The 55,713-nt window shown below is 73.5% G+C and carries 51 protein-coding genes and 3 tRNA genes (1 of these 54 only partly in view); 19 read left to right on the top strand and 35 right to left on the bottom strand.

Annotation, left to right across the window (positions count from 1 at the left end; all coding sequences use genetic code 11):
- The 5 genes from HPC71_RS21210 to HPC71_RS00245 form a co-directional block, all read right to left on the bottom strand.
- Window positions 1-666, bottom strand: the start of a protein-coding gene (locus HPC71_RS21210; protein ID WP_154615991.1) for a fatty acid desaturase. Its footprint begins 783 nt before the window's first position; the window shows 666 of its 1,449 coding nt (coding positions 1-666); the start codon lies at window positions 664-666; the stop codon falls past the left edge of the window.
- A 245-nt stretch (window positions 667-911) separates the two neighbouring features.
- Window positions 912-1,667 (bottom strand): ABC transporter permease, encoded by a 756-nt coding sequence (locus HPC71_RS00260; RefSeq protein ID WP_154615993.1) that lies wholly within the window; start codon window positions 1,665-1,667, stop codon window positions 912-914.
- Window positions 1,664-2,731 (bottom strand): ATP-binding cassette domain-containing protein, encoded by a 1,068-nt coding sequence (locus tag HPC71_RS00255; protein WP_154615995.1) that lies wholly within the window; start codon window positions 2,729-2,731, stop codon window positions 1,664-1,666. Before HPC71_RS00255 ends, HPC71_RS00260 begins: the two co-directional genes overlap by 4 nt.
- 207 nt (window positions 2,732-2,938) lie before the next feature.
- Complete coding sequence (locus HPC71_RS00250) at window positions 2,939-3,862, bottom strand: glycosyltransferase family 2 protein (RefSeq protein WP_171895921.1); 924 nt, start codon at window positions 3,860-3,862, stop codon at window positions 2,939-2,941.
- Window positions 3,859-4,665 carry a CDP-alcohol phosphatidyltransferase family protein gene (locus tag HPC71_RS00245; protein ID WP_171895920.1) on the bottom strand — a complete coding sequence of 269 codons (807 nt, stop codon included), beginning with the start codon at window positions 4,663-4,665 and terminating at the stop codon, window positions 3,859-3,861. Before HPC71_RS00245 ends, HPC71_RS00250 begins: the two co-directional genes overlap by 4 nt.
- A gap of 193 nt (window positions 4,666-4,858) precedes the next feature.
- Between HPC71_RS00245 and HPC71_RS00240 the strand changes: the two genes are divergently transcribed.
- The 3 genes from HPC71_RS00240 to HPC71_RS00230 all read left to right on the top strand — a co-directional run bounded on the left by HPC71_RS00240 (window position 4,859) and on the right by HPC71_RS00230 (window position 8,173).
- On the top strand, window positions 4,859-6,682 hold the full coding sequence (locus HPC71_RS00240) for an aminotransferase class I/II-fold pyridoxal phosphate-dependent enzyme (RefSeq protein ID WP_171895919.1): 1,824 nt from the start codon (window positions 4,859-4,861) through the stop codon (window positions 6,680-6,682).
- A gap of 77 nt (window positions 6,683-6,759) precedes the next feature.
- Window positions 6,760-7,518: a polyphosphate--glucose phosphotransferase gene (ppgK, locus tag HPC71_RS00235; RefSeq protein ID WP_154615999.1), complete on the top strand. Its 759-nt coding sequence runs from the start codon at window positions 6,760-6,762 to the stop codon at window positions 7,516-7,518.
- A gap of 64 nt (window positions 7,519-7,582) precedes the next feature.
- Window positions 7,583-8,173, top strand: a complete 591-nt coding sequence (locus tag HPC71_RS00230) for a hypothetical protein (RefSeq protein ID WP_154616001.1) — start codon at window positions 7,583-7,585, stop codon at window positions 8,171-8,173.
- A gap of 192 nt (window positions 8,174-8,365) precedes the next feature.
- Here HPC71_RS00230 and HPC71_RS00225 read toward each other — a convergent pair whose 3' ends face one another.
- A complete protein-coding gene (locus HPC71_RS00225) occupies window positions 8,366-9,706 on the bottom strand; it encodes an NAD-dependent malic enzyme (RefSeq protein ID WP_154616003.1) in 1,341 nt (446 codons plus the stop codon).
- Window positions 9,707-9,857: 151 nt separating this feature from the next.
- On the opposite strand from HPC71_RS00225, the gene HPC71_RS00220 reads away from it, so the two are divergent.
- Both HPC71_RS00220 and HPC71_RS00215 read left to right on the top strand, forming a co-directional pair.
- Window positions 9,858-10,451 (top strand): TetR family transcriptional regulator, encoded by a 594-nt coding sequence (locus tag HPC71_RS00220; RefSeq protein ID WP_154612315.1) that lies wholly within the window; start codon window positions 9,858-9,860, stop codon window positions 10,449-10,451.
- A 65-nt stretch (window positions 10,452-10,516) separates the two neighbouring features.
- Entirely contained in the window at window positions 10,517-12,859 is a 2,343-nt protein-coding gene (locus HPC71_RS00215) for an MMPL family transporter (protein ID WP_154616007.1), read from the top strand.
- Between the two features lie 151 nt (window positions 12,860-13,010).
- Here HPC71_RS00215 and HPC71_RS00210 read toward each other — a convergent pair whose 3' ends face one another.
- From HPC71_RS00210 to zwf, 6 genes are all read right to left on the bottom strand, one after another.
- Window positions 13,011-13,496 carry an SRPBCC family protein gene (locus HPC71_RS00210; RefSeq protein ID WP_154616009.1) on the bottom strand — a complete coding sequence of 162 codons (486 nt, stop codon included), beginning with the start codon at window positions 13,494-13,496 and terminating at the stop codon, window positions 13,011-13,013.
- Complete coding sequence (locus HPC71_RS00205) at window positions 13,496-13,990, bottom strand: glutathione peroxidase (RefSeq protein ID WP_154616011.1); 495 nt, start codon at window positions 13,988-13,990, stop codon at window positions 13,496-13,498. Before HPC71_RS00205 ends, HPC71_RS00210 begins: the two co-directional genes overlap by 1 nt.
- Before the next feature lie 86 nt (window positions 13,991-14,076).
- Entirely contained in the window at window positions 14,077-14,709 is a 633-nt protein-coding gene (locus HPC71_RS00200; RefSeq protein WP_154616013.1) for a hypothetical protein, read from the bottom strand.
- Window positions 14,710-14,857: 148 nt separating this feature from the next.
- On the bottom strand, window positions 14,858-15,526 hold the full coding sequence (eda, locus tag HPC71_RS00195; protein ID WP_154616015.1) for a bifunctional 4-hydroxy-2-oxoglutarate aldolase/2-dehydro-3-deoxy-phosphogluconate aldolase: 669 nt from the start codon (window positions 15,524-15,526) through the stop codon (window positions 14,858-14,860).
- The gene (gene edd, locus HPC71_RS00190; RefSeq protein ID WP_216656499.1) at window positions 15,510-17,453 is read right to left on the bottom strand and encodes a phosphogluconate dehydratase; all 1,944 of its coding nucleotides are present in this window, start codon (window positions 17,451-17,453) and stop codon (window positions 15,510-15,512) included. Before edd ends, eda begins: the two co-directional genes overlap by 17 nt.
- Window positions 17,450-18,949 (bottom strand): glucose-6-phosphate dehydrogenase, encoded by a 1,500-nt coding sequence (gene zwf, locus HPC71_RS00185; protein WP_154612321.1) that lies wholly within the window; start codon window positions 18,947-18,949, stop codon window positions 17,450-17,452. The genes edd and zwf overlap by 4 nt, the downstream gene beginning before the upstream one ends.
- A gap of 93 nt (window positions 18,950-19,042) precedes the next feature.
- Between zwf and HPC71_RS00180 the strand changes: the two genes are divergently transcribed.
- A complete protein-coding gene (locus HPC71_RS00180; protein WP_154616216.1) occupies window positions 19,043-20,218 on the top strand; it encodes an ROK family transcriptional regulator in 1,176 nt (391 codons plus the stop codon).
- Window positions 20,219-20,378: 160 nt separating this feature from the next.
- On the opposite strand, the gene HPC71_RS00175 is transcribed toward HPC71_RS00180, so the two are convergent.
- Entirely contained in the window at window positions 20,379-20,780 is a 402-nt protein-coding gene (locus tag HPC71_RS00175; protein ID WP_154612322.1) for a lipopolysaccharide assembly protein LapA domain-containing protein, read from the bottom strand.
- A 100-nt stretch (window positions 20,781-20,880) separates the two neighbouring features.
- On the opposite strand from HPC71_RS00175, the gene HPC71_RS00170 reads away from it, so the two are divergent.
- Genes HPC71_RS00170 through HPC71_RS00160 form a run of 3 tightly spaced genes read left to right on the top strand, consistent with a single transcriptional unit; the run spans window position 20,881 to window position 23,694 of the window.
- On the top strand, window positions 20,881-21,453 hold the full coding sequence (locus HPC71_RS00170; protein ID WP_154612323.1) for a hypothetical protein: 573 nt from the start codon (window positions 20,881-20,883) through the stop codon (window positions 21,451-21,453).
- 46 nt (window positions 21,454-21,499) lie between these two features.
- Window positions 21,500-22,216, top strand: a complete 717-nt coding sequence (locus tag HPC71_RS00165; protein WP_154616017.1) for a hypothetical protein — start codon at window positions 21,500-21,502, stop codon at window positions 22,214-22,216.
- The gene (locus HPC71_RS00160) at window positions 22,195-23,694 is read left to right on the top strand and encodes a DUF5005 domain-containing protein (RefSeq protein ID WP_154616019.1); all 1,500 of its coding nucleotides are present in this window, start codon (window positions 22,195-22,197) and stop codon (window positions 23,692-23,694) included. Before HPC71_RS00165 ends, HPC71_RS00160 begins: the two co-directional genes overlap by 22 nt.
- 43 nt (window positions 23,695-23,737) lie before the next feature.
- Here the strand turns inward: HPC71_RS00160 and HPC71_RS00155 are convergent, their stop codons facing one another.
- Window positions 23,738-24,598, bottom strand: coding sequence for an aldo/keto reductase (locus HPC71_RS00155; RefSeq protein ID WP_154616021.1), 861 nt, complete (start codon window positions 24,596-24,598; stop codon window positions 23,738-23,740).
- Between the two features lie 124 nt (window positions 24,599-24,722).
- A tRNA-Leu gene (locus HPC71_RS00150) sits at window positions 24,723-24,806 on the bottom strand.
- A gap of 208 nt (window positions 24,807-25,014) precedes the next feature.
- Here HPC71_RS00150 and HPC71_RS00145 point away from each other — a divergent pair.
- The 7 genes from HPC71_RS00145 to pknB are packed head-to-tail and all read left to right on the top strand — an operon-like array spanning window position 25,015 to window position 33,953.
- Window positions 25,015-25,743, top strand: a complete 729-nt coding sequence (locus tag HPC71_RS00145; RefSeq protein WP_171895918.1) for an FHA domain-containing protein — start codon at window positions 25,015-25,017, stop codon at window positions 25,741-25,743.
- The gene (locus HPC71_RS00140; RefSeq protein WP_154616023.1) at window positions 25,736-26,230 is read left to right on the top strand and encodes an FHA domain-containing protein FhaB/FipA; all 495 of its coding nucleotides are present in this window, start codon (window positions 25,736-25,738) and stop codon (window positions 26,228-26,230) included. The genes HPC71_RS00145 and HPC71_RS00140 overlap by 8 nt, the downstream gene beginning before the upstream one ends.
- Window positions 26,227-27,699, top strand: a complete 1,473-nt coding sequence (locus HPC71_RS00135) for a PP2C family protein-serine/threonine phosphatase (RefSeq protein WP_171895917.1) — start codon at window positions 26,227-26,229, stop codon at window positions 27,697-27,699. Before HPC71_RS00140 ends, HPC71_RS00135 begins: the two co-directional genes overlap by 4 nt.
- Window positions 27,699-29,102, top strand: coding sequence for an FtsW/RodA/SpoVE family cell cycle protein (locus HPC71_RS00130; RefSeq protein WP_154616025.1), 1,404 nt, complete (start codon window positions 27,699-27,701; stop codon window positions 29,100-29,102). The genes HPC71_RS00135 and HPC71_RS00130 overlap by 1 nt, the downstream gene beginning before the upstream one ends.
- A 2-nt stretch (window positions 29,103-29,104) precedes the next feature.
- The gene (locus HPC71_RS00125) at window positions 29,105-30,571 is read left to right on the top strand and encodes a peptidoglycan D,D-transpeptidase FtsI family protein (protein WP_154612655.1); all 1,467 of its coding nucleotides are present in this window, start codon (window positions 29,105-29,107) and stop codon (window positions 30,569-30,571) included.
- Window positions 30,568-32,172, top strand: a complete 1,605-nt coding sequence (locus HPC71_RS20840; protein ID WP_154616027.1) for a serine/threonine-protein kinase — start codon at window positions 30,568-30,570, stop codon at window positions 32,170-32,172. Before HPC71_RS00125 ends, HPC71_RS20840 begins: the two co-directional genes overlap by 4 nt.
- Before the next feature lie 56 nt (window positions 32,173-32,228).
- A complete protein-coding gene (gene pknB, locus HPC71_RS00115; RefSeq protein WP_230084458.1) occupies window positions 32,229-33,953 on the top strand; it encodes a Stk1 family PASTA domain-containing Ser/Thr kinase in 1,725 nt (574 codons plus the stop codon).
- Window positions 33,954-34,024: 71 nt separating this feature from the next.
- Here pknB and HPC71_RS00110 read toward each other — a convergent pair whose 3' ends face one another.
- Window positions 34,025-34,825: a DUF881 domain-containing protein gene (locus tag HPC71_RS00110; protein WP_253943834.1), complete on the bottom strand. Its 801-nt coding sequence runs from the start codon at window positions 34,823-34,825 to the stop codon at window positions 34,025-34,027.
- Window positions 34,826-34,909: 84 nt separating this feature from the next.
- On the opposite strand from HPC71_RS00110, the gene HPC71_RS00105 reads away from it, so the two are divergent.
- Window positions 34,910-35,365 carry a cell division protein CrgA gene (locus tag HPC71_RS00105; protein ID WP_171895915.1) on the top strand — a complete coding sequence of 152 codons (456 nt, stop codon included), beginning with the start codon at window positions 34,910-34,912 and terminating at the stop codon, window positions 35,363-35,365.
- 259 nt (window positions 35,366-35,624) lie between these two features.
- Here the strand turns inward: HPC71_RS00105 and HPC71_RS00100 are convergent, their stop codons facing one another.
- Window positions 35,625-36,434, bottom strand: coding sequence for a rhomboid family intramembrane serine protease (locus HPC71_RS00100; RefSeq protein WP_230084428.1), 810 nt, complete (start codon window positions 36,432-36,434; stop codon window positions 35,625-35,627).
- 124 nt (window positions 36,435-36,558) lie between these two features.
- The gene (locus HPC71_RS00095; RefSeq protein ID WP_154612348.1) at window positions 36,559-37,065 is read right to left on the bottom strand and encodes a peptidylprolyl isomerase; all 507 of its coding nucleotides are present in this window, start codon (window positions 37,063-37,065) and stop codon (window positions 36,559-36,561) included.
- A gap of 198 nt (window positions 37,066-37,263) precedes the next feature.
- Here HPC71_RS00095 and HPC71_RS00090 point away from each other — a divergent pair, with 198 nt between their 5' ends.
- Complete coding sequence (locus tag HPC71_RS00090) at window positions 37,264-38,022, top strand: F0F1 ATP synthase subunit B family protein (RefSeq protein WP_154616029.1); 759 nt, start codon at window positions 37,264-37,266, stop codon at window positions 38,020-38,022.
- Between the two features lie 42 nt (window positions 38,023-38,064).
- On the opposite strand, the gene HPC71_RS00085 is transcribed toward HPC71_RS00090, so the two are convergent.
- From HPC71_RS00085 to HPC71_RS00015, 16 genes are all read right to left on the bottom strand, one after another.
- On the bottom strand, window positions 38,065-39,084 hold the full coding sequence (locus HPC71_RS00085) for a 1-acyl-sn-glycerol-3-phosphate acyltransferase (protein WP_154616031.1): 1,020 nt from the start codon (window positions 39,082-39,084) through the stop codon (window positions 38,065-38,067).
- 45 nt (window positions 39,085-39,129) lie between these two features.
- Window positions 39,130-39,963: a patatin-like phospholipase family protein gene (locus HPC71_RS00080; RefSeq protein WP_154612351.1), complete on the bottom strand. Its 834-nt coding sequence runs from the start codon at window positions 39,961-39,963 to the stop codon at window positions 39,130-39,132.
- A gap of 25 nt (window positions 39,964-39,988) precedes the next feature.
- Window positions 39,989-40,414, bottom strand: coding sequence for a DUF3817 domain-containing protein (locus HPC71_RS00075; RefSeq protein ID WP_253943833.1), 426 nt, complete (start codon window positions 40,412-40,414; stop codon window positions 39,989-39,991).
- Window positions 40,411-41,166 carry an SURF1 family protein gene (locus HPC71_RS00070; RefSeq protein ID WP_171895914.1) on the bottom strand — a complete coding sequence of 252 codons (756 nt, stop codon included), beginning with the start codon at window positions 41,164-41,166 and terminating at the stop codon, window positions 40,411-40,413. The genes HPC71_RS00075 and HPC71_RS00070 overlap by 4 nt, the downstream gene beginning before the upstream one ends.
- 53 nt (window positions 41,167-41,219) lie before the next feature.
- Window positions 41,220-42,158 carry a hypothetical protein gene (locus tag HPC71_RS00065; protein WP_171895913.1) on the bottom strand — a complete coding sequence of 313 codons (939 nt, stop codon included), beginning with the start codon at window positions 42,156-42,158 and terminating at the stop codon, window positions 41,220-41,222.
- 34 nt (window positions 42,159-42,192) lie between these two features.
- Window positions 42,193-42,265 (bottom strand) — tRNA-Ala (locus HPC71_RS00060).
- Between the two features lie 51 nt (window positions 42,266-42,316).
- Window positions 42,317-42,445 (bottom strand): DLW-39 family protein, encoded by a 129-nt coding sequence (locus HPC71_RS20835; protein WP_216656498.1) that lies wholly within the window; start codon window positions 42,443-42,445, stop codon window positions 42,317-42,319.
- Window positions 42,446-42,481: 36 nt separating this feature from the next.
- Window positions 42,482-42,558 (bottom strand) — tRNA-Ile (locus HPC71_RS00055).
- A gap of 101 nt (window positions 42,559-42,659) precedes the next feature.
- Window positions 42,660-43,190, bottom strand: a complete 531-nt coding sequence (locus tag HPC71_RS00050; RefSeq protein WP_154612353.1) for a DUF3566 domain-containing protein — start codon at window positions 43,188-43,190, stop codon at window positions 42,660-42,662.
- Window positions 43,190-45,892 (bottom strand): DNA gyrase subunit A, encoded by a 2,703-nt coding sequence (gene gyrA, locus HPC71_RS00045; RefSeq protein ID WP_230084461.1) that lies wholly within the window; start codon window positions 45,890-45,892, stop codon window positions 43,190-43,192. The genes HPC71_RS00050 and gyrA overlap by 1 nt, the downstream gene beginning before the upstream one ends.
- Window positions 45,893-46,049: 157 nt before the next feature.
- Entirely contained in the window at window positions 46,050-48,098 is a 2,049-nt protein-coding gene (gene gyrB / locus HPC71_RS00040) for a DNA topoisomerase (ATP-hydrolyzing) subunit B (RefSeq protein ID WP_154616223.1), read from the bottom strand.
- A 316-nt stretch (window positions 48,099-48,414) separates the two neighbouring features.
- On the bottom strand, window positions 48,415-49,011 hold the full coding sequence (locus HPC71_RS00035) for a DciA family protein (protein WP_154616035.1): 597 nt from the start codon (window positions 49,009-49,011) through the stop codon (window positions 48,415-48,417).
- Window positions 49,004-50,158 carry a DNA replication/repair protein RecF gene (gene recF, locus HPC71_RS00030; RefSeq protein WP_171895912.1) on the bottom strand — a complete coding sequence of 385 codons (1,155 nt, stop codon included), beginning with the start codon at window positions 50,156-50,158 and terminating at the stop codon, window positions 49,004-49,006. Before recF ends, HPC71_RS00035 begins: the two co-directional genes overlap by 8 nt.
- A gap of 10 nt (window positions 50,159-50,168) precedes the next feature.
- On the bottom strand, window positions 50,169-51,137 hold the full coding sequence (gnd, locus tag HPC71_RS00025; RefSeq protein ID WP_154616037.1) for a phosphogluconate dehydrogenase (NAD(+)-dependent, decarboxylating): 969 nt from the start codon (window positions 51,135-51,137) through the stop codon (window positions 50,169-50,171).
- Between the two features lie 55 nt (window positions 51,138-51,192).
- Entirely contained in the window at window positions 51,193-52,374 is a 1,182-nt protein-coding gene (gene dnaN / locus HPC71_RS00020; protein WP_171897151.1) for a DNA polymerase III subunit beta, read from the bottom strand.
- A 540-nt stretch (window positions 52,375-52,914) separates the two neighbouring features.
- The gene (locus HPC71_RS00015) at window positions 52,915-53,331 is read right to left on the bottom strand and encodes an organic hydroperoxide resistance protein (protein ID WP_154616039.1); all 417 of its coding nucleotides are present in this window, start codon (window positions 53,329-53,331) and stop codon (window positions 52,915-52,917) included.
- A gap of 59 nt (window positions 53,332-53,390) precedes the next feature.
- Here HPC71_RS00015 and HPC71_RS00010 point away from each other — a divergent pair, with 59 nt between their 5' ends.
- On the top strand, window positions 53,391-53,834 hold the full coding sequence (locus tag HPC71_RS00010; RefSeq protein WP_216656587.1) for a MarR family winged helix-turn-helix transcriptional regulator: 444 nt from the start codon (window positions 53,391-53,393) through the stop codon (window positions 53,832-53,834).
- A gap of 39 nt (window positions 53,835-53,873) precedes the next feature.
- Here the strand turns inward: HPC71_RS00010 and dnaA are convergent, their stop codons facing one another.
- The gene (gene dnaA / locus HPC71_RS00005; RefSeq protein ID WP_253943832.1) at window positions 53,874-55,460 is read right to left on the bottom strand and encodes a chromosomal replication initiator protein DnaA; all 1,587 of its coding nucleotides are present in this window, start codon (window positions 55,458-55,460) and stop codon (window positions 53,874-53,876) included.
- Window positions 55,461-55,713: the final 253 nt, after the last annotated feature.

Below are 55,713 nucleotides of genomic sequence, written 5' to 3'. Positions count from 1 at the left end.
GCTCCACGCCGAGCGCAGCGAGCCGAGCACCGTGCGGGGCCAGAACCGGTAGAAGCTCTCGCCGACGCGGGAGGAGGCCGGGTCCTCGGGGGTGGCGACGCGGACGTGGTGGCCGCGGTTGTGCTCGATGTAGAAGTGCCCGTAGAAGCTCTGCGCGAGGGCGATCTTGGACAGCCAGCGCTCGTGGCTCTCCTTCTTGTGGCCGAGCTCGTGGGCGGTGTTGATGCCGATGCCGCCGATGCAGCCGATCGAGATCGCCAGGCCCACGGCCTCCCACACGGCGAGGTCGCCGCTGCCGCGCCCGATCCCGGAGAGCGGGTCGCCCGCGGCGATGAGGTACATCGCGCCGAGGAACCCGGCGTACTGCACCGGCAGGAACAGGTAGGTGATCCACCGGTAGTAGCGGTCCTGCTCGAGCGCCTCGATGACGTCGTCGGGCGGGTTGGAGCGGTCCAGGCCGGCGACCAGGTCGATCGCCGGGACGATCACGAGGATCACGATCGGGCCGAGCCAGAAGAAGCCGCCGAAGCCGGTCAGCTTCCAGCCGGCGTAGGCCAGGAAGGCCAGGGACGGGACCACCAGGCCGATCAGCCACAGGTAGCGCTTCTTGTCCGTCCACTGCTCGGTCGAGCCCTCGGGGACGGTCGTGTTCGGGATGGCGTTCATCGTCGTACCTCCTGCCATGCGGGTTGACAGAACCGTACGGTCTGTACACCTGCTTGACAAGAGGTACGCCGATGTAAACCTCGCGGCCCCGGCGTCGGGCGGACGTTTCATCGGCCGGCCGACAAAACTCCCGGTGGGACGCTGAAGTTCCGTCGGCCAGCCGCCAGGTTCATCGGCCGGCCGACAAAACCGGCGGTGGGCCGATGAAGTTCCACGACCCCGCCCGGGGGGGCGGAAGGCGTCGGTCAGGCGTTCTCGCGCCGGAACACCGCGGCGCCCCACCACATGGCCAGGCCGAAGAGCAGCACCGTCCAGCCCACGCCCCAGCCCATCGTGGAGGCGTCGAACTCGCCGAAGAACGCCCCGCGGACCGCGTCGACGACGTGCCGGATCGGCATCAGGTCCGCGAGCGTGTCGAGCCAGGCGGCGCCGAAGCTCATCGGCAGCAGGATCCCGGAGAGCAGCAGCACCGGCATCATCACCAGGTTGATGACCGGCGCCAGCACGTCCTCGCTCTTGACCGTCAGCGCGAAGGCGTCGGACGCCGCCGCGCACGCCCCGCCCAGCAGGATCGTCAGCACGATGCCGAGCAGGATGCCGCCGGGGTTCCACTCCATGCCCATCACCAGGCCGAGCCCGACCAGGATCAGCGCCTGGACCAGCAGCTGGAGCAGGTCGCGGCCCAGCCGCCCCAGCAGCAGCGCCGAGCGGCTCGCCGGGGTGACCCGCTCGGCCTCGATGACGCCCTCGCGCCACTCCCCGATCAGGCTGAAGCCGGCGAAGAACGCCCCGAAGATGCCGAGCTGGACGAGCATCCCGGGGACGAACCAGGTGTACTGGTTGACGCCGAGCTGACCGATCACCGGCTTCAGCAGCGGCGCGAACAGCAGCAGGTAGAGCACCGGCTGCAGCATCCCGATGATCACCCAGGCGGGGTTGCGCAGGTTCATCCGCAGCTGGCGGCTGAAGACGATCGACGTCTCGCGCAGGAAGGTCCTCATCGGGCGGCTCCCGTCGTCGGGCTGGTGGCGCCGGGCGTGGGCGACGGCTCCGCCGGCAGGGGTACGTCGGCGGGCGGGCCGTCCCCGTCGGGCCCCGCGGCCGGGGCCTCGGCGTCGCGCAGCGAGCGCCCGGTCAGGGTCAGGAACACGTCGTCGAGGGTCGGCCGGGCGACCTCGATCGAGTCGAGCGCGACGCCGGCCGCGTCCAGGTCGCGCAGCAGACCCGGGACGACGCGGCCGGCCCGGGCGACCCGGCCGCGGACGTGACGGCCCTCGACGGTGACGTCGGGGGCCAGCGAGCCCAGCCGGTCGCGGGCGACCGCGACGTGCTCGTCGGCGCTCACCTCGAGGACGACGAGGTCGCCGGCGACCTGCGCCTTGAGGTTGTCGCTGGTGTCGCTGGCGACGATCCGGCCGCGGTCGATGACGACGATCCGGTCGGCGAGCGCGTCGGCCTCGTCGAGGTAGTGGGTCGTCAGGAACACCGTCGCGCCCTGCTCGGTGCGCAGGTCCGCGATGTGCTCCCACAGGTTCGCCCGCGCCTGGGGGTCCAGCCCCGTGGTCGGCTCGTCGAGGAAGACCAGCGACGGGGAGTGGATGAGCCCCATGACGATGTCGAGGCGCCGCTTCTGCCCGCCGGACATGTTCTTGGGCATCCGCCGCCACAGCCCGTCGAGCTGGAGCCGGTCGAAGAGCTCCTGGCCCTTCGCGACCGCGTCCTTGCGCGACATCCCGTAGAGCATCCCGTGGTCGACGACCTCGTCGCCGGCGTAGGCGCCGGAGAAGGTCGAGCCGACCTGGCTGCAGTAGCCGATGCTGCGCCGCACCTGGACCGGCTGCGTCGCGACGTCGTACCCCGCGACGGTGGCGGTGCCGGCCGTGGGCCGCAGCAGCGTGGTCAGGATCCGCAGCGTCGTGGTCTTGCCGGCACCGTTGGGGCCGAGGAAGCCGACCACCTCCCCCTCCGCGACGTCGATGTCGACGCCGTCGACGGCCTGGACCGCCTTCTTCTCCTTCCCACGACCGGTGTGGAAGGTCTGCACCAGACCTCGTGCGTGGATCATCCGCGCTCCTTCGCTCTGCTGGCCGGGCCCGGCCGGGTCCTCGCCGGACGCGGCGGCCCAGCCGGACCTCTAGCAGTGTCCCGGCGCCCGCCGGACGGGTCGAGCCGATTTCCGGCTCGCCCGGCACACCGGCTCGCCCGGCGCACCAGGACACAGACCGCCCGCGCGGACGGGACTCATCGGTGCCGGCGGATCAGATCCGGCGGCTCAGATCCCGTGCCCGCGCTGGTGGGCCAGGTGGAGCAGCCGCTCGGCGCTGACCACGTGCAGGGCGACCGCGGCGGCGAGGTAGGCCCGGGGCTCCAGCGGCGCCACCCGGACGGTGCGCAACACCGCGCGCCGCGCCTCGGGGCGCCCCAGGGCGGCCAGCGCGAAGGCCCGCCGGCCGTAGAGGCGGCCCAGGGCGCGCGGGTCGCGATGGAAGACCGCGTGCTTGCCCAGGGAGTAGTCGATCGCGTCGACGATGGTCTGCCACTGCTGGGAGAACTGCGAGCCGCCCCACCGCACCCGCACCAGCGGCCGCGGCACCACCGCGATCGGGTAGACGGCCGCGCGCAGCAGCCAGTCGAAGTCCTCGCCGTAGCTGCCGGGGATCTCCTCGTCGACCAGGCCGATCCGCCCCAGCAGCGCCTCGCGCCGCACGACCACGCTCGAGGGGTGGGCCGCCATCACCCGGCGACGGGCGAGGTTCTCCAGGCGCAGCTGGTCGGCGGTGGGCACCCGGTCGACGCTGCGCCCGTCGTACTCGACGGTGATGCCGGTGACCGAGGTGTCGGCCCCCGATTCCGCGAGGAGCGCCAGCTGGACCTCGAGCTTCTCGGGCAGCCACGCGTCGTCGTCGTCGCAGAACGCGACGAGGTCGCCGGTCCCGGCCAGGATGCCGGTGTTCCGGCCGCCGGCGAGCCCCGGCCTGCGGGTGTTCGCCAGCACGCGGACCCGGCGGTCGGGCCCCTCCTCGGCGAGCGACTCGTCCGGCTCGCACTGGTCGAAGACCACCAGGCAGGTCAGGTCGCAGTCGGCCGTCTGGGCCAGCACCGCGGCGATCGCCCGCCGCAGCAGCTCGGGACGGTTGCGGGTGGCGATGACGACGTCGACGGTGGGGCGGTCGGGCGGGTTCACGGGCGGGTTCACGGGCGGGCTCCCTGGGGCAGCAGCGGGTCGGTCGCGCGCTCGGCGGCCACGCCGGGCGCGGGGGTCGTGGCCTCGGCGCGACGCGCCGCGTCGAGGTGGCCGGCCACCCGCCAGACCCGGCGGGCGTTGAGCGCGTCGGCGAGGAGGTAGAAGGCCAGCGCGGCGAGGAACGCCGCGGGGAGCGCGCTGGTGGGGAGGAGCAGCGGGGCCAGGCCGAGGGTGGCGATCTCCACCTCGACCGCCCACGGGACCGCGGAGACCCCGCGCCGGTCGCAGAAGCCGACCCACCACCCCACCGGCCCGCGCGACCGGTTCCAGTGGTGCGCCGAGCCGCCGCTGCCCAGGCCGGCCTCCGCCGCGAGCCGCTTGCGGTGCCCCAGCAGCCAGTTGTAGAGCCCGAGCGCGCCGAGGAGCGCGACGGGCCAGGCACCGGCGAGCTGCCCGTGGCCGACGAGGTACCAGCCGAGGGCGGCGTACGCGGCCGTGACGCCGACGATGTCCGACCCGAGGTCCGCGAACGCCCCGCGCGTGGAGCAGGCGTCCTGCATCCGGGCGACGGTCCCGTCGAGGCAGTCCACGAAGTAGCGGAGCACGAAGAGCGCGCCGGCGGCGCGCAGCCGGCCCGTCCCCATGAGCGCGGCGGCGGCCAGGCCCAGCGCCAGGGCGAGAGCGGTGAGCCGGTTCGGGGTGACGCCCCGGACCCGCGCCAGCCTCCGCGACAGCGGTACGCCGACAGGGTCGACGGCGAAGAACGTCCACAGCTCGGTCAGCTGGCGTCCCGGTTCGGGACGGACCGTGGGCATGGTCCTCACCTCCGTACAGGGGTCGTCGGGTCGGGACCCCCAGCGAAACCCGGCGGTGGGGGCTCGCGGGTCACCAAATTGCGGGACTTTGCCCCGCCGGCCGGCGATCCGCCGGTATCGCGCCCGTTCACTGGCGCCGAGGGCACGCCGGCACCGGCCGGCGCAGACGCCCGGACGAAGACGAGGTCGCGACGTGCAGGCACTCATCCTGGCCGCGGGAGTCGGACGACGCCTGGGGCGGCTGACGAGGGACCGCACCAAGTGCATGGTCGAGGTGCACGGGCGCACGCTGCTCGAGCGGAGCCTCGATGCGCTGGTGGACAACGGCATCGAGCGCGTCGTCATCGTGGTCGGCCACCGGGGCCAGGGCGTCCGCGACGCGATCGGCTCCGCCTACCGCGGCGTCCCGGTGACCTACGTCGAGAACGCCGACCACGCCACGACCAACAACATCCACTCCCTCTACCTCGCGGCCGGGGAGCTCGCCGCCGACGACACCCTCCTGCTGGAGAGCGACCTGATCTTCGAGCCGCGGATCATCGAGCGGCTCCTCGCGCACCCCGCGCCCGACGTCGCCGCGGTCGCGGCGTACCGGTCCTGGATGGACGGCACGATGGTCACCCTCGGCCGTGACGAGGTGATCGAGGCGTTCGTCCCCAAGCACCTGGTCGACGGCTCCGCGATGGGGCAGTACTTCAAGACCGTCAACATCTACAAGCTGTCCCAGGAGTTCATCAAGAACCGCTACCTGCCGTTCCTCGAGGCCTACGTGCGCTCGGTGGGCCCGAACGACTACTACGAGCAGGTGCTGCGGGTGATCGCGGGCCTGGACCACCACGGGCTCGTCGGCATGCCGCTCGAGGGCGAGGCGTGGTACGAGATCGACGACGTCCAGGACCACCAGATCGCCGAGACGCTCTTCGCCCCCGCCGAGGAGCGCTACGACCACTACCTGCGCCGGCACGGGGGGTTCTGGCGCTTCCCCGGCCTCCTGGACTTCTGCTACCTGGTCAACCCCTACTTCCCGACCCCCGCGCTGCGCCAGGAGCTCGCCCGCTCCTTCGACACCCTGCTGACCGAGTACCCCTCCTGCTCGGCGGTGCAGAACCACCTGGCGGCCAAGATGTTCGGCGGCGAGCCCGACTGCTTCCTGGTCGGGAACGGCGCGGCCGAGCTCATCGCCGCCCTCGGCGAGGAGGTCGGCGCCCGCACCGTCGGCGTGACCGTGCCGACCTTCGAGGAGTACGTCAAGCGCTTCCCGCACGCCGAGGTGGTGGCCGTCCGCGGTCCCGGCGGGGGCCTCGAGACCGACCTGGAGCACTACCTGCGCCTGCTGGAGCGGGTCGACCTGCTGGTGCTGGTCAACCCCGACAACCCCTCGGGCCGCTGCCTGCGCACCGAGGAGGTCCTCACCCTGCTCGACCGGGCCGAGCGGTCCGGCAAGCGCGTGCTCCTCGACGAGTCCTTCGTCGACTTCGCCGACCCGGCGCACGCCACCAGCCTGCTGCGCCAAGACGTCCTCGACGCCCACCCGGCGGCGGTCGTCGTCAAGAGCATCAGCAAGAGCTACGGCGTCCCGGGCGCCCGGCTCGGGGTCCTGGCGACGCGGGACGCCGACCTGCTGGGCCGGGTGGCGCGGCGACTGTCGGTCTGGAACGTCAACTCGGTCGGGGAGTACTTCCTGCAGGTCATCGGCCACCACCAGGCCGCCTACGTCGAGGCGTGCGCGCGGCTCCGCGCCGAGCGCGACCACCTGACCGCCGAGCTCGCGGCGACCGACGGGCTGCGCGTGCTGCCCTCCCAGGCCAACTACCTGCTGTGCGAGGTCACGACGGGCGCCAGCGGCGCCGACATCGTCAGCCGGCTGCTCGGCGAGCACCGGGTGCTGGTCAAGGACTGTGCGGGCAAGCCGGGGTTCGAGGGGCTCGGCCCGCACCTCCGCATCGCCGTTCGCGACCGGGCGGACAACGAGGTGCTGGTGCACGCGCTGCGCTCGGTGCTCGCGGCGGCGGGCTGACCCTCCTCCCGACCCTCTCCCCAGTCCTCCCGCCGGCCCTCCCTCCGGCCCTCCCTCCGGCGTGGTGGGATGGCCGGATGGCAGCGACTCCCGCACCCCAGACCCCGATCGGCATCGACTTCGGCGGCACCGGCATCAAGGGCGCCCCGGTCGACCTGGAGGTCGGCGACTTCGCCGCCGAGCGGGTGCGGGTGCGGACCCCGCACCCCTCGACGCCCGCCGTCGTGGCCGAGGTCTTCCGCGAGCTGCTCTCCGCCTTCCCCGACCTCACCGGCCCGGTCGGCGTGACCGTCCCGGGCATCGTGCGCCACGGGGTCGTCGGGTCGGCCGCCAACATCGACCCGGCCTGGGTCGGCACCGACGCCGACGCGCTGTTCACCGAGGCCACCGGCCGTGAGGTGCACGTCGTCAACGACGCGGACGCCGCCGGCCTGGCCGAGGTGCGGTACGGCGCGGCGCGCGGCCGCGGCGGGCTGGTCATCGTCACCACGCTGGGCACCGGCATCGGCTCGGCGCTGGTCCACGACGGGCGGCTGGTCCCCAACAGCGAGCTCGGGCACCTCGAGCTCGACGGCCACGTCGCCGAGAAGCACGCCGCGAACAGCGCCCGCGAGCGCGAGGACCTCTCGATGAAGGAGTGGGCCGGGCGGCTGACGGCGTACTACCGCCACCTCGAGCGGCTCTTCTCCCCCGACCTGTTCGTCGTCGGCGGCGGGATCAGCAAGCGGGCCGACGAGTTCCTCCCGCTGCTGGGCCTCGACACCGAGATCGTGCCCGCCACGCTGCTCAACAAGGCCGGCGTCGTGGGGGCCGCGCTGCACGCGGTGGGCGGCTGACCCTTCCCAGGACCCGCCGGCCGGGGCACGATGGCCTCGCCCAGGCCGGCTCGAGGAGGCCCTGATGTCCCGCACCGCGGTCGTCGTCGTCCCGCTCCTCGTGCTGCTCGTGGGCACCGGGGGCCTCGGCGCTCGGATGCTGCTGGCCGACCCCGACGAGGCCGACGCCTCTGCCGGGCCCGCCCGGTGCTGGGACGGCTCGACCAGCGACGACGGCGTCGAGGGGTGCTCGCACCCCCGCGGTCTCGACGGCCTGGCCTGGGTCTTCCCCTCGGTCGACCTCGACGACCGCGCCTGCACGGGCATGGAGGAGGGGCGCGCCGCCCGCTGGACCTGCCGGGCCCGAGCCGGGGGCGAGCCGGTGACCCTGACGTACGCCGCCGTCCCCGACGCGCGCAAGGCCGTGCGGCGCCTGGATCGGACCTACGCGGACGGCGACCGGGCCCCCGCGCGCGCGGAGGACGGCAGCGTCAACCGCTGGGTGTGGCGGCTCTCCGAGCCCGACGAGTCGGGCAGGTGGCTGCTGACCTCGGCCTACCGGGAGCACCCCTACTCGGTGCGGGTCGCCGCCCCGTCGGCCCGCGCGCGCGACCTCGCCCTGCGCGAGCTCGTCGAGCACCGCGACCCCGCCGAGGTGCGGGGCGTCCCGGAGTGAGTCGGCCGGTGGCTGGACAGGCTGGACAGGGGTCGGCGGGTCGCGAGGTTCATCGGCCGGCCGCTGGAACTGTCGGTGGGCCGATGGAACTTCAGCGTCCAACCGGGAGTTTTGTCGGCCGGCCGATGAAGCTTCCGGCGCGCGGACAGGCCAGCCCGAGAAGCGCGCGGTGACCGAGCCGGGGCCGGAGGCTCAGGCGCCGCGGACCGCCGCGGCGACCGCCTTCGGCACGTCGGGGTGGAAGACGGTCGGGATGATGAACGACGGGTTGAGCTCGTCGTCCTGGACCACGTGGGCGATCGCCTTGGCCGCCCGCAGCAGCATCTCGATGGTGATCTCCGAGGCGCGGGCGTCGAGCAGGCCGCGGAAGACACCCGGGAACGCCAGGACGTTGTTGATCTGGTTCGGGTAGTCCGAGCGGCCGCTGGCCACGACGGCGGCGTACTTGTCGGCCTCGACGGGGTCGACCTCGGGGTCGGGGTTGGCGAGGGCGAAGACGACCGGGTCGGTGGCCATGTCCTTGATCCACTCCGGCTGGAGGATCCGCGGGGCGCTGACGCCGATGAAGACGTCGGCCCCGGTGAGCACGGTGTGCAGGTCGCCGGTGGCGCGGCGGGGGTTGGTGACCTCCGCGAGCTGGCGGTGGGCGCCGGTGAGGCTCTCGTCGTCGGCGCTCAGCGCGCCCTGGCGGTCCACGACGACGACGTCGGTGACGCCGGCGGCGAGCAGCAGCGTGACGATCGCGGTGCCGGCCGCGCCGCCGCCGGAGACGACGACCCGGACGGAGTCGAGGTCCTTGTGCACCACGCGCAGGGCGTTGGTGAGCGCGGCGAGCACGACGATGGCGGTGCCGTGCTGGTCGTCGTGGAAGACCGGGATGTCGAGGCTGGCGCGCAGGCGGCGCTCGATCTCGAAGCAGCGCGGGGCGGCGATGTCCTCGAGGTTGATCCCGCCGAACCCGGGCGCGATCAGCTCGACGGCGCGGACGATCTCGTCGGTGTCCTGGGTGTCCAGGCAGATCGGCCAGGCGTCGATCCCGGCGAACCGCTTGAACAGCGCGGCCTTGCCCTCCATCACCGGCAGCGCCGCGCCGGGGCCGATGTTGCCGAGGCCGAGGACGGCCGAGCCGTCGGTGACGACCGCGACGGTGTTGCCCTTGGTCGTCAGGCGCCACACGTCCTCGGGGTGCTCGGCGATCGCGCTGCTGACCCGGCCGACGCCCGGCGTGTAGGCCATCGAGAGGTCGTCGCGGTTGCGCATCGGCACCTTGGAGGCGACCTCGATCTTCCCGCCGAGGTGCAGCAGGAAGGTCCGGTCGCTGGTCTTGTGGACCGTCACGCCCTCGAGCGCGTCGACCTCCTGCTCGAGGACCGCGGCGTGGTCGGCGTCGCTGGCCGAGCAGGTCACGTCGACGACGAGCCGCTCGTGGCTGGACTCCGAGACGTCCATCGCGGTGACGATGCCGCCGGCCTGGCTGATGGTGGTCGCCACCGCTCCTACGACCCCGTGGTCCGGGGCGGTGTGCAGCCGCATGGTGATCGAGTACGACGAGGTGGTTGCGGCGGCGCGGCTGGTCACCGCCCCACTCTCCGCGCCCGCGGCGGTTACCGGCAAGTCAGGTCAGGGCAACGTGACTCGCATCACCATTCTGCACTTCTTGGTCGGGAGTGCAACACTGCACTCCATGTCCGGAAGTGCAATCGAGCTGTCCCGCCGGGACGCCAAGCGTCGCGAGACCGAGGACCGCATCTCCGACTGCGCGCAGCGCCTCGTCGCGGAGCACGGCCTGGACGGCTTCACGATGGAGGACCTCGCCGCCGCGGCGGACGTCTCCCGCCGGACGCTGTTCAACTACTTCCCCAGCAAGGTCGACGCGGTGCTGGGGAACCTCCCGACGATCCCCGCGGACGTGCGCGAGACGTTCGTCCGCGGCGGTCCCCACGGCGCCCTGGTCGAGGACCTCGCCGTGCTGGCCCGCGTGGTCCTCGCCGACACCGACCTCCAGCGCGAGCAGGTCGACCGGCTCCAGCACATCCTCACCACGACGCCGCGCCTGGCGATGAGCGTGCACTGCCGGTTCGAGGAGGTCTCGGCCGACATCGCCGCGCTCGTCGCCCAGCGCGACCCCGGACTGACCGGCATGCCCGCGCGATTGCTCGTGCGCCTGCTGGTCACCGTGTTCGACAGCGCGATGGCGGCGTACGTCGCCGGCGACGACCGCCCGCTGGCCGACCTCTTCGACGAACACCTCGCCGCTGCCCGGCGGCTCCTCGCCTGATCCGACCGCCTGATCCGACCGCAGCACCCCTCCGCCGTACGTCCACTCCCACCTGAGGAAAACCCATGGCCACCCTGCTCCACCGCCTCGGACTCACCGCCTACCGGCGGTGGCCGATCGTCATCGCGACGTGGGTCGTGCTCTTCGTCGCACTCGGCGCCTCGGTCGCCGCCTTCGCCAAGCCGATGAGCGACTCCTTCTCCATCCCGGGCATCCCCTCGGAGAAGGCCTCCGACATGCAGGCCGAGCTCTTCCCGGGCGCCCCCGACCCCTCCGAGCGCGCGACCGTGAACGTCGTCGTCGCCGCGCCCGAGGGCGAGCGGCTCGCCGACCCGGAGTGGACCAAGGCGACCCAGGCGCTCATCGCCGACCTCACCGAGCTGCCGCAGATGCCGGAGACCCCGCTCGCGGACCCGGTGACCGCCGCCGAGCAGCAGCGCCAGCAGCTGCTCGACGCCGCGAAGAAGGCCGGCAGCGACCCGAAGGTCGCCGAGGCCAACGCCGCCGCGCTCTCCCCGCTCTCCGAGGACGGTCGCGTCGGCACCATCACGTGGGACTTCGCCGTCGAGTCGGTCGCCGACGTCGACCCGGCCACGATCGAGGCGCTCGAGGACACGATGGCCGAGGCGCGCGACAGCGGCCTCACCGTCGAGGCCAACGGCTCGGGCAGCCAGGGCATGCTGCACATCGGCGGCACCTCCGAGCTCATCGGCATCGCGGTGGCCCTCGTCGTGCTCGTGCTGACCTTCGGCTCCCTGGTCGCGGCCGGCCTGCCGATCGTGACCGCCGCGGTCGGCGTCGGCTTCGGCGTCACCGGCATCAGCCTGATGACCGCCTTCACCGACATCGGCTCGACGACCCCGATGCTCGCCACGATGATCGGCCTGGCCGTCGGGATCGACTACTGCCTGTTCATCCTGGCCCGCTTCCGCGCCGAGATGGAGCACACCTCCGACCGTCAGGACGCCACCGGACTCGCCGTCGGCACGGCCGGCTCCGCGGTGGTCTTCGCGGGCCTCACCGTGCTCATCGCGCTCGCCGCGCTCGCCCTGGTCCGGATCCCGTTCCTCACCTCGATGGGCATCGCGGCCGCCGGCACCGTGCTGGTTGCCGTGCTGGTCGCGCTGACCCTGCTGCCCGCACTGCTCGGCATGCTCGGCTCGAAGGTCTTCGCCGGCCGGGTGCGCCGCTACCGCCCCGCCCGCGACCACGACGGCAGCATCCTCAACAACGGCGTCCGCTGGGCCCGCCTCGTCGGCCGCGCCCCCGTGGCCGTCGTCGTGCTGGTCGTCGTCGCCCTCGGCTCGCTGGCCATCCCGATGAAGGGCCTGCACCTGGCCTTCCCGACCGACAGCACCGCCGCGGCCGACAGCACCCAGCGCAAGGCCTCCGACCTGGTCGCCGACGCGTTCGGCCCGGGCCGCGACGCCCCGCTGCTGGTCGTGGTCGACAGCCGCGACGTGGCGGCCGACGAGCGCCCGGCGGCGTACGGCTCCGTGGTGGAGTGGGCCGCGGGCCAGGACGACGTGCGCAACGCCCAGATCATCGGCCAGAACGAGGACGGCACGGGCGCGCAGGTGCTGATCACGCCGGAGTCCGGCCCCGAGGACACCGCGACCGAGGACCTGCTCTCCAACCTCCGCGACGGCCAGGCCGACCTGGAGGAGAGCACCGGCGCCGAGCTCGGCGTGACCGGCACGACGGCGATCTTCACCGACGTCTCCGAGCGGCTCAGCGACGCGCTGCCGATCTACCTGCTCGTGGTCATCGGCCTGGCCTTCATCCTGCTGATGATCGTCTTCCGCTCGATCCTCGTGCCGCTGACCGCGACCCTGGGCTTCCTGCTCTCGGTGCTGGCCACTCTCGGCATCACCGTGGCGGTCTTCCAGGAGGGCGTCTTCGGCCTGGTCGAGGGCCAGCCGATCGTCAGCTTCATGCCGATCTTCCTCATCGGCCTGGTCTTCGGCCTGGCGATGGACTACCAGGTCTTCCTGGTGACCCGGATGCGTGAGTCGCACGTCCACGGGATGTCGACCCGCGACGCGGTCGTCGACGGCTTCCGCAACAGCGCCCGCGTCGTCGCGGCCGCCGCGGTCATCATGATCTCGGTGTTCGCGGCGTTCATCCTGATCGACGAGCCGATCATCAAGTCGATGGGCTTCGCGCTCGCCGTGGCGGTCTTCCTCGACGCCTTCATCGTCCGGATGGCGCTGGTGCCGGCCCTGCTCTACCTGATGGGCGAGAAGGCCTGGTGGCTCCCCGCCTGGCTGGACAAGCTGCTGCCGAACGTCGACGTCGAGGGCGAGCAGCTCGAGCGCGGCCGCGGTGGCGAGCTGGTCCCCGGTGAGGCCGGCGCCGGCACCACCGGAACCACCGGTGCCGACGAGGGCGAGCGCCAGCCGGTCTGACGCCGGCCGCGTCCGGCGCGTCCGGGCGTCCGGGCGTCCGGGCGTCCGGGCGTGCCTGCGGCCTCCCGTTGGGGTAGTCCGCCACACCTGCGCCCTTGATCGCCCCGGAAAGGGCGCTCCTGTGGCGGACTATCCCGCCACGACGCGCAGGTCAGCGCTGCTCGGCGCCCAGGTGGGCGAGCAGGTTCCGGGAGAACCGCTCGCCCATCTGGCCGATCACCCCGCGCATCGCGGCGGTGACGGCCGGGGCGGACAGCTTCGGCAGCGGCAGGTCGAGGGTGATGTCCAGGCTAGTGGCCAGCCGGGTGCCGCCGCCCTCGGACTCGGGCAGCTCGGTCAGCGCGTACCACCCCTCGACGCCGGCCCGCTCGCTCGCGCCGGCGGGCGGGTCGTGGGAGAAGTCGATCCGCTCCAGGTCCCGGTAGGACATCCGCTCGGTGAAGGTCGGGGCGACCTCGATGCCGAGCACGTCGAGCCCGGTCATGTGCCACGTCCAGTGCTCCCCCGAGGCGTCGATGCGCTTGAGCAGCGGGGTCAGCTCGGCGACCAGCAGCGGGTCGGTGAGCACGTCCCAGATCTCCTTGGCCGGCGCGAGGACGACCGCCTCGGCCTTCGTGCCGGAGGTGAAGCGGGCCATCAGCCGGGGACCGGGGCGGCCAGCGCCGCCTCGATGTCGGCGACCAGCTTCTCCGGCTTGGTCGTCGGGGCGTACCGCTCGATCACCCGGCCGTCGCGCCCGACGAGGAACTTGGTGAAGTTCCACTTGATCCGGTCGCCGAGCACCCCGCCCTTCTCGCTGCGGAGGTACGCGAAGACCGGGTGCGCGCCCGAGCCGTTGACCTCGACCTTGGAGAACAGCGGGAAGCCCACCCCGAAGTTGCGCTCGCAGAACCCGGCGATCTCCTCGTCCGAGCCCGGCTCCTGCCCGCCGAACTGGTCGCACGGGAAGCCGAGGACCGCGAAGCCGCGGTCGGCGAACCGGTCGTGCAGCTCCTGGAGGCCCTGGTACTGCGGGGTGAACCCGCACTGGGAGGCCGTGTTGACCACCAGCACCACCGTGCCGGAGTACGCCGCGAGGTCGATGTCGGTGCCGTCGATCCCCCGCGCGCTGAGCTCGTGCAGCGTCGTCATGCCCCGAGCATGGCAGCCGGGCCGGCATCCCGGGGCTGACCGGGATCGAACCGGGGGCGGACCGGGGTCGACCGGGGTCGACCGGGTCAGCCCACCATCCGGCCGGTCGCCTTCGCGGGCTGCTGGTGGCCGACGGGGTTGGCGTGCCCGTCGAGCAGCACCTGCACGCGCCGATCGCCGAGGTCGAGCACCAGCTCGCCGTCGCCGATCTCGAGGACCTCTCCGCACACGACGTACCGGTCCCCGGCGATGCGGTCGAGCACCGACCCGGGCGGGCAGCGCTCGACGTCCTGGGTGGCGACCAGGCGCAGCTGCGGGCGCAGCCGCCCGCGGAAGCGCCAGAGCAGGTAGAGCATCAGCGCGAGCGCGGCATCCGCGGCGAGGGTGATGACCAGGCCGAGCCGGCTGGTGACCTCTCCGTCGACCCGGTGCACGCCGCTGTCGCCGGGCAGGACCCGCACGCCGATCTCACCGGTCCGCACGGCGTCCTCGTAGACGTCCTGCTCCACGTTGGCGGTGTAGGAGGTGCCGTCGACGGCGTACTGGAGGAAGTGCCCGCCACCGGACTCGCGGTGTGCCTCGACCCGCGCGACCTGCTCCACCCCGCTGGCCGAGAGCCGCTGGTCGAGGTAGAACCCGTGCACCACCGGCAGGTTGATCATCAGCGCGACGACCACGACGAGCAGGGTCGGGGTCCAGCGACGTCGAGGGGCTGCCACCGGTCCAGTATCCCGTGCGGACGTCCCCGCCCTCCCCCCACGGTCGAGCGGGGACGCCGGCCCCGGCGGCCGATGGCGGCCAGGGCGGGCCTCACCGTAGGGTCCGCGGGCCTTCACGTCCATGACCCCGCCAAGTGGTCCTGACCGGTCAGGGACGCAGCTCGGCGACCGCGCGGGCCAGGTCGGTGACGCGGGACCAGTCTCCGGCAGCCAGGACGCCCGCGGGCGTGAGCCAGCTGCCGCCGACGCAGGCGACGTTCGGGAGGCGGAGGTACGCCGCCGCGTTGGCCGGCCCGATGCCGCCGGTCGGGCAGAACCGGGCGGCCGGCACCGGCGAGGCGACCGAGGCGAGGAACGCCGCGCCGCCCGAGGCCTCCGCGGGGAACAGCTTCATCTCCTGGTGGCCGGTCTCGAGGACGGCGAGCACCTCCGAGACCGTCGCGGTGCCGGGCAGGTAGGGCAGCCCGGTCTCGGCCATCGCCGCCAGCAGGGCCGGGGTGGCCCCCGGGGAGACGAGGAACTCCGCCCCCGCCGCCCGGGCCTCCTCGGCCTGGGCGGGCGTCACGATCGTCCCGGCGCCGACGAGCACCTCGGGCACCTCCGCCGCGATCGCGCGGATCGCCTCGAGGGCGACCGGGGTGCGCAGGGTCAGCTCGACGACCGGCACGCCGCCGGCGGCCAGGGCCCGGGCCACGGGCACGGCCCAGGCGACCTCGTCGACGACCACGACCGGCACCACCGGCGTCCGGGCGGCCAGGGCGTCGAGCAGGGAACCGGTGACCGGGGCGGGGGCAGTGACCTCAGACGGGCTGGACAAGGGAGTCCTCTCGGGGAGCGGGCTGGGCGGGGGTGCCGGAGGAGGGGAAGACGCTCGCGCCGGCGTCGGCCGGCCCGACCGTGGCGCGGAAGGCGGCGAACAGCTCGCGGCCCGTCCCGGCCCACTCCTCGCCCTCGGGCGCGCGACCGGTCGGCTCGCGGGAGGCCAGGTCGGCCCCGTCGTGGGTCTGCACGGACAGCAGGCCGCGCTCGGCGTCCACCGTCACCAGGTCCCCGTCGCGCACCCGGCTGAGCGGTCCGCCCAGCGCGGCCTCCGGCGTGACGTGGATGGCGGCGGGGACCTTGCCCGACGCGCCGGACATCCGGCCGTCGGTCACGACCGCGACCTGCTGACCGCGGTCCTGGAGCACGCCCAGCGCGGGGGTGAGCTTGTGCAGCTCGGGCATGCCGTTGGCGGCCGGGCCCTGGTAGCGGACGACGGCGACCAGGTCGCGGCCGTCGAGCCGCCCCTCCCCGAAGGCGGCGAGGAGGTCGGCCTGGTCGTCGAAGACCATCGCCGGGGCGGTCACCACGCGGTGCTCGGGCCGGACCGCGGAGGTCTTGAGGACCGCGGTGCCCAGCGGGCCGTGCAGGACCTCGAGCCCGCCGGTCGCGGAGAACGGGTCGTCCACGGGGCGCAGGACGTCGCGGTCCAGGCTCGACTTGGGACCCTCCTCCCAGGTGAGGTCGCCGGTCTCCGCGGAGCCGCGCAGCACCGGCTCGGTCGTGTAGTGGCGCAGGCCGCGGCCCGCGACCGTCCACACGTCCTCGTGGAGCAGCCCGGCGCGCAGCAGGGTGTGGACGAGGAACGCGATGCCCCCCGCGGCGTGGAAGTGGTTCACGTCGGCCGCGCCGTTGGGGTAGACCCGCGCCAGCAGCGGCACCACTGCGGAGAGGTCCGCGAGGTCATCCCAGGTCAGCGTGATGCCCGCGGCGCGGGCGATCGCGACCAGGTGGAGGGTGTGGTTGGTCGACCCGCCGCTGGCCAGCAGCGCGACGCAGGCGTTGACGATCGCCTTCTCGTCCACGATCGTCGCGATCGGCGTCGGCTCGCCTCCTTGCCGGGTGATCTGCACCGCGCGGGCCGCCGCGGCGCGGGTCAGCGCGGCGCGCAGCGGGGTGCCGGGGTTGACGAAGGAGGAGCCGGGCAGGTGCAGGCCGAGCACCTCCATGAGCAGCTGGTTGGAGTTGGCGGTGCCGTAGAAGGTGCAGGTCCCGGCGGAGTGGTACGACGCCGCCTCGGCCTCGAGCAGCTCCTCGCGGCCGACCTTGCCCTCGGCGTACAGCTGGCGGATCCGGGCCTTCTCGCCGTTCGGCAGCCCCGAGGCCATCGGCCCGGCCGGCACGAAGACGGTCGGCAGGTGGCCGAAGGAGAGCGCGCCGATGAGCAGGCCCGGCACGATCTTGTCGCAGACGCCGAGCATCAGCGCGCTGTCGAACATGTCGTGGGAGAGCGCGATCGCCGTCGACATCGCGATCACGTCGCGGCTGTAGAGGGAGAGCTGCATGCCGTCGCGACCCTGGGTGATGCCGTCGCACATCGCCGGCACGCCGCCGGCGACCTGGGCCACGCCGCCCGCGCGGACGACCGCCCGCTTGAGCACCGGCGGGTAGCTCCCGAACGGCTGGTGGGCCGAGAGCATGTCGTTGTAGCTGGTCACGATGGCGACGTTCGGCTTGACCCGCCCGCGCAGCGCGGCCTTGCCCGCCGGCTCGGAGGCGGCGAAGCCGTGCGCGAGGTTGGCGCAGGCCAGGCGGTGCCGGGCGGGGGCGCGGTCGGTGGCCTGCTCGACGCGCCGGAGGTACGCCGCCCGGCCGGCGGCGCTGCGCTCGGTGATCCGCGCGGTCACCGCCGCCACGGTGGGATGGATCGCGGGTCTCCCGGGGCTGCCGGGGCTGGTGGGGTCGGGGCTGGTGGGTCGGCTCACTGGTCGGGCTCCTGCCAGGTGCGGCCGTCGCGACCGAGGAGGTCGGCGGCGGCGGTGGGTCCGGACGAGCCGGCGGGGTAGGGCTCGGGGCGCTCCTCGAGCTCGGCGGAGCGCTGGGCCCAGCGGGCGAGGATCGGCTCGACCCAGGTCCAGGCGGCCTCGACCTCGTCGCGGCGCATGAACAGCGTCGGGTTGCCGCGCACGACGTCCATGAGTAGCCGCTCGTAGGCGTCGGGCGAGCGTTGGGGGAAGGCGGTGGCGTAGGAGAGGTCGAGGGAGACCGGGCGCAGGCGGATGCCACCGGGGCCGGGCTCCTTGGCGGTCAGGTGCAGCTTCATGCCCTCGTCGGGCTGGACCAGGATGTGCAGCCGGTTCGCGGTGGTCGAGCCCTCGCTCTGCGGGAACATCGCGTGCGGCGGCTCCTTGAAGACCACCACGATCTCCGAGGCGCGGTGGTCGAGCCGCTTGCCGGTGCGCAGGTAGAACGGGACGCCGGCCCAGCGCCAGTTCTGCACCTCGGCCTTGAGCGCCACGAACGTCTCGGTGCGGGTCCCGGGGTGGCCGACCTCCTCGCCGTACCCCTCGTAGGCGCCGCGGACGGTGTCGCGGTCGACGTCGGCGGGGGTGAGCGGCTTGAGCGCCTGGAGGACCTTGAGCTTCTCGTCGCGGACGGTCTCGCGGCCGACGTACGTCGGGGGTTCCATGGCGACCAGGCACAGCAGCTGGAGCAGGTGGTTCTGCACCATGTCGCGCAGCGCGCCGGCGTGGTCGTAGTAGGGGCCGCGCTTGCCGACCCCGACGGTCTCGGCGACGGTGATCTGGACGTGGTCGACCCAGCGGCTGTTCCACAGCGGCTCGAGGAAGGTGTTGGCGAACCGCGTGACCAGCAGGTTCTGCACGCTCTCCTTGCCGAGGTAGTGGTCGATGCGGAAGACCTGGTGCTCGGCGAAGACCCGGCCCACGGCGTCGTTGACCGCGCGGGCCGAGGCGAGGTCATGGCCGATCGGCTTCTCCATGACCACGCGGGAGCGCTCGTCGACCAGCCCGAGCTCGTCGAGGCGCTCGCAGGTCGGGCCGAAGAGACCCGGCGCGACGGCGAGGTAGTAGACGCGGACGGCCTCGTCGGCGCCCGGGCGGTCCTTGAGCAGGCCGTGCAGCTCGTGCCAGCCGTCGGGGACGTGGGCGTCGAGCTCGAGGTGGTGCAGCCGGGCGAGGAGGCGCTCGACGGCGGCGGGCTCGAGCTCCTCGGCGGGGACGTGGGTCGCGAGGGCGGTGCGGACCAGGTCGCGGTAGCCGGCGGTGTCGATCGGGCTGCGGGAGACGCCGACGATGCGGTGGTCCGGGGGCAGCTGCCCCTCGCGGTCGCGGTGGTAGAGCGCGGGGAGGAGCTTGCGCAGGGCGAGGTCCCCGGTGCCGCCGAAGACCGTGAAGTCGCAGTACGCCGGGAGGACCGCGGCGGCGGGCGGGCTGTCCGGAGTCGTGGGCGTCGGGGGCATGGGATCCACCGTCGCAGGCCTTATGGACCGATACAAGCCGTCTTAGGACTTTTTGCGGACAAAGTTCCGTGGTTTCATCCTCGCGTGAGCGTGATGCCGTCCCCCGCCGAGACCACCGCCGGCGGCCTGCTGGCCCTGGTGCGCAGCGGCGAGGCCACCACCCGCGCCGACCTCGGGCGCGCCACCGGCCTCTCCCGCACCGCCGTCTCCCAGCGGGTCTCCGCCCTCCTCGCGGCCGGCCTGCTCGTCGAGGCGAGCGCGCTGGCCTCCACCGGCGGCCGCCCCGCGGGCACCCTCGTCTTCAACGTCGACGCCGCCGTGGTCGTCGGGATCGCGGTCGGCCGCTCCCGCACCCAGGTCGGCGTCTTCGACCTCGAGGGCCGCGAGATCGTCGGCGACACCCGCGACCACGAGGTCGGCAGCGGTCCCGACGAGGTGATGACCGACGTCGCCGCGCGGCTGCGGACCCTGCTGGAGGGGATCGAGCCGCCGGTCCTCGGGATCGGGCTGTCCCTGCCGGGCACGGTCGACCCCGAGCGGCGCGTCAGCCTCGACGCCCCGGTGATGAAGGGCTGGGACGGCGTGCCGGTGGCGCCGTACCTGCTCGACGCCTGCGACGCCCCGCTCCACCTGACCAACGACACCTCGGCACTGACCCGCTCGGAGCTGTTCGGGCCGGCGCCGCTCGGCAGCGACGTGCTGGTCGTCAAGGCCTCCACCGGCCTCGGGATCGGCGTCATCGCCGACGGGCGGCTGGTCAACGCCTCCCGCGGCGTCACCGGCGAGCTCGGCCACACCCGCGTCGAGGGCGCCGACGAGCTGCTGTGCCGCTGCGGCGCGCACGGCTGCCTGGAGACCGTCGCCGCCGGCTGGGCCATGGTCAACCGGCTAGTCGAGGGCGGCGCCGAGGCGCGCCACGTCCGCGACCTGGTGGCCCTCGCACTCGACGGCGACCCCGTCGCCCGCAGCCTGCTGCGCGAGAGCGGCCGGCGCGTCGGCGAGGTGCTCGCCGTCGCGGTCAACCTGCTCCACCCCCAGACCGTCGTCGTCGGCGGCGACATGGGCGCGGCCTTCGACCTCTACACCGCCGGCATGCGCGAGTCGGTCTACGCCCGCGCCGCCGGCTCGGTCACCCGCGACCTGCGCTTCGCCCCCGCCGCCCACGGCGACTCCGCCGGCCTGGTCGGCTGCGCCGCCCTCGTCATCGACCACGAGCTCTCCCCCGCCGCCGTCGACGCTCGGCTGCGGGCGGCTCGTGCGGAGGCCTGAGGGGCGATGGTCGCGTCCCACCTATAGGTGGTACGCGACCGCTTCCGGGGCGAAATATTGACCCAGAAGCGGTTGCGATGACCCGGAAGTAGTCGCCTGGATACCCCGCGGGGGTACGCCGTCGGGGCGGGTGGCGGGAGTACGCCGCGGGGCGGGTGGATCAGTGCCGCTTCGCCTCCCGGCGGACCCGGCGGCGCACCTGCCAGAGGCGGAGCGATCCGGCGAGCGCGGTGAGCAGCAGGCCGGCGGCGACGGCGATGAGCAGCGCGACCGCGAGCGGCGTCTCCCCCTCGAAGCCGAGGAACCGGACGAGCACCGGCTCGGTGTTCTGCGCGATGAACACCACGAGCAGCACGAGCACGACCCCGAAGGCGACGAGCGCGGCCCACACCCCGCTGGTCACCGACCCGCGCAGCGGGTCACCGCCGGCGTCCGCACGGGCATCGCGCCGACGTGGGGACCGGTCGCCCGAGGGACCGGTGGCCGGCTGCGCCGGGGTGGTCGGGCCGGGATCTGCGGGAGGCGTCGTACCGGCGACGGGCTCCTCGGGCGTCTGTGTCATGCGGGGACGGTACCCACCGCCCGGGCGGCCCTCCCCGAGTGATCGAGATCGCGTGCGGTGGGAGTGGCGGAGCGGGGCGGCCGTGAGGTACTTCCCTGCCGTGACAGCCGAGCCCCTCGCCCCCGAACCGGACCTCGTGCCGGTCGGCGTCGGGCCCTCGACGACCGCCGGACCGCACCTGCGGCTGGTGCCGGCGCCGTCCGAGCCCGACCCCGACCGCACGCCCACCCGCACGCCGACCAGCGCGCCCACCCGCAGCCTGCCCCCCGCCGTCGCCCCCGGTACGCCGTGGCGCGCGGCGCTGCCGGTCTACGCCCGCGAGCCCGCCTGGCAGCTGGCCCTGGCCCACGCCTGGCTGGTGCTGCTCGGGCCGGCGCTGGCCCTGCTGCCGCGCGCGGTGGCGACCGACGTTGCCGTCGCGCTGGGCATCGGCACGCTCGCGCTGTGGCTGGTGGCGCTCGTCCGCGACCTGGCCGACCTGCGCGGCTGGGGCCTCGTGGTCGGGGCTCGGCCGACCGCGCGGATGGTGTGGCACCTGGCCACGAAGGGGCCGTGGGGCTACCTCGGCGTCCGAGCACGGCGTACCGGTGAGTGGGCGCCGTTCCTCGCCTGCTCCGCCACGTGGCTGGCGGCCGCCGTCACGACCGGTCTCGGGCTGCTCCTGGGCGGCTGAGCCGGCCGCGGTGCCGGCCGCGGTGTCGCCCCCGCAGACTGGTGGGGTGAGGAACCGGCGGCGGCTGCGCACGGTCGCGGCGCTCGTGCTGCTGGTCGGCGCGCTCCTCGCCGTCCTGCCGGCGCTCCACGACGCCGCGGCGGGGCGCACCCACCGCGCGCCGGTGCTCCTCGTGGGGCCCGAGGTCGTCGTCGGGCCGCTCGCCGAGGACGTGGACGCGCTGCCCCGGGCCCCCTTCGCCGCCTCCGCCACCGACGACCGCGACGCGGCGGAGGCGGCGTTGGCCGCGGGCGAGGTCGTCGGCGTGGTCCTCGTCGACCTGCGCCGCACCGAGGACACCCTGCTCCTGCCCGGCCTGCGCGTCGCCGACCTCGACCGCGCGCTCGTGCGCGAGGTCCGGGCCGCCGAGGAGCGCCGCGGCCGCACGGTGACCGTCGAGCGGCTGGGCCCCGAGCGACTGGGCCCCGAGCGACTGGGCCCCGAGCGACTGGGCCCCGAGCGACTGGGCTCCGCCCGCGACGCACCGCCGTACGCCGCGCTCGGCCTGCTCGCCGCGGGCGCCGGGTTCGTCCTGGTGCTCGTCGTCTCGCTGGCGTGGGGGCCCTTCGCCCGCACCCTCCCCCGCGGCCTGCTCCGCCTCGCCGCGATCGGCGCCCTCGCGGCGGTCGCGGTCGCGCTGACCCCGCTGCTGCCCGACGTGCCGGGCGACTCGCCGGGGTCGCCGCCGCGCTCGCCCTCGGGGTGCTGGCCGCCGGCCTGCTGACCCTCGCGCTCGAGGCGCTCCTCGGGCTCCCCGGGCTGCTGCTGGCCGCGACCGTGCTGCTCGTCGTGCCGGCGCCGCTGCTCGTCGCCGACGACCCGCTCCTCCTGCCCGGCGGGTGGGCCGAGGTCGCCCGGTGGACCACCGCCGGGGCGACCGCCGACGGGGTCCGCGCGGCGGTGGCCGGCGGCGCGGCCGCCCGCGACCTCGGGCTGCTGGCCGCGGTGGCCGCCACCGGCCTGCTCGTGCTCGCACTGACCCGCTTCGACGGGGTGCGGCACAGCCCCGCGGCACCGCCGGCCCCGGGCGGCCCGCCCCCCGACGTACCCACCACCGCCCGCTGGCGCCTCCAGCTCGTCGCCGTCCTCGGCGCGCTCGCCGCCGGCGCGGCGCTGGTCGTGGTCCTGCTGCCCGGCGACGACGAGGCCGCGACCTACCCGAGCCTCGCCTCCGCGACGACCTGCGAGCCGACCGGCCCGGTGCGCACGGTGGCCGACCTCAACCGGATCACCGAGCTGCGCGGCTCGCCCGCGTTCCGCGGCGGCGACGTCGGCGCCGCGGCCGAGCTCCACGACGGCCGGCGGATCTGGCTCTTCGGCGACACCCTGCGCGGCGACCCCGGCGAGGAGCGGTTCGTGCGCAACTCGATGCTGGTCGTCGAGCCCGGCTGCCTCCGCGTCGTGGTGCCGGCCGGCGGCGGCGCCGTCATCCCCGACCGGGACAGCGAGGTCGGCTACTGGCCGATGTCGGTGGTCGCGACGCCGCGACCGGGCTACGACCTGGTCACCGTGACCGCGCAGCGGGTGCGCAGCACCGACCGCGACGACGCCTTCGGCTTCGAGAACCTCGGCCCCGCCGTCGCCCTGTACGTCGTCCCGCGGGGCGGCACGCCGCAGCTCGTCTCCCGGGTCGACGTCGGCCCGGACTCCCCCGACCCGACCCGTCCGATGTGGGGCGCGGCGACCGCGCTGCACGGCGGCTGGCTGTACCTGTACGGCACCGCCCGCCCCGACACCGGCACGCCCACCGGCTTCTCGCTGCGCGTCGCGCGGGTCCGGCCGGGCGGCGTGCTGACGCCGGGGCGCTGGCGCTACTGGGACGGCGCCGTCTGGGTCGCCGACCCCGCCGCGGCCGCCGAGCTGGTCCCCGCGGCCGGCGGCACCTCCCAGACGCTGAGCGTCTTCGAGCGCGGCGGCACCTGGTACGCCTTCAGCAAGCGCGAGGAGTTCCTCGGCTCCGACCTGGTCTTCTGGACCGCGCCGGCGCCGACCGGGCCGTTCACGGCTCAGCCGCCCGTGGCCGACCTGCCCTCGGACAGCACGACCGGGGAGCTGCGCTACATGCCGCTCGCCCACCCCGACCTGGTCCCGCGGCCCAGGTCGGTCGTGGTGTCGTACAGCCGCAACCGCACCGACGTCGAGGAGGTCCTCGACGACCCCCTGCTCTACCGGCCCCGGTTCCTCCGCGTCCCGCTGCCCTGACCGCGCATCTGCCGGCGGGTCAGGCGGTGCGTCAGGCGGTGCGTCAGACCGCGGCCTCGAGCGCGGCGTGCTCCTCGTCGGTCAGCTCGATCGCGGCGGCCGCCATGTTGTCCTCGAGGTGGGCGACGCTGGAGGTTCCGGGGATCGGCAGCATCACCGGCGAGCGGCGCAGCAGCCAGGCGAGCGCGAGCTGCGAGGCCGAGACGCCCTTCTCGGTGGCGATCGTGGTGAGCGGGCTGTCGGGGCCGGAGAGCTGCCCGGTCGCGAGCGGGAACCACGGGATGAACCCGATGCCCTGCTCCTCGCAGTAGGTCAGCAGGTCCTCGGCGGAGCGGTTGGCCAGGTTGTAGAGGTTCTGCACGGTCGCGATCTCCGCGACCTCGCGCGCCTGCTGGACCTGCTCGACGGTGACCTCGGAGAGCCCGATGTGGCGGACCTTCCCCTCGTCCTGGAGCTTCTTCAGCTCACCGACCTGGTCCTCGAGCGGCACCTCGGGGTCGACGCGGTGCAGCTGCATGAGGTCGATCCGCTCGACGCCGAGGTGGCGCAGCGACATCTCCGCCTGCTGGCGCAGGTACGCCGGCCGGCCGACGGGGGTCCACACGTCCGGGCCCTGCCGGGTCAGGCCGGCCTTGGTGGCGACGACCAGGTCGTCGGGATAGGGGTGCAGCGCCGTGCGGATCAGCTGCTCGGCCACGACCGGCCCGTAGGAGTCGGCGGTGTCGATGAGGGTGACGCCCAGCTCGACGGCGCGACGCAGGACGCGCACCGCCTCGTCGGGGTCCTTCGGGTCGCCCCAGACCCCCGGCCCGGTCAGCTGCATCGATCCGTAGCCGAGGCGGCGCACCTCCAGGTCGCCGCCGATCGTGAACGTTCCGCTCTGCTCAGCAAGGGTGGTGGTCATAGGGAGCCCAACAACCTGCAGCCGCGGGCATTCCGCGACGCGCCAGGAACAACACGGGCCGCGAACGACGAAGGCCGGGAACGACGAAGGCCCGGGTCCGAGGACCCGGGCCTTTCGTTTCACGTGCGCGAGGGGGGAGTTGAACCCCCACGCCCTTTCGGGCACACGGACCTGAACCGTGCGCGTCTGCCTATTCCGCCACTCGCGCGTGAAGCCCCGCAAGGTTAGCCCAGCGCGTGAGATCCGACCAAACCGGGAACGGAGGGTGCGAGCCGCGGACGGTCGACATGGTTACGATCGGTCCCGACCCGGCGGCCGACAGGGCCTGTCGGCCCTGCCCGGACCAGCGGTCCGAGACCAGCGGTGCGAGAGACTTGCAGCACCAGGCAGAGCGACGTGGAAGGAGGCGGCGGGACGTGGGCGGACTCTCGCGCCTCGAGCAGCGGCTCGAGCAGATGATCTCCGGCGCCTTCGCCAAGGCGTTCCGGTCGGCGGTGCAGCCGGTCGAGATCGCGGCGGCGCTGCAGCGCGAGATCGACAACAACGCCCAGATCCTCTCCCGCGACCGGCGGCTGGTCCCCAACGACTTCCACGTGGAGCTCTCCGCCACCGACCTCGAGCGGCTCGCGCCGTACGACACCGCGATGGCCGGCGAGCTCGCCCAGCAGCTGCAGGACCACGCCGACGACCAGGGCTACGTGTTCCCGGGCCCGGTCCAGATCGACTTCGAGCCGGCCGAGGACCTCACCACCGGCCGGTTCCGCATCCGCAGCCGCGCCCAGGCGCGGGTGACCGGCAACGCCACGCACACCCAGGTACGCCGCGCGCGGGCCGTGCTCGAGGTCAACGGCACCACCCAGCCGCTGCACCCGCCGGGCGTGGTCGTGGGGCGCGGGACCGACGCGGACGTGCGGATCAACGACCCCGGCGTGAGCCGGCGCCACGTCGAGTTCGGCGTGACCACCGAGCGCCACGGCGGGGAGGAGTCGGTGCGCGTCGAGGTCCGCGACCTCGGGTCGACCAACGGCATGCTCGTCGACGGGCAGAAGATGGCCCGCTCGGTCCTCCACGACGGCGCCGAGGTCCGCATCGGCAACACCACGATGACGGTCCGCGTCGTCGAGGAGGACGCCTGGGATGTCTGAGCTCACCCTCTTCCTGATCCGCGTCGCCTACCTGGCGATCCTGTGGATCTTCGTGCTCTCCGCGATCTCGGTGATCCGCTCGGACATGTTCGGCGCCCGGGTGCCCGAGTCCGCCCGCGGCGCAGGCGAGCCCCGCCCGCGCCGCTCGGGCCGGACCGGCCGCGGCGGTGGCAAGGAGAAGCCCAAGCGGCGCGGCTCCCCGACCCACGTCGTGGTCACCGAGGGCAGCAACGTCGGCGAGCGCGCCGATCTCGACCAGGCGCCGATCCTCATCGGGCGCGGGAGCGACGCCGCGATCCGCCTCGACGACGACTACGTCTCCACGCGACACGCCCGGATCGCGGCCTCGGGCGACCAGTGGTTCGTCGAGGACCTCGGCTCCACCAACGGCACCTACATCGGCAGCGTCCGGATCACCCAGCCCACCACGGTCACTCTCGGCACGCAGGTGCGGATCGGCAAGACCATCCTGGAGCTGCGGAAGTGAGCCTGCGCCTGCACTGGTCGGCGATCTCCGACGTCGGCCGGGTCCGCAAGGACAACCAGGACTCCGGGTACGCCGGACCCTGGCTGCTCACCGTCTGCGACGGCGTCGGTGGCGCGGCCCGGGGCGACATCGCCTCCAGCACGGCCGTGGCCCAGCTGCGCCGCCTCGACGAGCAGCCCACCGGCGAGCCCGAGGACCTCCTCGGCCTGGTCTCGGGTGCCCTGCACCGCGCGCACGACCGGATCAACGACCTCGTCGAGGAGGACCCCAGCCTCAACGGCACCAGCACCACCGCGACCGTCGCGCTCTTCGACGGCCGGCGGATCGCGGTCGGCCACGTCGGCGACAGCCGCGCCTACCTGTGGCGCGACGGCGAGATCTCCCAGCTCACCAAGGACCACACCTTCGTCCAGAGCCTCATCGACGAGGGCCGGATCAGCGAGGCCGAGGCCCGCGTCCACCCGCACCGCAACCTGATCCTCAAGGCGCTCGGCGGCCCCGGCGACGTCGATCCCGACCTCTTCCTCGTCGATCTCGTCGCCGGCGACCGCCTGCTGCTGTGCAGCGACGGCGCGAGCGGCGTCCTCGACGACAGCCGCCTCGGCGCCCTCCTCGCCGACGGCACCCCCGACTACGCCGCCGTCGAGCTGGTGCGGGCCAGCCTCGAGGCCGGCAGCTCCGACAACGTGACCTGCATCGTCGCCGACGTGCTCGCCGAGGAGCAGGCCGACGTCGACCCGGCGTACGCCGAGCTCGAGCCGATGCTCGTGGGCGCCGCCGCCGAGCTGCGGCGCCGGCCGACCCGCGGCGCGAAGCCCAGCGGTCTCTTCCGCGCCCGCGCCGGGGACACCGGCGAGCTCGACCCGGTGCCGGCCGACGTGCCCGACGACGTGCCGTTCGCGATCCCCTCGGACCCCATCGACCCCGAGGCCGCCCGCTACGCCCCGCGGCCGCCGCGCCGCCTGGCCTGGCTGCGCCCGCTCTTCGGCCTGCTCGTGCTCGGCGGCGTGCTCTGGATGACCGCCGCCGCGGCCTGGGCATGGAGCCAGGACCAGTACTTCGTCGGCGAGGAGGACGGCACGGTCGTCATCTTCCGCGGCCTCAACACCGACCTGCCGGGCGTGTCGCTGAACGAGCCCTACGAGACCACCGACGTCGAGCTCGACCGGCTCTCGGACTTCGACGCCGGCAAGGTGCAGGAGGGGATCGAGGTCGGCGACCTCGACGACGCCCGCCGCGCGGTCGACAACCTCGCCGCCCGGCAGTCCGACGCCCCGACCGACGCCACCTCCGACGACCCGACCGACCCGGCCGACGACCCCACGGGCGACCCGACCGACGGGGCGACCCAGCAGGCAAGCCAGGAGGCCACCCCGGCCGCCACGGAGCAGGCCACCGCCCGGGCGAGCGTCCGGCCGGCGCCGCCCGGCCCGGTCTCGGGCACCGGCGTGGCACCGGAGTCGCGCTGATGGCCGCCGGTCAGCAGGGCGCGATCATGGGCTTCGTCCACCGCCGCCGACGGGGCGCGGAGCTGTTCCTGCTCGTGCTCGCCCTCGCGGTGGGCATCGGGGCGTACGCCGCCGTCGGCCTCGGCGTCGACGGCGAGATCCCCGTCGACCTGCTCGGGTACGGCGGGTGGCTGGCCGGCCTCGTGGTCGCCGCCCACGTGGTGATCCGCTTCGTGGCGCCGTACGCCGACCCGGTGCTCCTGCCGGTCGTCGCCGCCCTCAACGGGCTCGGCCTGGCGGTGATCCACCGCCTCGACCTGGCCGACGGCACGACCTTCGCGCGTCAGCAGCTGACCTGGATGACCCTCGGCGTGGTGCTCTTCGTCGGGACGCTCATCGTGCTCCGCGACCACCGGGTGCTGGCCCGGTTCACCTACACCAGCGGGCTGGCCGCCATCGCGCTGCTGCTGCTGCCGCTGGTGCCGGGCCTGGGCAAGACGATCAACGGCGCGCGGATCTGGATCGGCGTCGGGCCGTTCAGCTTCCAGCCCGGCGAGGTCGCAAAGGTGCTGCTCGTCATCGCCTTCGCCGGCTACCTCGTCCTGCACCGCGACGCGCTGGCGCTCGCGGGCCGCCGGCTGCTCGTGGTCGACCTCCCGCGCGGCCGCGACCTCGGGCCGGTCCTCGCGATGTGGCTGATCAGCCTCGGCATCCTGGTCTTCCAGCGCGACCTCGGCTCCAGCCTGCTGTTCTTCGGCCTGTTCCTCGTCATGCTCTACGTCGCCACCGAGCGGCCCGGCTGGCTGGTGGTCGGCACCACGCTGTTCCTCGGCGGCGCGCTCATGGCCTGGCGCCTCTTCGGCCACGTCCGCACCCGCGTCGACATCTGGATCGACCCGTTCGCCTACTACGGCGAGGGCACCAGCGACCAGGGCTTCCAGCTGGTCGAGTCGATCTTCGGGATGGCCTGGGGCGGCCTGCTGGGCCGCGGCTTCGGCGAGGGCAGCCCCGAGCGGATCCCCTACGCCGAGTCGGACTTCATCATCGGCGCCATCGGCGAGGAGCTCGGCCTCACCGGCGTCATCGCCGTGCTGCTGCTCTACGGCCTCATCGTCGAGCGCGCGCTGCGCGCCGCCCTCATCTGCCGCGACGGCTTCGGCAAGCTGGTCGCCACCGGCCTGGCGAGCGTCTTCGCGCTCCAGGTCTTCGTGGTCGTCGGCGGCGTCACCCGGCTGATCCCGCTCACCGGCCTGACCACCCCGTTCCTCTCCTACGGCGGCTCCTCGCTGGTGGCGAACTGGGTGATCATCGCGCTCGTCCTGCGCATCTCCGACATGGCCCGCCGCCCGGCGCCCTCGGCGACCGACGATGCCGGCGACGGGGCCGCGGACGCCGAGACCACCCAGGTGGTACGCCTGTCATGACGATGAACAAGCCGATCCGGACCATCTCGATCTTCTGCCTGCTGCTCTTCCTGGCGCTGATGGTCAACGCGACCTACCTGCAGTACCAGGCCGCCGGCGACCTCAACGACGACCCGCGCAACCGGCGGGTGATCGACGCGGCGTACTCCCGCGAGCGCGGGGCGATCCTCGTCGGGCGCGACTCGGTGGCGATCAGCAAGCCGGTCGACGACCAGTTCGAGTTCCTGCGCACCTACCCCCAGCCGTTCAAGTACGCCCCGGTGACCGGCTTCTTCTCCTACACCTACGGCGCCTCCGGCATCGAGCGCTCGCAGAACGACGTGCTCTCCGGGGAGGACTCCCGGCTCTTCGTCACCCGGCTCGTCGACCTGGTCAGCAACGACGACTCCGAGGGCGGCAACGTCCAGCTGACCCTCGACGCCGCCGCCCAGGACGCGGCGTACGACGGGCTGAGCGCGCTGGGCCCCGGCACCCGCGGGTCGGTGGTGGCCCTGCAGCCGAGCAGCGGCAAGGTGCTCGCCATGGTCTCCCTGCCGACCTACGACCCCAACAACCTCTCCTCCCACGACTTCACCGAGGTCCGCGAGACGTGGACGCGGCTCAACGACGACCCGGCCAAGCCCCTGCTCAACCGGGCCATCCAGACCACGCTGCCGCCGGGCTCGACGTTCAAGGTCCTGACCGCCGCGGCGGCGATCGAGGCCGGCCTCTACACCGCCGACGACCTCGTCCCGGGCGGCGCGAGCTACCAGCTGCCCCTCACCCGCGGCGAGAGCGGCCTGATCGACAACGAGGGCCGGGCCTGCGGCACCGACCGGATTCCGTTCACCCAGGCCATGGAGCAGTCGTGCAACACGACCTTCGCGGCGCTCGCGGGCGAGGTCGGCGCGGAGCGGATGCTGGAGACCGCCGAGGCGTTCGGCTTCAACAGTGAGTACCTCGAGGACCTGCGGCCCCAGGCCGAGTCGGTCTACCCCGACAAGCTCAACGCCGCCGAGCTGGGTCAGACCGGCATCGGCCAGTTCGAGGTGCGCGCGACACCGCTGCAGATGGCGATGGTCGTCGCGGGCATCGCCAACGGTGGCGTGGTCATGCGGCCCTACGTCGTGGACGAGGTCCAGTCGGCCGACTACGAGGTGCTCGACAAGACCCCCGCGCGGGAGCTGTCCCAGGCGGTCAAGCCGCAGACCGCCGACGAGGTGACCGAGCTGATGGTGGCCACCGTCGAGAACGGCACCGCCGCCCCGGCCGCCATCCAGGGCGTCGAGGTCGCGGGCAAGACCGGCACCGCGCAGAGCGGCGACCCCGACCGCCCGCCGTACGCCTGGTTCGTCTCCTTCGCCCCCGACGAGGACGTCGCGGTGGCCGTGGTCATCGAGAACGCCGACATCTCCCGCTCCGAGATCGCCGGCGGCACCCTCGGCGGACCGATCGCCAAGGCCGTGATGGAGGCGGTGATCCGCCAGTGAGCGACCCGACCGTGACCTTCGGCGCCCCCGAGCCCCGCTACGCCGACGACGCCCGCCGCTACCGCCTCGAGAGCCGGATCGCGACCGGCGGCATGGGCGAGGTGTGGCGCGCCACCGACACCACGCTGGGCCGCGAGGTCGCCGTCAAGCTGCTCAAGCACGAGTACGCCGACGACGCGACGTTCCGCTCCCGCTTCGAGACCGAGGCGCGGCACGCCGCCTCCCTGCACCACCCCGGCGTCGCGGCCGTCTACGACTTCGGCGAGGCCGCGCCCGCCGACGGCTCGGGCGTCCCCCGGCCCTACCTCGTCATGGAGCTCGTCGACGGCCAGCCGCTCTCGGCGCTGCTGCGCGAGGGCCAGCCGCTGGACCCCGACGCGGTCCGGCACCTGCTCGTCCAGGTCGCCGACGCGGTCGGTGCGGCCCACGCCGCGGGGATCGTCCACCGCGACATCAAGCCGGCCAACCTCCTCGTCACCCCGGACCGGGTCGTCAAGATCACCGACTTCGGCATCGCCCGGGCCGCCGACGGCATCGGGATGACCCAGACCGGCCAGGTGATGGGCACCCCGCAGTACCTCTCGCCCGAGCAGGCCCGCGGCAACACCGCCACCCCGGCCTCGGACGTCTACGCCCTCGGCGTGGTGGCCTTCGAGATGCTCGCCGGCCACCGCCCCTTCCAGGCCGACTCCCCCGTCGCCACCGCGTTGGCGCACCTCAACGACCCCGTCCCGGACCTGCCGGACTCCGTGCCCGCCGACCTCGCGGCGGTGGTGCACCGGGCGATGGCCAAGGACCCCGCCGACCGGTACGCCGACGCCTCGGCGTTCGCCGCCGCGCTCCGCGACCCCTCGACCGAGCTGTTCACCGCGCCGGGCGCGGCCGAGCAGACCGAGGTCCTCTCCCGGACCGCCGTGGCGGCCCCCCTGCCCGCCGAGGCCACGACCGTCGCGCCCACCGGCGCCACCGCGCTCGCGGACGAGACCGGCGCCGAGGCCGACGAGGCCGCAGCGACCCGCCGCCGCAGGGCCCTGGTCGTCGGGCTGCTCGTCGCCGTCCTGGTCGTCGCCGGGATCGTGGCCGCGCTCGCACTCGGCGGCCGCGGCGACGACGACCCCGACGACACCCCCTCGGTCTCGGCCGGGACCGTGACCATCGACGAGGACGACTACCTCGACCGGCCGGTCGACGAGGTGCGCCGCGAGCTCACCCGCGCCCGCCTGCGCGTGCGGACCGACGAGGTCGCCAACCCCGGCGGCCGGACGCCCGGCCTGGTCACCTCCGTCGACCCCTCCGGCCGCCTGGACGAGGGCGAGCTGGTGACGGTGCAGTTCTGGGGCCCCGAGCCGGCTCCGGAGCCCACCCCCGAGCCGACGACCGAGGCCCCCACCGAGGAGCCCACCACCGAGGCTCCGTCGCCCGAGCCGACCACCACCGAGGCCCCCACGCAGGAGCCGTCCTCCCCCGAGGGCCCGACCGAGGAGCCGACCACGAGCACCCCGCCGACCCCCACGGCACCCAGCTCCCCCACCCAGGCCAGCAGCAGCCCGCCCTCGCAGGCGTCGGGCGAGCCGTCCCCGACCGAGGAGGAGGACCGGTGACCGGTCCGGTCGTCGGCGGGCGCTACGAGCTCGGCGAGCTGCTCGGCCGCGGCGGGATGGCGGAGGTCCGCAAGGGCATCGACACCCGGCTCGGCCGCGTCGTGGCGGTCAAGCGGCTGCGCACCGACCTGGCCAGCGACGCGACGTTCCAGGCGCGCTTCCGCCGGGAGGCGCAGTCCTCGGCGTCGCTGAACCACCCCGCGATCGTCGCCGTCTACGACACCGGCGAGGAGATCGCCACCGACGGCAGCGGCGTGGCCCAGCCCTACATCGTGATGGAGTACGTCGCCGGGCGGACCCTGCGCGACATCCTCCGCGAGGGCCGCAAGATCCTGCCCGAGCGGGCCCTGGAGATCACCAGCGGCGTGCTCGCGGCGCTCGACTACAGCCACCGCGCGGGGATCATCCACCGCGACATCAAACCCGGCAACGTCATGCTGACGCCGTCGGGCGACGTCAAGGTGATGGACTTCGGCATCGCCCGGGCGATCAGCGACGCCTCCTCGACGATGACCCAGACCGCGGCCGTCGTCGGCACCGCGCAGTACCTCTCCCCCGAGCAGGCCCGCGGCGAGACCGTCGACTCCCGCTCCGACGTCTACTCCGCCGGCTGCCTGCTCTACGAGCTGCTCACCGGCCGCCCGCCGTTCGTCGGCGACAGCCCGGTCGCGGTCGCCTACCAGCACGTCCGCGAGCCGGCCCGGCCGCCGTCGGACCACGACCAGGACCTCCCGCCCGAGGTCGACGCGATCGTGATGAAGGCGCTCGCCAAGCGGGTCGAGGACCGCTACCAGTCCGCCGCGGCGATGCGCAGCGACATCGAGCGCTACCTCGCCGGCCGGCCGGTGCAGGCGGTCGCCCCGCCGTCGCCCCCGCCGACGATGACGGCCGCGCCGGTCGCCTCGAGCGGGCCGCCGACCGCGGTGCGCCCGCCGCTGCCGCAGGCCGGGGAGGAACGTCCGGGCCGACGTGCGGGGATCGTGGCGCTCGTCGTGGCGCTGGTCCTCGCGATCGTGGTGGGCGGCGCGCTGCTGCTCCCCCGGCTCTTCGAGTCCCCGCCCGAGCAGGTGCCGGTGCCGAACCTGATCCGCCTCAACGACGACCAGGCCCGGGCCGCCATCCGCGAGGCCGGGCTGAGCGTCGGGGACGTCTCCTTCGCCGAGAACGAGAACATCCCCGCCGGGAAGGTCGCCGAGCAGCAGCCCAACCGCGACCAGTACGTCGACCCCGGCACCAGCGTCGACATCGTGGTCTCCCTGGGCGAGCCGCAGGTGACCGTGCCCTCGGTCGTCGGGCTGAGCCGGGCCGACGCCGCCGCGCAGCTGCGCTCCTTCGGCCTGCGCACCAACCAGGAGGAGACCGAGTCCGACGAGCCGGCCGGCGAGGTCGTGGCCCAGGAGCCCGCCGCGGGCCAGGAGGTCGCCGAGGGCGCGACGATCACCATCGCCTACTCCGACGGGCCCGAGGAGGTCCCCGACGTGGTCGGCCGCCGTCAGCGGGAGGCCGAGCGGATCATCACCGAGGCAGGGTTCCGGGTCTCCGTGGTCCGCTCCTCCGACACCACCGAGCCCGCCGGCACGGTGATCCAGCAGAGCCCGAACGCCGGCGAGCCCCTGCCGCAGGAATCGACGATCACCATCGTGGTCTCGACCTACCAGCCGACCGAGGACCCCTCCCCCTCCGAGAGCCCCGACCCCAGCGGGCTGCCGACCGACGACCCCTCGGCCACGCCGTCCCGCGAGGGCCGCGGCGGCCGCGGCGACCGTGGGGACCGCGACTGACCGGAGGGCGCTGTCGGTGCCTCTACCGCGCCGTACGGAGCTGCAACGCGCGCGGGGCTCAGTCGAGGGGCTCAGTCGAGGGGTTGGGCGTAGGACATCGTGAGCACGCCGTCGTACGCCGGGGCGACGACCTCGTCCTCCACGGCGAGGTCCCAGCCCACGGCGCCGCGGCCGACGGCGTCGAGGTACGCCGCCACGTAGTCGTCACCGCCGACGCTCGCCTGGAGGCTGCCGGGGTCGCCGACGGCCTCGATGACGTAGGGCTGCGGGTAGGGCACGCCGTGCAGGGTGACCGCGTTGCCCTCGCACTTGATGCCCGTGGTGGTGATGATCCGTTGGCCGGCGATGGTCACGGCGGTGGCCCCGCCGCGCCACAGGGCGTTGACGACCGCCTGGATGTCCTGCTGGTGGACGACGAACTCGTTGACGTCGGCGTCGGGGGGCTGGGCGTCGACGACCTCGGGCGGGGCGTCGGAGAGCACGATGCGTACGCCGGGGCCGCGCCGCGGCTCCAGCCCGCCCATGTCGCGCAGGGCGTCGGCCTGCCGGCGGGCCTTGGTCACGCCGGCGTTCGACACGCTCCCCGCGAGGCGGTCGACCTCGTCGTCGAGGTCGGCGGCCCGCTGGCGCAGGGCGTCGTACTGCTCGGCCTCGGCCTCGACCAGGGACGCCAGGTCGGTGTAGCGGCCCGGTCGCAGGTCGGTCCCGTCGCTGTTCTGGGCGCTCGCGACGAAGAGCGTCCCGCTGAGCACGACCATCACCGGGGTGCCGATCCGCCAGGCGAGGCCCGCCCCGGCACGGGGCCGGCGGAGGCGGTCGGACCAGCGACGCCTCGCGTGGTCCTCGGGCCGCTCGTGGGAACCGGATGTCACGACGACTAAGGTAACCCGGGTCCCGCGGCGTCCGGCGGCGGGCGAACCCAGGCAGCACCCCAGCACCCGTCCCAGGAGAGCCCCGTGGCCAAGCAGAAGACCGAGCGAGACCCCCTCGCCCCCGTGCGGGGCCCGATCTTCTCGGTGCGCTCCATCCTCGCGCTCGTCCTGGCGGTCGGGGGCATCGGATGGATGATCTACTACTACGCCGCCGTGCGCCCCGACCCCGCCAGCGGCGAGGCCGGCAGCCCGGCCGCGATCGCCGACCTCGGCGACTGGAACTACCTGATCGGCTTCGGGCTGCTCTTCCTCGGCCTGATCATCGCCGCCCACCCCTCCACCCCGCTGGGCCGCGGCCGCGGCGTGGTCGTGGGCATGCTCGGCTGCTTCCTCATCGGCCTGCTGTGGATCTGCACCTTCTACATCTTCAGCGACGACCTCTCCAGCCTGTGGATCTTCAACGACCTCGGCCAGCTCAACCTCGTCGTCGGCATCGCGTTCATGGCGGTCGGCTTCACCTACGCCACGCGCTGGGAGTGACCGCGTCCCGCACCCCGCGGGCGCCCTGCACCACCGACCGCCGGTCGGCCTCCGGGCCGGCCGGCGGTCCGCATTTCGTCCACAACGGTGGACGAACCTGTGCAGAATGACAGCGGTGTAGTTCTGCACAGGCTGGTCCACAGGCTGTGGATAAACCTGCGGGGTCCGGGCAGGCCGAAGCCCCCGACCGGGTGGGCCGGGGGCCGGCGCCGGGCGGGGGCAGGGACCGCAGGAGACGGCCCCGCGGGTCGAGGTGCGGTCAGGCGAGGACGAGCACGCGGGTGACGATGGCGACGGCCACGAACAGCGTGATCGCCGCGAGGCCGGCCACCTGGACCGTCGTACGCCGGGGCCCGCGGGGGGCGTAGACGAGGACCAGCGCGACGAGCAGGCCGCCGGCGAACCCGCCGAGGTGGCCCTGCCAGGAGATGCCCGGCACCGCCAAGGTGAGGACCACGTTGACCGCGATCAGCACGCCGATCTGGCGGACGTCGCCGCCGACCTTCCGGGCGAGGACGAACAGCGCGGCGAAGAGGCCGTAGACGGCGCCGGAGGCGCCGAGCGTGGCCTGGTACTCCCCGCCGAACCAGAGCACGACGGCGGACCCGGCGAGCAGCGAGAGGAAGTAGAGCGCGAGGAAGCGCCAGCGGCCGAGGGCCGCCTCGAGCTGGGGCCCGAGCACGTAGAGCGCGAACATGTTGAACGCGATGTGCAGGACGGCCTGGTGGGTGAAGCCCGAGGTCAGGACCTGCCAGAACGCGCCGTCGGCGACGCCGGGCAGCCAGGTGCCCCCGTTGGCGCAGACGTCCTGCGGGACGTCGTAGCCGCCGCCGTCGACGAGGCAGAGGCCCTTCGGCCGCAGCGCCAGCAGGTCGACGAGGCGGCTGGCGGCGCCGCCGGTGACCAGCACGGCCACCCAGACGGCGACGTTGATCGCGATGAGCGCGATCGAGGTGCTCCCCGGCCGGCCCGGAAGCGCGCCGCCGTACGCCGTGCGGCCGCTGCGCATGGTCCGCGCACCCTCGGCGACGCAGTCGGGGCACTGGAACCCGACCGCGGCGTCGCGCATGCAGTCAGGACAGATCGGGCGGCCGCACCGCTGGCAGCGGATGTGCGACTCCCGGTCGGGGTGCCGGTAGCAGACGGGCACCCCCGACTCGGGGGCCGGCCGGGGAGACTCGCTCAACGAAGGGTCAGCGGATCTCGACGGACTCGATGACCACCGGCTCGACCGGGCGGTCCCCGGGGCCGGTCTTCGTCGTGGCGATCGCGTCGACCACGTCGCGCGAGGCCTGGTCGGCGACCTCGCCGAAGATCGTGTGCTTGAAGTTCAGGTGCGGCGTGGGGCCGACGGTGATGAAGAACTGCGAGCCGTTGGTGCCCGGGCCGGCGTTGGCCATCGCGAGCAGGTAGGGCTTGTCGAAGACGAGCTCGGGGTGCGGCTCGTCCTTGAAGGTGTAGCCCGGGCCGCCGGTGCCGGTGCCGAGCGGGTCGCCGCCCTGGATCATGAAGCCCTCGATGACCCGGTGGAAGATCACGCCGTCGTAGAACGGACCGGTCTTGCCGTTCCCCGCGTCGTAGGACTTCTCCCCCTTCGCGAGGCCGACGAAGTTCGCGACGGTCTCGGGGGCGTGGTTCGGGAAGAGGTTGACGACGATGTCGCCCCGGTTGGTCTTCAGTACGGCCTGCTGGTCAGCCATGGGTGTCCTTACACGTGATGAACGGCTTGGTCCGACCGCGCCGCGTTCCGATCGCGGCGCGGGTGGGTACTTGCACGGTGACGGCGGTGTCCCCGCCGTACCCGTCGATCCTCGCACGTGGCGCCAACCGGCCTCCCGGGTGGCCCGGCCGTGCCTCGCGTGATCGAATGCAAGGACCGAACGAGAGGAAGTGACGCGATGCGTCTGCGCAAGAAGAAGTCCCTCCTCGATCAGGCCTCGGAGTACGTCGACACCGTGCGCCCCCAGGTGGAGGCCGCTGTCGTGCATGCCAGGGAGGCGGTCGAGGACTTCGTCGAGACCACCGCACGACCCGCGCTCGCCGACGCCAAGGTGAAGGCCGGGCCCGCCCTCGCCGACGCCAAGGTGAAGGCCGCTGCCGGCCTCGCCGAGGCTCGGGAGAAGGCCGCACCGGTCATCGCCGAGGCTCGGGAGAAGGCCGGACCCGCCCTCGCCGACGCGAAGGCGAAGGCCGCTCCGATCGTGGCCGCCGGCGCCGCCGCGGCGGGCGAGAAGGCCGCCGCGGTCCGCGCCGCCGCCGAGAGCAAGGTCGCCCAGCTCCACGGTGAGCCGCCGAAGAAGAAGGGCGGCAAGGCCAAGAAGTTCCTGCTCGTGGCCGGCATCGCCGGCGTCGTCGCCGTGGTGGCCAAGCGCCTCCAGGGCGGGAGCACCAGCGACAACTGGCAGTCCTCCTACGTGCCGAGCCCGCCGCCGTCCTCCGGCGCGGACACCACGGACACCACGACCACGGCCACCACCCCGGCCGCGCCGGCCGGTGCGGCGACGTCGTCGACGCCGCTGGCCGACGAGGTCGCCGAGGACATCGGGGGCGCCTCCCCCGACGAGGCGATCGCCGACGCCGCCGAGGCCCCGCACCCGGTGACCACGCCGGACGAGCCGGCCGAGGTCACCGAGATCGACGGCGACGAGAAGAAGTAGTCCGCCCGGCGCCCGGACTGCTCGACGGGCCGGCGCCGTGCCTCACCTGGACCGGCCGGAGGGAACGTCCTCCGGCCGGTTCTCGGCTATCCAGGCATCGATCCGCTCCCACCAGCCGTAGAGCCAGTCGATCCGCTCCTCGCGACCGTCGGGGATCTCCTCGCGCGGGACCTGCCACCAGCGCATGGTCAGCTGCTTGTCCATCGGCAGCGCGCGCCACACGTCCGCGACGCCCGCGAGGTGGTCCAGACCCGTGTGCGCCACCAGCACGACGTCGGCCTCCGGTGCGGCGTCGAGAGCCGCGAGCAGCCCGCCCGGCTTCGGAGCGAGCACGTGGGTCATCTGCTCGGCGCGGTTCGCCATGGCGTGCAGCCCGAGCCGGTGCAGCCGCTGGATGGCCCGCGTCCGCCGCTGCGGGGTGAAGTTGCCGCCCTCGGGGAAGATCACGAACGCGTCGTTCTCGTCCAGGCCGGTCGCCAGCGCCCGGATCTGCTCGTCGACGTCCTCGCCGGGCCGCCCGGGGGTGATGAACCGCGCCGGGATCCGGTTGAGGAGCACGTCGATCGCGGGGTCCCACGCCAGGGTGTCCTTGAGGACGACGCGCGGCTCGCGGCCGTACCAGTGCATCAGGGCGTGGATCAGGGTGAAGGAGTCACCCGGGCCGGCGTGGCGGCAGCAGACCACCAGCGGCACACCGGGGTGGGCGTCGGGTGCGGGCCCGTCGGTCGTGATCGTCAGCCGGAGCACCCGCTTGGCCTCCCGGAAGAGGATCCACATGGTGCCCTGGACCAGGTCGTAGTGGATGCCCTCCCAGTACGGCGTCCGGATCCGCCGCCCGAACCCGCTGGCCAGCCACATGCCGAGCAGCACCACGAGCAGCAGCGCCTCGGCGGTCAGGTAGAGCACCGCGACCCAGGCGACCCGGACCACCCGCAGCCGGCCCGGCACCACCGAGGAGAGCAGCGCGCCCCCGACCAGCCACAGCGGGAGGGTCGCCCACAGCAGCACGGCGAGCGCGACGACGGCCGGCGCCAGCACGAGCCGGCGCAGCACCCAGGTCATCGGTGGTCGCCGGCGGTCACCGGCGCGCCCGCCCGGGCGACCGGCTCATCGGGCGAGGGTCTCGTCGAGGTACTCCACGCACGCATCGTAGGTGCGGTCGATGCGTTCCTGGACGCTCCGGAAGTCCGTGGCGGCGCGCCAGGTGTCGTCGCGCCCGGAGGTCCCGCGCGCGGGCAGCACGTGCGCCTCGACCCCCGGTGGCAGCTCCGCGAGCTCGCGGTGGAAGCGGTGCCGGCGGGCGATCTCGAAGGACACCCGGGCCACCTCCCACGGGCGGCGCGGGACCCGCAGCGGCCGGTCGATCCGGCCGACCTGGAGCACGAAGACCCGGTCGGCCCCCAGCTGCACCGCGCGGGCGAGCGGGATCGAGTTCACGATGCCGCCGTCGAGGTAGTGCTCCGACCCGACCCGGGCCGGCGGCAGCAGCCCGGGGACGGCCGCGCTCGCGACCACCGCGTCGACGACCCGCCCGGAGTCGAACCAGTGCTCCGCGGCGCGCTCGATGCTGGCGGCGCACACCTGGAACCGGACGGGCAGCTCCTCGAAGGTGACGTCCCCCAGCTCATCGACCAGCCGCTGCTTGAGCGGCTCGGCCGACCACAGGTGGGTGCCGGTGGCGACGGCCCGGCGGACGGTGCGCAGCGGCCGGTCGCCGTACACCTCGCGCGGCGCCTGGCGGGCGTCGTCCCACAGCCGGGTCATCCGCTCGATCACGGCGAGGGTGGGCTCGCGGGCGACCAGGGCGCCGTTGAGCGCGCCGATGCTGGTGCCCAGCACCAGGTCGGGGGTGATCCCCCGCTCGAGGAGCGCGCGGAGCATGCCCACCTCGACCGCGCCGAGCACGCCTCCGCCGCCGAGGACGAACGCCGTCGTGGTCATCGCGCCGCTCGTCCCCCGGGCCGCGTCAGTCGCGGACGGGCTCGGCGGCGGCGAGCTGGGCGCGGACCTGCTCGGTCGCCCGGTGCTCGGCCCAGAAGCTGAGGATCGGGACGGTGCCGCAGATGAGGGTGACGAGGGTGAAGTTCAGGTCCCAGTCGGCCCGCCGCGCGAGCAGGAAGGCCATGATCAGGAAGATCATGTAGAGCCAGCCGTGCGCGACACCGAGGTACTCGGTGATCGCGAGGCCGAGCTCCTGGGCCCCCGAACCGGCGGCGAAGAGGTCCGGCGTGCTGTCGAAGATCCCCCACATGCCGGTCCCGTCGAAGTTGGCCAGCGGCACGCCGACCAGGCACAGCACGATGAGGAGCACGCCGACGACGGTGGCCATGAACCGGTAGCGGGTGAGAGCGCTGTTGAGGCCGGGGTCGGTGCGCAGGTCGTCGTCGATCACGACGTCGACGTTACCGGCTCGTCTGCGGCGTCCTCGTCGCGTTCCCGCGGCGCAGCGAGCTCGCGTGACCAGCGCCACCAGATGAACGCCGCGAAGCCGCCGAAGACGAACCACTCGATGCCGTAGAGGAAGTTCTTCAGCCCGGTGAACGCCGAGGCCTGCGAGACCTGGTCGAGCTCGGCCTCCTCCAGGCCGGCGAACGGCTCGCGGGCGATGCCGAAGCCGCTGAACAGGTCCTGGTCGACGTGCTGCACGAGGTCGGCGGTGCGCACCTGCGGGAGGACGTCGTCGGTCCGGTCGGGGTCGCTGGCGTTGGTGCCCTCGGTCGGCTCGAAGTACGCCGTCACCTCGGCCGGCCCCACGGGCGGCGCGGGGGCCTCGGCCGGGGACGGGGTCCACCCGCGCACGACGTAGAGGGCCGACCCGCCGCCACCGTCGACCTCGACGGGCGTGGCGGCCCAGAAGCCGTCCTCGCCGTCGTGCTCGCGGCCCTCGATGTAGACGGTCCCCTCAGGGACCCAGGTGCCGCTGAGCTCGACCGGCCGGCCGACCTTGTCCCCGGGGAACGGGTCGTCCGGGCCGATCACGTCGAGCAGCGGCACCGGCGTGACGTCGCTGAAGTCGGCGACCTCGGCCTCGCGGTGGGCCTGCCAGGAGTCGAGCTGCCACAGGCCCAGTCGGCAGGCGAGGGCGACCAGCACGAGCGCCAGCAGGTGCCCACCCCAGTAACGCGGATGCAGGGCGACAGGCACCCTTCCAGGGTACGGCGTGACGCAGGTCGCTCCCGGGTTGGCGGGTGCCCGGCTCAGTCCGCGCAGGCCGCGAACGGCACGGTCCGCGCGCGCACCAGCGCGGCGGCAGCGACGGGGTCGACCAGCTCGTAGCCCACCCGGCCGGTCGACGGATCGGCCACCCCGCGGCGGAACCCGTCGGCAAACGCCGGCCGCTCCCCCGGCCAGCTCGCCGCGAGCCGCATCCGGTCGAAGGCGTCGGAGCGCAGCTCGCCGAGCCGAGCCGTGGCCAGCCCGCCCTGCAGGGCCACCGACCACGCCTCGAGCTCCTCGAGCCGGCCGGTGTCGACGCCGCTCGGCGCCTCCACGCAGCCTCGCTCGACGTACGTCGCGTCGGCGGGCGGGCCGACGAGGGCCGTGAGCGCGGGGTCGGCGGCCCACGACCGCGTCCCGTCGTCGGTCGCGCCGAGGACGACGAGGCTGTCGCGGGCCCGGACCTCGGCGCCGGCGAGCGGGCCGACCCGGTCGCGCACCGCGCGCTGCACCGCGGCCATGTCGAGGCCGAGGCGGAAGGAGAGCACGTAGCCGGGGCCGCCGGGGCCGTCGGGGCCGTCGAAGACCGCCTCCCAGCGCACGTCGTCCTGGGTGAAGCCGTACTCGCGGGCCAGCCGCTCGTCGACGCCGCGCAGCAGCCCGTCGGTCAGCAGCGGTGCGTCGGTGGCTGCCCGGGCCCAGAACCGCGCCCGCTCGGCGGGCGAGGACTGGCCGGTGAGGTCGGGGAGGCCGAGCTGGAGGCGGACCCGATCGAGGTCGGTGACGGCCAGGGAGGTCGCCGACTCCGGCACCAGCGCCATCGCGGCGGCGGCCGCCTCGTCGCGCACGTCGAAGGCGGGGGCGGGGGTGGGGCTGCCCGCGGACGGCGCCGGCGCGGCCTGCGGTGCCGTGTCGGTGCAGCCGGCGAGCGTCGCGGCCAGGAGGGCCACGGTCGCGGCCGCGGCGAGCCTGCTGGTCATGGCCGCCCTTCCCCCGGTGACTGCGACATCGGTGTGGAGCCTAGGGGACTCGAACCCCTAACCCCCTGCTTGCAAAGCAGGTGCGCTACCAATTGCGCCAAGGCCCCGTGCTCGCGCGGGTGCGCGGCGGTGGGTGTGGCCGGTGCGGACCGGCCGGCTCAGGACGAGGAGCGGACGCTGTCGGTCGCTTCGGCCCACAGGGCCTGCTCGTGCTGGCCCTCGTCGTACTTCTTCTTCGCGAGGACCGCGCCGGCGGCGGCCAGGGCGAGGAGGACGATCTTCTTCATCGGTGGACCTCCGGTCGCGCGGTGCGTTGCGGGTGGTGGTGGGCCTAACAGGACTTGAACCTGTGACCTCTTCCTTATCAGGGAAGCGCTCTAACCGTCTGAGCTATAGGCCCGCTCCGGCACAAGGCCGGTGCGGTCGCGGTGCGACCGAGGGTGGACACTACCCGACCGCCGCGCGCCCGCCCAAAACGGGGGGCCGGCGGCCGGGCGGTGCTCAGTTCTGGTCCTCCGCGAGGGTGACCTCGATGCCGCCGAGCAGGGCGGCGGCCATGTTGTAGAGGAACGCCCCGAGGGTCGCCACGGCCGTCAGCAGCACCACGTCGATGGCGGCGACGAGCATGGTGAACCCGAGGACGCGCGAGGTGCCGAGGTAGTCGGTGACGTCGAAGTCTCCGGCCTCGTCCCCGCCCACGACGTCGCGCACGGTCTGGTTGATGGAGTCCCAGACGTCCGCGGCACCGAGGACCGACCAGACCATGAAGACCGAGACCACCGTGACCACGGCGAAGGCGATGGACAGCAGGAACGCCGTCTTCATCACCGACCACGGGTCGATGCGGGTCAGCCGCAACCGGGCGCGGCGCGGGCCTCGACCGCCGCCGCCCGGGCCACCCGGGCTGACGCTGCGCCCGGGCCGGGCCTCGGCGCTGGCACGGTGCTCGTCACCGGCGTTGCTGATCCGGGCCTGGATCCGCTCGGCGAGTCCGGGTCGTACGGCGGTCTCCTCCGTGGAGCTGTCGCCCATCAGTCACCCTCGCCTTCGTCGGTCGTGGCGGTCGGGTCGATTCTTGCACCCGGCGTCGAATCGGCCGTCTCGTCGGCCTCGACGTCCTGCTCGAGGTCGGCGGTCTCCACGGCCGCGGCCGCGACAGCGGGGTCCTCGGCAGCGGCGGCGGCGACCTCCTGGGCGGCGGCCTCGGCGGCCTCCTCGACCTCCTCCTCGACCTTGGCCTCGACCGAGCGGGCCACGACGGCGACCGCGTCGCCGGACTTCGGCGTCACGAACTTCACGCCCATCGTGGAGCGTCCCGTCGGGCGGAACTGGTCGTTGATCGGGCTCCGGACGACCTGGCCCTTCTCGGTGATGGAGAGGACCTCGTCGCCGTCCTCGACGATGAACGCGCCGACCAGGCCGCCGCGCTCCTCGTTGGCCAGCGACATCGCCTTGATGCCCAGGCCGCCGCGCGACTGGAGGCGGTACTCGTTGATCCGGGTGCGCTTGGCGAAGCCGCCGTCGGTGATGGTGAAGACGTACTGCGGCTGCACCACCTCCACCTCCTCGGCGGTGGCCTCGACGCCGGCGGAGTCCTCGGCCTGCTCGCTGAGCCCGGCGGCCTCCTCGGCGGCGACCTGGGCCGCGCGGATGACCGAGAGCGAGAGCAGCGAGTCGCCGTCGCGGAACTTCATGCCCGAGACGCCGGAGGTCGCCCGGCCCATGGGCCGCAGCTGGGTGTCGTCGGCCCGGAACCGGATGGCCTGGCCCTTGCGGGAGACCAGCAGGATGTCGTCCTCGGCGTTGACCAGCTCCGCGCCGATCAGCTCGTCGTCGTCCTCGCGGAAGTTGATCGCGATGACGCCGGCCTGCCGCGGGCTGTTGTAGTCCCCGAGCCGGGTCTTCTTGACCAGGCCGTTGCGCGTGGCCAGCACGAGGTACGGCGCCTGCTCGTAGTCGCGGATCGCCAGCACCTGGGCGATCGACTCGTCGGGCTGGAAGCTCAGCAGCCCGGCCACGTGCCCGCCCTTGGCGTCGCGGGACGCCTCGGGCAGGTTGTAGGCCTTGGTCCGGTAGACCCGGCCTGCGGTGGTGAAGAACAGCAGCCAGTGGTGGTTGGTCGTGGCGATGAAGTGCTCGACCACGTCGTCGCCGCGCAGCGAGGCGCCGCGCACGCCCTTCCCGCCCCGCTTCTGGGTGCGGTACTGGTCGGCGCGGGTGCGCTTGGCGTAGCCGCCGCGGGTGATCGAGACGACGAGGTCCTCGTCGGGGATGAGGTCCTCCATGGAGAGGTCCCCGTCCGCGGCGATGATCTGGGTGCGCCGGTCGTCGCCGTACTTCTCGACGATCTCGGCGAGCTCCTCGCCGACGATCTGCCGCTGCCGGGCGACGTTGGCCAGGATGTCCTGGAGGTCGGCGATCAGCTGCTCGAGCTCGGCCAGGTCGTCGATGATCTTCTGGCGCTGGAGCGCGGCCAGCTGGCGCAGCTGCATGTCGAGGATCGCGGTGGCCTGGAGCTCGTCGATCTCGAGCAGCTCGATCAGGCCCTGACGGGCCTCGGCCACGTCGGGGGAGCGGCGGATGAGCGCGATGACCTCGTCGAGCATGTCGAGGGCCTTGACCAGGCCGCGCAGGATGTGGGCGCGCTCCTCGGCCTTGCGCAGGCGGAACTCGGTGCGCCGGCGGATCACGTCGACCTGGTGCTCGACCCAGTTGCTGATGAACTGGTCGATGGACAGCGTGCGCGGCACGCCGTCGACCAGGGCCAGCATGTTGGCGCTGAAGTTGGTCTGCAGCTCGGTGTGCTTGAGCAGGTTGTTGAGCACCACGCGGGCGACGGCGTCGCGCTTGAGCACGACGACCAGGCGCTGGCCGGTGCGGTCGGAGGTGTCGTCGCGGACGTCGGCGATCCCCTGGACCCGGCCGGAGTCGGCCAGCTCGGCGATCTTCAGCGCGAGGTTGTCGGGGTTGACCATGTACGGCAGCTCGGTGATGACCAGGCAGGTGCGCCCGCGGGCGTCCTCGTCGACCTCGATCACCGCGCGCTGGGTGACCGAGCCGCGGCCGGTGCGGTAGGCCTGCTCGATGCCCTGACGGCCCACGATGAGCGCGCCATTGGGGAAGTCGGGGCCCTTGATCCGCTCGATGAGCGCGTCCTGGAGCTCCTCGCGGGTGGCGTCGGGGTGCTCCAGCGCCCAGCGGGCGCCCTCCGCGACCTCGCGCAGGTTGTGCGGCGGGATGTTGGTGGCCATGCCCACCGCGATGCCGGCCGAGCCGTTGACCAGCAGGTTCGGGATCCGCGCGGGGAGCACGACCGGCTCCTGGGAGCGGCCGTCGTAGTTGGGCTGGAAGTCGACGGTGTCCTGCTCGATGTCGCGGACCATCTCCATGGCCAGCGGCGCCATCCGGCACTCGGTGTACCGCATGGCCGCGGCCGCGTCGTTGCCCGGCGAGCCGAAGTTGCCCTGCCCCTGGATCATCGGCGCGCGCATCACCCACGGCTGCGCCAGGCGCACCAGGGTGTCGTAGATCGCGGTGTCGCCGTGGGGGTGGTACTGACCCATGACGTCGCCGACGACGCGGGAGCACTTGGAGAAGCCGCGGTCGGGGCGGTAGCCGCCGTCGTACATCGCGTAGAGCACCCGGCGGTGCACCGGCTTGAGGCCGTCACGGACGTCGGGCAGCGCGCGGCCGACGATGACGGCCATCGCGTAGTCGATGTAGGCGCGCTGCATGGAGGTCTGCAGCTCGACCGGCTCGATGCGGCCGCCGGGGCCGGGGGTGGTCGGGCCGCCGCCGTCGGTGGGCGTCTCGGTCACGATTGCTCTCTCTCGCTGGATCTACCGGATGTCTAGGGATCGCTCTAGAAAGGCCCAGAAAGGCCCAGAGCGGCTAGATGTCCAGGAAACGGACGTCCTTGGCGTTGCGCTGGATGAAGGAGCGGCGCTGCTCGACGTCCTCGCCCATGAGGATGGAGAAGATCTCGTCGGCCTGGGCCGCGTCGTCGAGGGTGACCTGCAGCATCAGGCGCTGGTCGGGGTCCATCGTGGTCTCCCACAGCTCCTTGGCGTTCATCTCGCCCAGACCCTTGTAGCGCTGGACCGGGTTCTCCTTGGGCAGCTTCTTGCCCGCCTCGATGCCCGCCGCCATCAGGGCGTCGCGCTCGGAGTCGGAGTAGACGAACTCGTGCTCGTGGGGCTTGTTCCACCGCAGCCGGTACAGCGGCGGCTGGGCCATGTAGACGTGGCCGTGGTCGATCAGCGGCTTCATGAACCGGAACAGCAGCGTCAGCAGCAGGGTGTTGATGTGGTGGCCGTCGACGTCGGCGTCGGCCATCAGCACGACCTTGTGGTAGCGCAGCTTGTCGAGGTCGAAGTCCTCCTGGATGCCCGTGCCGAGCGCGGAGATGATCGACTGGACCTCCTGGTTGCCCAGGATCCGGTCGATGCGGGCCTTCTCGACGTTGAGGATCTTGCCGCGGATCGGGAGGATCGCCTGGATCCGCGGGTCGCGGCCCTGGCGGGCCGAGCCGCCCGCGGAGTCACCCTCGACGATGAAGACCTCGCACTCGGCGGGGTTGGTCGACTGGCAGTCCGAGAGCTTGCCGGGCAGGCCGGCCTTGCCGAGCAGGCCCTTGCGGTCGCGGGCCAGGTCGCGCGCCTTGCGGGCGGCGTTGCGCGCGGTCGCGGCCGCCTGCGCCTTGCGGATGATCTCGCGGCCCTCGGCGGGGTTCTGCTCGAACCACGCGCCGAGCTGGTCGTTGACCACGCGCTGGGTGAAGCCCTTGGCCTCGGTGTTGCCGAGCTTGCCCTTGGTCTGGCCCTCGAACTGCGGCTCGGCGAGCTTGATGGAGATGATCGCGGTCAGGCCCTCGCGGATGTCCTCGCCCTTGACCCGGTCCTCGGGCTTCTTCATCAGCCCCCAGTCCTCGCCCCAGGAGTTGACCAGGGTGGTGAGCGCCGCGCGGAAGCCCTCCTCGTGCGTGCCGCCCTCGGCGGTGTTGATCGCGTTGGCGAAGGTGTGCACCGATTCGTTGTAGGTGTCGGTCCACTGCATCGCGACCTCGAGCGACATGTGGTTCTCGACCTCGGGGGGCGACTCGGCCTCGAAGGAGATCACCGTCGGGTTCGAGACGGTCTTGGTGCGGTTGAGGTGCTGGACGAAGTCGACGAGCCCGCGGTCGTACTTGAAGACCTGCTCCAGCGCGGCGCCGGACTTCTGCAGGGCGTCGGCCCCGCCGTCGACGCCCTCGGCGACCGTGTCGTCCTCGACCGCCTCCGCGACCGCCTCGGCGCTGCTGCGCTCGTCGCGCACGACGATCTCCAGGCCCTTGTTGAGGAAGGCCATCTCCCGGATGCGGGAGGTGATCGTCTGCAGGGAGTACGTCGTGGTCTCGAAGATCTCCGGGCTCGCCCACCAGGTGATGGTCGTGCCGGTCCGCTCGCCCTCCGCCATCGGCCGCACCTGCTCCAGCGGGCCGTCGGGCACGCCGAGGCTGAAGGTCTGGCGCCACAGGTGGCCGCGGTTGCGGACCTCGGCGACCAGCCGCGTCGAGAGCGCGTTGACGACCGAGACGCCGACGCCGTGCAGACCGCCGGAGACCTTGTAGCCGCCGCCGCCGAACTTGCCACCGGCGTGGAGCACGGTCAGCGCGAGCGTCAGCGCGGGCAGCTCCTGGCCCGGGGCGGTGCCGGTCGGGATGCCGCGACCGTTGTCCTCGACGCGCATCGCGCCGTCGTCGCACAGCGTCACCACGATCCGGTCGGCGTGGCCGGCCATCCGCTCGTCGACCGCGTTGTCCACGATCTCCCAGATCAGGTGGTGCAGGCCGCGCTCGCCGGTGGAGCCGATGTACATGCCGGGGCGCTTGCGCACCGCCTCCAGGCCCTCGAGGACCTGGATGGCCGACGCGTCGTACGCGCCCTCGACCCGGGAGGACATGACCTCCGCCACCTGCTCGGCTTCGGACTGGGCGGGGGAGAGGCTCTCCTCGGACACGTCCACCTTCTTCTCGACGGTCGGGGCGGGCCAGCGCAGCGGGAAAACCGCCGGGGCCCGGCACGGAACAGGTCGCGTGACCGCGACCCGGCGTCCATCCTACTGCCTGGAACGGCCTGAGCCACGTAACGACGCTGCGTCCGGGGGCCCGGGACGCCCCGAAGGTGCCTCCAGGCGGCGCGGAACCGCCGACGAGAGCCGCGACCAGGGGGTCGGACAGGGGCGGGTACGGCCGAGGACCTCCCAGATCGCCAGAGGCTCAGCCGTAGGTGTCGCGGGGACCGCGGCCGTCGCGGACCGAGCGCGGGCCCTTCTTCCAGCTCGGCAGGTGCGGCCCGAGGACCTCGATCACGGTCACGGTGCCGTGGCCGAGCTCCTCGTTGAGCCGGCGCACGACGGTGGGGGCGAGCAGCCGCAGCTGGGTCGCCCAGGCGGTGGAGTCGGTGCGCACCACGAGCCGGCCCTCGTCGAAGGACTCCGGGGTGCAGTGGGCCGCCACCTCGGCGCCGACCAGCTCGGCCCAGCGCCCGAAGACGCCGTGCACCCGCAGGTCCAGCTCCCAGCCGCGCTCGGCGACGAGCCGGCCCAGGGTGCTGTCGATCAGCTGGGGGTCGCGGTCGTCGGGGTGCGCGCCGGTGACCCGGGTGCCGCGGGGCCGGTCGACCCACGGCCGTCGCCGCCGCGCCCGGGGGGTCGAGCCCGCCGTGGCGCGGGTCAGCGCGCGGGCCAGGTCCAGCCCGTCGTCGCGGTGCGGGGCCTCGTCCGCCGGGCCGTCCGCCGGGCCGTCCGCCGGGCCGTCCGCCGGGCCGTCCGCCGGGCTCCCCGAGGCGGCGCCGGACGTCGGCTCGTCAGTCATCGCGGCGTACCTCCCCTCCGGCGACGGTGAACCGGGCGCCGGCCAGCGCTTCCGGCACGTCCGCGCCGACCGCGGCGGTGACCAGCACCTGCTCGGCGCCGGCGACCAGCTCGGCGAGCTGGGCGCGACGCTCGGTGTCGAGCTCGGCGAAGACGTCGTCCAGGACCAGGATCGGGTCGTCGCCGTCGGCGCGCAACAGGTCGTAGGAGGCCAGGCGCAGCGCGAGCGCCACCGACCAGGACTCCCCGTGCGAGGCGTACCCCTTGACCGGCAGCTTCTGGACCCCGCCGCCGTGGGCCAGGGTGAGCAGCAGGTCGTCGCGGTGCGGCCCCACCAGCGACAGGCCGCGGTCCAGCTCGTCGGAGCGGCGCCGCTCGAGCTCGGCGAGGAGCCGCTCGACCAGTCCGGCGACGTCGCTGACCCCGCCGAGGTCGAAGGAGGGGCGGTACTCGATCGCGGCGTCGTCGCGGCCGGCGCCGCGGGCGACGGTCGCATAGGCCTTGCCGACGTACGGCGCCAGCCGCTCGACCAGGTCGAGGCGGGCTGCCAGCAGCTCCGCGCCGTTGCGCGCGAGGTGCTCGTCCCAGACCGCCAGCGTCGCCAGCGCCGCCTCCTGCGAGGAGCTGCCGCGGCGTGCGGCGCCGGCCGTCTTGAGCAGGGAGTTGCGCTGCTTGAGCACGCGGTCGTAGTCGGAGCGGACGCCGGCCAGTCGCGGGGCGCGCAGGACGAGGAGGTCGTCGAGGAAGCGGCGCCGGTCCGAGGGGTCGCCCTTGACCAGGGTGAGGTCCTCGGGGGAGAAGACGACGGTGCGCACCAGCCCGATCAGCTCCCGGGCGCGGGGGAGGGGGGAGCGGTTGATCCGGGCGCGGTTGGAGCGCCCCGGGTTGATCTCGACCTCGAGCACCGCGGTGCGCCCGTCGCGCACGACCGCCGCGCGCACGATCGCCTGCTCGGCGCCGGCCCGCACCAGGGGCGCGTCGCTGGCGACCCGGTGCGAGCTGAGCCGGGAGAGGTAGTCGACCGCCTCCACCAGGTTGGTCTTGCCCTGGCCGTTGCGCCCGATGAACGCCGTGACGCCGGGTCCGAGCTCGACGTCGGCGGTGGCGTAGGAGCGGAAGTCGTGCAGGGTGAGGTGGGAGACGTGCACCGTGGGTCGGCTAGCTCTCCGCCGGCGCGCTGTCGGCGCCGGACCCGGCCGCCTGGGCCGAGTCGGCCTGGTCCGGGGTCCCGGCGGCGTCGCCGCCCTTGGGCGCGGCGGTCTGCATGGCGTGGCCGCCGAACTGGTTGCGCATCGCCGCGACCGCCTTCATCGCGGGGGAGTCGTCCTGCCGGGAGACGAAGCGGGCGTAGAGGGCGGCGGTGATCGCGGGGGTGGCGACGGCGTGCTCGATGCCGGCCTCGACGGTCCAGCGGCCCTCGCCGGAGTCCTCGGCGTAGCCGCGGATCCCCTCCAGGCCGGGCTCGTCGTCCAGCGCGGCGACCAGCAGGTCCAGCAGCCAGGAGCGGATGACGGTGCCCTCGCGCCAGGAGCGCATCACCTCGGTGACGTTGTCGACCATGTCGACCTTCTCGAGCAGCTCCCAGCCCTCGGCGTAGGACTGCATGATCGCGTACTCGATGCCGTTGTGGACCATCTTGGAGAAGTGGCCCGCGCCCACCTTGCCGGCGTGCACGGAGCCGAAGTCGCCCTCGGGCTTGAGCGCGTCGAAGACCGGCTGGGCCTTCGCGACGTCGTCGGGGGCGCCGCCGTACATCAGGGCGTAGCCGTTCTCCAGGCCCCAGACGCCGCCGGAGACCCCGCAGTCGACGAACCCGATGCCGCGCTCGGCGAGCAGCTCGGCGTGGGCGAGGTCGTCGGTCCAGCGGGAGTTGCCGCCGTCGATGACCAGGTCGCCCTCGCCGAGGAGGTCGGCGAGCGCCGCGACCGTGGCCCGCGTCGGCTCGCCGGCCGGGACCATCACCCACACGACCTTCGGCGAGGGCAGCTGCGCGACCAGGTCCTCGAGGGAGTCGGCGTCGCTGACGTCGGGGTTGCGGTCGAACCCGACGACGGTGTGGCCCGCGCGGCGCAGCCGCTCGCGCATGTTGCCGCCCATCTTGCCCAGGCCGACGAGTCCGAGGTCCATCTGCTTCCTCCTGTGAGGGCTTGGTGTCAGGCCGTACGCCGGACGGTACCCACCCTCAGGAGAGGAGGCGCCGGGGCATGAGCAGGTAGCGGAAGCCCGGCTCGGTGCTCTCCGCGCCGCCCTCGGCACCCTCGCCGTCGCCGTCGCCCTCGCCCGCCGGCGCCGAGCCGCTGATCACGACCGGCTTGGAGGCCTGGGTGAAGGCGAGCTCGACGACCGGCTGGTCGATCGCGGTCAGGCCGTCGAGGAGGAACTGCGGGTTGAAGCCGGTGGTGATGTCGTCGCCGTCGATCTGGGCCTCGATCGACTCCGAGGCCTGCGCCTCGTCGCCGGAGCCGGCGTCGAGGGTGAGCACCCCGTCGCTGAAGGCGAGCTGGACCGCGGTGTTGCGCTCGGCGACGAGCGCGACGCGCTTGACCGACTCGACCAGCGCGGCCTTGTCGACCCGGGCGACGGTGAGGTGCTCGTTGGGGAAGAGGCTGCGCACCTTCGGGAACTCACCGTCGAGCAGGCGCGTGGTGGTGCGGCGTACGCCGCCGGGCGCGTTGCCCTCGAAGCCGATGATGCCCTCGCCGCTGCCGCTCGCGGCCAGCGCGATGGTGACCTCGCTGCCGGCGGTGAGCGACTTCGCGGTGTCGCCGAGCACCTTGGCCGGCACCAGCGCGGCGGCGCTCTCGTCGGGGGTGCGCGGGTCCCACTGGAGCTCGCGCTGGGAGAGCCGGAAGCGGTCGGTGGCCAGCAGCGAGATCGTCGAGCCGTCGATCTCGATCCGGACGCCGGTGAGCACGGGCAGCATGTCGTCGCGGCCTGCGGCGGTCACGGCCTGCGCGACGGCGTGGGCGAACTCGTCGCTGCGGACGGTGCCGGTCGCGGCCGGCATGTCGGGCAGGGACGGGTAGTCCTCGACCGGCATCGTCTGCAGGCTGAACCGGGCCGAGCCGCAGGTCAGCGAGACCCGGGTGCCCTCGAGGGTCATCTCCACGGGCTTGCTCGGCAGGCTGCGGCAGATGTCGGAGAGCAGCCGGCCGCTGACCAGCGCCTTGCCCTCGTCGGCCACGTCGGCGCTCAGCGTCGCCCGGGCGGAGGTCTCGTAGTCGAAGCTCGACAGGACCAGGCCGTCGTCGCTCGCGTCGATGAGCAGACCGGCGAGCACCGGCACGCTCGGTCGGACCGGGAGGCTGCGGGCAGCCCAGGCGACGGCATCCGCGAGCACGTCGCGGTCGACGCGGAACTTCACGATGTGGTCCTTCAGGTCGGGGGCGAGATCAGGGTCGGGCGGGATGGCGAATCCTGCCACGTGGGGTCCTGGCGCGGGAGATTCGGTGTGGTTTGGCCACCGCCCCGGCTGTGGAGACACCGCGGTGGGCCGGGTGCTCGCTCGTCGGTCATCCCCAGGCAGGGGAGCGGAGAGAAGTTGACCAAGGATCGGGATGTCTGGAGGTAGGGAGGAGTCATAGGTTCGGTGGAATCTGTGGATGAACACTGTTTCCGCAGGTCGTGCGGTGCACTTGTGATCCACAGGGGCTGTGGAACGACAACCGACGGCCGAGCCCCTGGTGTGGAGCCCGACCGTCGGCGGTGCGCGTCGTGCGGCCTCTCCCCAGATCCTCCCCGTGTCATTCGTCTGCTGGGACCGGGCTGGTCCACAGGTCAGATGACACGTCCTGGTCGTCCCCCGCTGTGGATGACGCCTGTTGACAACGTTCGCGGAGGTGCCTCGGCCGGTGGTCGGGAGCGGCGGGCGGCCGTCGCGTGACGCGTCGCGTGAGCCGTCGCGTCAGGCGACGGTGAGGGTGACCTCGATGTTGCCGCGGGTGGCGTTGGAGTAGGGGCAGACCTGGTGGGCCTGCTCGACGAGCTCGCGCGCCCGGTCCGGCTCGACCTGCGGCAGGCTCACCTCGAGCTGGACGGCGAGGCCGAAGCCCCCGGCGTCGTTCGGGCCGATCGAGACGTCGGCGACGACCTCGGAGTCGGTCGTGTCGGCGCCGGCCTTGCCCGCGACCAGCTTGAGCGCGGAGTGGAAGCACGCGGCGTACCCGGCGGCGAAGAGCTGCTCGGGGTTGGTGGCGCCACCCGGGCCGCCCATCTCCGGAGGCGTGCGGACGTCGGTGTCGAGGTGGCCGTCGGTGGACTGGACGTGGCCGTTGCGGCCGTCCCCGGTCGCGGCGGCGCTGGCGGTGTACATGATCTCCATGTCCACGAACGTATTGCGCACAATCGGATAGCGCAAGGGGTAGGCTGCGTCCCGTGAGCATCCGCCATCCCCAGCTCGCGCTGGACGAGCAGCTCTGCTTCCCGCTGTACGCCGCCACCCGCGCGGTCACCCAGCGCTACACCGAGCTCCTGGGCGAGGTGGGGCTCACCTACCCGCAGTACCTCGCGCTGCTGGCGCTGTGGGAGGCCGGCGAGCCGGTCTCGGTCGGCGCGCTCGGGAAGCGGCTGCGCCTGGACTCCGGCACGCTGACCCCCCTGCTCAAGCGGCTGGAGGCGGTCGGCCACGTCAGCCGGCGGCGCGACCCGGCCGACGAGCGCCGCGTGCTCGTGGAGCCCACCGAGCAGGGCTGGGCGCTGCGCGAGCGGGTCGCCGAGGTGCCCGCACGGATCGCCGGCGGGCTCGGGCTCTCCCTCGAGGAGCTGGTGCGCCTGCGCACCGACCTCACCACCCTGCTCGAGGCGCTCGACGCCACCGCGGGCTGACCACCCGAGCGGGCTGACGACCCGGGCGCGGGGCGGGCCTCAGCCCTGCCGGGCCTGCATCTTCACGCGGTTGGTCAGCTCGCTGACCTGGTTGAAGACCGCCCGGCGCTCGGCGAGGAGCTGGTTGATCTTGCGGTCGGCGTACATCACCGTCGTGTGGTCGCGGTTGCCGAACTGCGCACCGATCTTCGGCAGCGAGAGGTCGGTGAGCTCGCGGCACAGGTACATCGCGATCTGACGGGCCATGACCAGGTGCCGACCGCGGCTGGGCCCGGTGAGCTCCTCGATCGAGAGCCCGAAGTACGCCGCGGTCTGGGCGATGATCAGCCCGGCGGTGATCTCCGGCTCGCCGCCCTCGGGGATCAGGTCCTTGAGCACGATCTCGGCCAGGGTCATGTCGACCTCCTGGCGGTTGAGGTTCGCGAACGCCGTCACCCGGATCAGCGCGCCCTCGAGCTCGCGGATGTTGGTCTGGATCTTCGAGGCGATGAACTCCAGCACGTCCGGCGGCGCGGTGAGCCGGTCCATCGCGGCCTTCTTGCGCAGGATCGCGATCCGCGTCTCGAGGTCGGGCGGCTGCACGTCGGTGATCAGGCCCCACTCGAACCGGTTGCGCAGCCGGTCCTCGAGCGCCTCGAGCCGCTTGGGCGCTCGGTCGGAGGTCAGCACGATCTGCTTGTTGGCGTTGTGGAGGGTGTTGAACGTGTGGAAGAACTCCTCCTGCGTCTGGGTCTTCCCCTCCAGGAACTGGATGTCGTCGATGAGCAGCACGTCGACGTCGCGGTAGCGGCGCTTGAACCGGTCCTGCCGGTCGTCCCGGATCGCGTTGATGAACTCGTTGGTGAACTCCTCGCTCGACACGTAGCGCACCTTGGCGCCGGTGTAGAGGCTGCGGACGTAGTGGCCGATCGCGTGCAGGAGGTGGGTCTTGCCCAGGCCGGAGTCGCCGTAGACGAGCAGGGGGTTGTACGCCTTGCCGGGCGCCTCGGCCACGGCGACCGCCGCGGCGTGCGGGAAGCGGTTCGAGGAGCCGATGACGAAGGTCTCGAAGGTGTACTTCGGGTTGAGCCGGGTCTCCAGCGCCGTCGGGCGCGAGGCGTCGGCCGAGCCGGTGACGGCGCCGTGGCCGGGGAAGGCGTCGCCGAGGTAGCCGCCGTCGCCCGGGTCGCGGAGGTGGTCGCGGATCCGGCCGCGGTCGAGGTGGTCGGGCACCCCGCCGTCGTCGTCCGGCGCTGCCGAGCCCGGCCGGGCCGGCGGCGGCACCGCGGCCGGGTCGCCAAGGGGATTTGTCGACAAAGCGACTTCGCCGAGCAAGGTCGGGTCGAGCGGCGCGAGGGTGTCGGTCCGCTCGGGCGGTGCGGGCGCGGCCGCGGCGTCGAGCGCCGGGTTGACGGTCACCGCGATCCGGATCTCCCGCCCGAACGCCACGGTGAGGGCATCCTCGAGCTGTCCGCGCAGCCGGCCCTCGAGCTGGCCGCGGGTGAAGTCGTTGGGCACCGCCACGATCGCGGTGCTCTCGTGGAGGGTCACCGGCTCGCTGGCGGTCAGCCAGGCGCGCTGGTGGGCCTGGAGGTCGTCGACGACCTGCCGCCAGGCGGTCCCGAGGTCCGGCGTGCTCTCGTCCACGATGGGTCGTCCCCTTCTCATTGCGCTCGCTACGTTCCACAGCTTTGTCCACAGGTTGTGAACGCGACCCGCTCGCTGTGGAGGAGTCTGGCCGAGAGCCGGTGCCCAACGTGGCAAGACCCGCATTCATGCAGGTCAGATGCCTGTGGAGAGAAAGCGTGACCGGGGTCACGACCGTCTTCCGGTGCTGCTGTGGAGCGGCCGGCGGGGAATCTCGACCGGCCGAACGTAACCCCGACCTCGCGCCAGCAGC

This window comes from Nocardioides marmotae (genome assembly GCF_013177455.1).
GTDB lineage: Bacteria > Actinomycetota > Actinomycetes > Propionibacteriales > Nocardioidaceae > Nocardioides > Nocardioides marmotae.
The sequence above is the reverse complement of the archived record's forward strand: the minus strand, read 5'-3'. Positions and strand labels throughout refer to the sequence as shown.

Excerpts from the sequence above, each read along its gene's own strand:
- HPC71_RS00260 (WP_154615993.1), bottom strand. The coding sequence starts at position 1,667 with ATGAGGACCTTCCTGCGCGAGACGTCGATCGTCTTCAGCCGCCAGCTG.
- HPC71_RS00255 (WP_154615995.1), bottom strand. The coding sequence starts at position 2,731 with ATGATCCACGCACGAGGTCTGGTGCAGACCTTCCACACCGGTCGTGGG.
- HPC71_RS00245 (WP_171895920.1), bottom strand. The coding sequence starts at position 4,665 with ATGCCCACGGTCCGTCCCGAACCGGGACGCCAGCTGACCGAGCTGTGG.
- ppgK (WP_154615999.1), top strand. The coding sequence starts at position 6,760 with ATGGCAGCGACTCCCGCACCCCAGACCCCGATCGGCATCGACTTCGGC.
- HPC71_RS00230 (WP_154616001.1), top strand. The coding sequence starts at position 7,583 with ATGTCCCGCACCGCGGTCGTCGTCGTCCCGCTCCTCGTGCTGCTCGTG.
- HPC71_RS00225 (WP_154616003.1), bottom strand. The coding sequence starts at position 9,706 with ATGCGGCTGCACACCGCCCCGGACCACGGGGTCGTAGGAGCGGTGGCG.
- HPC71_RS00220 (WP_154612315.1), top strand. The coding sequence starts at position 9,858 with ATGTCCGGAAGTGCAATCGAGCTGTCCCGCCGGGACGCCAAGCGTCGC.
- HPC71_RS00215 (WP_154616007.1), top strand. The coding sequence starts at position 10,517 with ATGGCCACCCTGCTCCACCGCCTCGGACTCACCGCCTACCGGCGGTGG.
- HPC71_RS00210 (WP_154616009.1), bottom strand. The coding sequence starts at position 13,496 with ATGGCCCGCTTCACCTCCGGCACGAAGGCCGAGGCGGTCGTCCTCGCG.
- HPC71_RS00205 (WP_154616011.1), bottom strand. The coding sequence starts at position 13,990 with ATGACGACGCTGCACGAGCTCAGCGCGCGGGGGATCGACGGCACCGAC.
- zwf (WP_154612321.1), bottom strand. The coding sequence starts at position 18,949 with ATGCCCCCGACGCCCACGACTCCGGACAGCCCGCCCGCCGCCGCGGTC.
- HPC71_RS00180 (WP_154616216.1), top strand. The coding sequence starts at position 19,043 with ATGCCGTCCCCCGCCGAGACCACCGCCGGCGGCCTGCTGGCCCTGGTG.
- HPC71_RS00175 (WP_154612322.1), bottom strand. The coding sequence starts at position 20,780 with ATGACACAGACGCCCGAGGAGCCCGTCGCCGGTACGACGCCTCCCGCA.
- HPC71_RS00155 (WP_154616021.1), bottom strand. The coding sequence starts at position 24,598 with ATGACCACCACCCTTGCTGAGCAGAGCGGAACGTTCACGATCGGCGGC.
- HPC71_RS00140 (WP_154616023.1), top strand. The coding sequence starts at position 25,736 with ATGTCTGAGCTCACCCTCTTCCTGATCCGCGTCGCCTACCTGGCGATC.
- HPC71_RS00130 (WP_154616025.1), top strand. The coding sequence starts at position 27,699 with ATGGCCGCCGGTCAGCAGGGCGCGATCATGGGCTTCGTCCACCGCCGC.
- HPC71_RS00125 (WP_154612655.1), top strand. The coding sequence starts at position 29,105 with ATGAACAAGCCGATCCGGACCATCTCGATCTTCTGCCTGCTGCTCTTC.
- pknB (WP_230084458.1), top strand. The coding sequence starts at position 32,229 with ATGGCGGAGGTCCGCAAGGGCATCGACACCCGGCTCGGCCGCGTCGTG.
- HPC71_RS00100 (WP_230084428.1), bottom strand. The coding sequence starts at position 36,434 with ATGCGCGACGCCGCGGTCGGGTTCCAGTGCCCCGACTGCGTCGCCGAG.
- HPC71_RS00095 (WP_154612348.1), bottom strand. The coding sequence starts at position 37,065 with ATGGCTGACCAGCAGGCCGTACTGAAGACCAACCGGGGCGACATCGTC.
- HPC71_RS00090 (WP_154616029.1), top strand. The coding sequence starts at position 37,264 with ATGCGTCTGCGCAAGAAGAAGTCCCTCCTCGATCAGGCCTCGGAGTAC.
- HPC71_RS00085 (WP_154616031.1), bottom strand. The coding sequence starts at position 39,084 with ATGACCTGGGTGCTGCGCCGGCTCGTGCTGGCGCCGGCCGTCGTCGCG.
- HPC71_RS00080 (WP_154612351.1), bottom strand. The coding sequence starts at position 39,963 with ATGACCACGACGGCGTTCGTCCTCGGCGGCGGAGGCGTGCTCGGCGCG.
- HPC71_RS00065 (WP_171895913.1), bottom strand. The coding sequence starts at position 42,158 with ATGACCAGCAGGCTCGCCGCGGCCGCGACCGTGGCCCTCCTGGCCGCG.
- HPC71_RS20835 (WP_216656498.1), bottom strand. The coding sequence starts at position 42,445 with ATGAAGAAGATCGTCCTCCTCGCCCTGGCCGCCGCCGGCGCGGTCCTC.
- HPC71_RS00050 (WP_154612353.1), bottom strand. The coding sequence starts at position 43,190 with ATGGGCGACAGCTCCACGGAGGAGACCGCCGTACGACCCGGACTCGCC.
- gyrA (WP_230084461.1), bottom strand. The coding sequence starts at position 45,892 with ATGCAGCGCGCCTACATCGACTACGCGATGGCCGTCATCGTCGGCCGC.
- gyrB (WP_154616223.1), bottom strand. The coding sequence starts at position 48,098 with ATGTCCTCCCGGGTCGAGGGCGCGTACGACGCGTCGGCCATCCAGGTC.
- HPC71_RS00035 (WP_154616035.1), bottom strand. The coding sequence starts at position 49,011 with ATGACTGACGAGCCGACGTCCGGCGCCGCCTCGGGGAGCCCGGCGGAC.
- gnd (WP_154616037.1), bottom strand. The coding sequence starts at position 51,137 with ATGGACCTCGGACTCGTCGGCCTGGGCAAGATGGGCGGCAACATGCGC.
- HPC71_RS00015 (WP_154616039.1), bottom strand. The coding sequence starts at position 53,331 with ATGGAGATCATGTACACCGCCAGCGCCGCCGCGACCGGGGACGGCCGC.